Below are 57,671 nucleotides of genomic sequence, written 5' to 3'. Positions count from 1 at the left end.
ACCCCGCGACTGGTCACCGCCTGCAGCAGCCCGGGAATGGGCGCGGCAGAAAGGGATTGTATGTCCATGCCGAGTACCTTACTCAATTTGTTTTTTAGTTGTTCGTGCTGCCCGGTGGCACTCGCACCTTGCGCCAACGGGGCAATGGCCAGTGCCAGACAAAGAGAAAGCATAGGGGTTAACTTCATGGAAATTCCTTGTTTGCGGTCTGCTAAATACCAGTTTCTACAGTTGAGACCGGTAACGAGCTTGAAAGTTACCGCCAAGCGCCAAAGAAAGCAACTCCATCACCCCCGGGGGTGATGCTCGGCATGCAACGCCTGCAGGCGCGCATTGGCTACATGGGTGTATATCTGGGTGGTGGACAGGGAGCTGTGTCCCAGCAGTAACTGCACCACCCGCAAATCGGCGCCGTGGTTCAAAAGATGGGTGGCAAACGCATGGCGCAGGGTATGGGGCGACAGGGCTTTGCTGATCCCGGCCCGCTGGGCATACAACTTGATACGGTACCAGAATGTCTGGCGGGTCATCATGCGGCCCCGGCTGGAAGGGAACAACACATCACTCTGCCCGGCCACCAGCAATGCAGCACGCTGCAATTTAAGGTAGCGGCTCACCACATCAATGGCAACCTCCCCCATGGGCACCAGCCGCTCCTTGCCGCCCTTGCCGGTAATCCGCACCAGCCCCTGACGCAGGCTTATCTGCTCCAGGGTCAAGCCCACCAGTTCCGTCACCCGCAACCCGGTGGCGTACAACAGCTCCAACATCGCTTTATCGCGCCCTTCCAGGGTGTCGTCACCGTCCGGTTCTGCCAGCAAGGCTTCCACGTCTGCTTCGCTGAGGGTGTCGGGTAATTTTCGGGGTAACTTGGGAGAGGCTATCAGCGCCATCGGATCATCGCCGATTAGCTGCCTGATGAGCAAAAAACCGTAGAAGCGCCGCAAACTGGACAGCAAACGGGCACTGGAACTCTTGGCAGCGCCATTATCGTAGCGCAATCCGAGATAATCCTGGATGACGTCCCGCCCGGCCGCCAACAGCGACAACTGCCGCTGCTGCAGGTAAGCGTCAAAATGCAGTAAATCGCTGCGGTAGGCACTCAGCGTGTTGTCGCTAAGCCCCTTTGTGGACCACAACTCATCGAGGAATCCTTCAATGAGCGGGTCCGGAACATAGGATGGCGTTGCCATGGCATCTAAAACACCTTTGCGCAAAAACGGCAGATAGCATAACGCCAGCCACTGGCAGATGCCATATCAGGCGCCAGCCCGGGACTTGCTTCCCACAAAGAAACAAGCCACCACCACAACCAGGGTAGGCACCAGCCAGGCCATGCCCTGATCATACAGCGGCATTTTTGACATCACCGGAGACACCCCGTCCACCAGCGATACCAGCATGTTGGTCGCCAAACTTTCTGACTTCACGTCAAAAGACTGCAACGAAGCGGCTGCCACTTTCAGGCCATCGAAAATGCCAAAAACCAGCGCAACGGTCAGGGCCGCCCGATGGGCCAAACGGGGATTACGAAACCAGTTGTGAACGAAGGTAACCAGCACCAGGGCAATGGCCACCGGATACACCATCATCAGTACCGGCACGCTAATGGAAATCAGCTGACTCAGCCCCACGTTGGCAATGACCGCACAGATGACGCTCAATGCCACCACCAGCACCCGGTAAGGTAAAAAACCGTTGGACAAGGTGCTGAAATAATCGGAACAGGCACTGACCAGCCCCACGGCCGTGGTTAAACACGCCAGGCTCACCACCAGCGACAACGCCACCGTGCCGGTAAAGCCAAACTGGTCGGTCACATAATGGGTCAGGATTTGCCCGCCATTTTCAGCGCCCTTGGCCAAATCCCCCGCCGTGGCACCCAGAATGAACAGCGACACGTACACAAAGGCCAGCCCGGCCGCGGCAATAAAGGCGGAGCGGATGAGGTACCGGGTTTGCAGCGTGGTGTCGTGCACATTCTTTTGCCGCAACAGGTCGATAATCAGCACCCCGAACATCAGCGATGCCAAGGTATCCATGGTGTTATAGCCTTCCACAATCCCCTTGCTCAGGGGGTGGGTAATATAGTCCCCGGTGGCCGCGGGCATGGGACTGCCGATAAAACCTGCCACAGAGACCGCCAATGCAATCAACAGCAACAGCAACACCGGAGTAAGCACCTTGCCTACGCTGTCCATCAAGCGCTGGGGAAATGCCGACAACAGCATGACCACAAAGAAAAACCCCGCCGTGAAATACAACTGGGCCTGATTAAGCACAACACCGGCAATGGCAATGGTGCTGTCGGCATCGCTCAAAAAGGGACGCGCCCCGATTTCAAACGCCACCAGGCTGGTACGCGGCGCCGCGAACGCCGGGCCGATAATGATGTAAATGGCCGTGGCAAACAGGGTGGCTGCCGTGGCAGGCAACATCCGCATCACCAAACCTTTTGCCTTGGCGACCGCAATCAAGCCGGCCAAAGGTAACCCTACCGCAGTGATGAGAAACCCCATCATGGCAATGTAGCTTTGATCTCCTGCCTGATATCCGGCAAACGGCGGAAAGATCAGATTCCCTGCGCCCAGAAAAAAGGCGAAGGTCATAAAGCCCAGCCCCAGGGTATCACTTACGGTCAATTGTTTATTTTGCACAAGATGCCTCAATCTATACTTATTATATTTTTAGCTATATTTATGATGATAAACGGCATGTATGCCAGCAACAGTGAGCCCCAAAATGCTGGGGCAGGCAACGTAACCACGGCGCACTTTCCTTTGGGGAAAATGGCCACAATCAAGCCACCGATAACGGTAACTGGCGCAGTTTTTCATATATATCCCTTCCAAGGTTTCACTATTACCAAAGCCGGCAGGCGGTAGCAATAGCACTTCTGCAAAAAAATGCCCTTAATTGCGAGATAACGATAAATAACCGCAATATTAGGCTACAAAAACGCATCAGATATCGGCACAGTACAGGACAAACCGCCACCCAGCCCTTACAATGCGCCGCGAACATTTTTGATGTATCAGGATATGAATCGTGGGCTTCACCTTTAAGCAGTTCCATGTGAATGACGATATGTGCGGCATGCCGGTAAGCACCGATGGTGTGTTGCTGGGCGCCTGGGCGCCGCTGCCACAAACAGGCAAGGTGCTGGATATCGGTGCCGGCAGCGGCTTGCTGAGCTTAATGGCGGCGCAGCGCAGTTCAGCCCACATTGATGCGGTAGAGCTGGAGCCACAAGCGGCCATGCAATGTCAGCAGAACTTCAACAACAGCCCCTGGGGGGCGCGTTTGCAGCTGCATACCTTGGCCATTCAGCAATTTGTCGCCCCAGCCCATGGCTATGATCACATTCTCTGCAACCCGCCCTATTTTGAACATGGCCCCGTGGCTAGCATCAAACAGCGCGCGGCGGCCCGCCACACCCAAACCCTGAACTTTACCGAACTCAGCGCGGCCCTGGCCCGGTTATTACACCCCAAGGCCCAAGCCAGCCTCATTTTACCCTGTGGCAGTGTGGCATCATTTAGCCGCGCCCTGAGCGCCCACGGGCTAACGCTGCTGTTGCGGGTGGATGTCAGTGGCAAACCGGCACAGGCGCCCAATCGCAGCTTATTGCTGGCAGGCTGGCAATCGCCGGCCATCTTGCCCCTTAACCGGCCATTTGCCATCCGTAACAGTGACGGCAGTTACTCAAACAGCATGCGTCAGCTGACGCAGGATTTTTATCTGAAACTCTGAGGGTGAAACTGACGTCTGCAGCTATAAAGATGCGTCATGAGCAGGTATACTGCAGCGCAATATCGACTGAGAGTTCCTGCATGCAATTTGAAGAGTTCGACCTGGAGCCGCAACTGCTGGCATCCCTGAAAACCATGGGCCATGACGCCCCCACCACCATCCAGCAACTGACCATTCCACTGGCCATGGAGCAGCGGGACATATTGGCCCATGCGCCCACAGGCACAGGCAAGACCGCCAGCTACCTGCTGCCCGCATTGCAACATCTGCTGGACTTTCCCCGTCGGCGTCCCGGCCAGGCCCGGGTACTGGTATTAACCCCCACCCGGGAGCTGGCAAGTCAGGTGCATCGCTATGCCAGCCATCTGGCCCACCATGTGGATCTGCAGTTGGGCATTGTGACAGGTGGCGTGCCCTATGGCCCCCAGGAAGAAGTGCTGCGGGGCAATGTTGACCTGCTGGTTGCCACCCCAGGGCGCTTGATGGACTATCTGGACAAAGGCAAATTCAGCGCTACCGATGTGGAAATACTGGTGATTGATGAAGCCGACCGCATGCTGGACATGGGATTTGCCCAAGTGGTGAAGTCCATCGTCATCGAGGCCCAGAAACGCCAACAGACACTGCTGTTTTCAGCCACGCTGGAAGGCAATGGCGTGCGCAGTTTTGCCAATGAATTGCTCAATGACCCGGCCGAACTGGAAGCCGAGCCGCCGCGCAGCGAAAAAGCCAAAATCCACCAATGGGTGCATCTGGCGGATGACAAAGCCCACAAATTTGCCCTCTTGTGCAACATTCTTCGCCGTGAAGAGGTCTCCCGCGCCATTGTGTTTGCCAAAACCCGGGAAACCGTGGCCAGCCTTGAAGGGCAACTGCAGCAGGCAGGGATCCCCACCGCTTTCATGCGGGGCGACATGGAGCAGAAAAAGCGTTTTCAGGCGCTGGGACGCTTCACCAAAGGGGAAGTGAACGTACTGCTGGCCACGGATGTGGCCGCCCGCGGCATTGATGTGGACGACATCACCCATGTGATCAACTACGACATGCCCCGCACTGCTGACATTTACATTCACCGCATTGGCCGCACCGGCCGCGCAGGCAAAAAGGGCACGGCCATTTCACTGGTGGAAGCCCATGACATGCTGATCCTGAGCAAGATTGAACGTTACACCGAGCAGAAATTGAAACGCCGGGTCATTGAAGAATTGCGGCCAAAACACAAAGAAGCCCGCATTCCCGTGAAAAAGAAACCCAAAAAAGCCGCGGCCAAACCTGGCAAAAACAAAGCCAAACGCGCCAAATAAATTATGATTCACCCAAAGGAGCCTTCAGGCTCCTTTTTTACAGCAAGAAACGGATTTCCGTCACCCTGACAGTTTTTGACACATTTACTTTACAAAAAGCCGTTTATCGATGGAAAGCTCTCTGGTAATTTAAGCCACAGATTTCGCTGCCAATATGGACAGAAAAAAGCGTATGAATATCCTGTTGAGACGAGTACTTCCTCCCGTTGTCATCATTGTGATTGCCCTCGTAGTGGTCAGCCTGCTGAATGCCACCAAAAAAACACCGCCGCAAAAACCGGAAGAGCAACAGCTGCCAGTGGTCAACGTGATGACCGTCAAGCCACAAACCATATCGCTGGAACTGCCCTCTTACGGCACTGTCATGCCCAAATACAAAACCCAGCTGGTGAGTGAAGTGCAAGGGCGCATCGTGAAAATTTCGCCCAAATTTGTCGCAGGCGGCATGGTACGCGCCGGCGATGAGCTGGCAGTGATAGAACCTTTTGATTACGAGGCCGACTTGCGTCAGGCCGAGGCCACCCTGGCCCAGAACCAGGCGGCACTGGATGAAGAAAAAGCCCGCGCCGAAGTGGCCAAGGTGGATTTTGCCGATTTTAACGGTGCGCCACCGGCACTGGGATTACGCCTTCCCCAACTCAAGGGGGCCGAAGCCAACGTCAAGTTTGCCAAAGCGGCGCTGGAGCGGGCCAAGCGCAATCTGCAGCGCACCGTGATAAGGGCGCCTTTTGACGGTCTGGTTCACAGCCGTAACATCGACCTGGGGCAATATGTCAGCCTGGGCAATCAATTGGGCGAGCTGTACGACACCGCCATTGCCGAAGTGCGCCTGCCTTTGGCCAACAAGGATTTGGCCTATCTGGAATCCATTGATCACCCGGTTACCGAAGTCAGCATTACCACCGAACTGGGCGGCAAGCGCCTGCATTGGCGCGCCGCAGTGGTACGCAGCGAAGGGGTGATTGACCCTGATAACCGCATGGTGTACCTGGTGGCCGAAGTGAAAGACCCCTATCTGAGACAATACCGGGATCCGGGCCAGCTGCCGCTGAAATACGGCAGTTTCGTGAACGCCAGCATTCAGGGGCGCACCGTGGAAAACGTGGTCAAACTGCCCAATTATCTGGTGAGAAACCACGAAGTGACGGTTATCGACCCGGATAACAAGGTGGAGATACGCCACGTGAATGTGGTGCGTACCGATGTGGATGCCGTTTATGTGAAAGACAGCCTCAAGGCCGGTGAACGGGTAGCCCTGACCACCCTCAACAACATGAGCTCCGGCCAGTTGGTAAAAGTGGTGGAACAGGACAGCGACGCCTCATTGCAACCACAGGGCGCCAACACTGATCAACGTCTGGCAAACACCGGGGAATGATGATGGAAAAAGAAACCGGAATTATTGCCTGGTTTGCCCGCAACAATGTGGCGGCCAACCTGCTGATGTGGATTTTGATTATTGGTGGTCTGGTTTCGGCCTTCACCATCAATAAAGAGGTATTTCCACGTTTTGAAATCAATTACCTGCGAATATCGGTAGCTTATCCCGGTGCGGCACCACAGGAGATTGAAGAAGGGATCACCATCAAGATTGAAGAGGCATTGCGGGATGTTCCCGGCATCAAGAAAATGACCTCCGTAGCCGGCGATGGGGTAGGAAGCGTCACCATTGAGGTGCAAGACGGTTATGAGCCCAAAGACGTGCTGGATGAAGCCAAACTGCGCATCGACACCATTGCCACCTTTCCTGCCGCCATCGAGAAACCCAATATCTACCGCATCCGCCCGGAAAGTAATGTCATTTGGGTGTCAGTGTACGGGGATTTAGCCTCCCATGAAATGAAAGAGTTGGCCAAAAGCATCCGTGACGAGCTCACCATGCTGCCGTCTGTCACCCAGGCCAAAGTGGCCGGCGTGCGGGATTACGAAATCGGCATTGAAGTCTCGGAAGACAAAATGCGCGAATACGGCCTGACCTTTTCAGAGGTGGCCCAGGCGGTACAAAAATCGTCACTGGATCTTCCCGGTGGCGCCATCCATGCAGAAGATGGCGACATTCTGCTGCGGACCAAAGGACAGGCTTATACCGGGGATGATTTTGCCCAAATCGTGGTCAAGACCCGCCCTGACGGCAGCCGCGTCATGCTGCCCATGGTAGCCAACATTAACGACGGTTTTGAGGAACGGCTGGATTACACCCGCTTTGATCAAAAACCGGCGGCCATTATTGAAGTGACCAGCATTGAAGATCAGGACGCGCTCTCCATTGCAGATCAGGTAAAAGGCTACATAGCCACACGGCAGGCCACATTGCCGCACGGTGTCCAGCTGGACTACTGGGGGGATTTGACCCACTACCTCAAAGGCCGCCTCAACATGATGCTGTCCAACATGGCCTATGGCGCCTTGCTGGTGTTCATCATTCTGGCGCTGTTCCTGGATATCAAGCTGGCCTTCTGGGTAATGATGGGATTACCGGTGTGTTTTCTCGGTTCGCTGGCGCTGATGCCACTGGAGCCTTTTAGCCTCACCATCAACATGCTGACCCTGTTTGCATTCATTCTGGTATTGGGGATTGTGGTGGATGATGCCATCGTCATCGGCGAAAGTGCCCATACCGAGGTGGAGAAAAACGGCTTCTCGGTGGACAACGTCATCCGCGGCGCCAAAAAAGTGGCCATGCCCGCCACCTTCGGGGTGCTGACCACCATTGCCGCCTTCATTCCCATGCTGATGGTGCCCGGCCCCATGGGGGTCATCTGGATATCCATCGGCCTGATTGTCACCCTGTGCCTGAGCTTCTCTCTGGTGGAATCCAAACTCATCCTGCCGGCGCATCTGGCCCACATGAAACAAAGTCAGGGCAAACCCGGCATTGTGGGACGCTTTCGCCAGACCTTTAATGCCAAAGTGCAGCACTTCATCCACCACAGCTACCGCAACTTCATGACCCGCCTGGTGCCCCACCGTTACAGTGTGGCCACCCTGTTCATTGGCGTACTGCTCATCTCCATCACCATGGTGAAAACCGGCCATGTGCGTTGGGTCATGTTCCCGGACATTCCATCGGACTTCATTCAGGTACAGCTGGAGATGGACGAAGGCAGCTCCGAGAGCAATACCCTTAAATCCACCCAGCAGGTGGAAGATGCCCTGTACGCCATGAACGCCCAGATGGAGCAGGAGCTGGGGTATCCTGTGGTAAAACACAGCTTCATCAATATGGACAGCCGCACCTCCGCCTTCATTTTTGCCGAACTGACCAAAGGGGAAGAACGGGCCGTGGACGGAGTGGCCATTGCCGATGCCTGGCGCAAGCAGTTGCCAGAAATGGTGGCGGTGAAAAACCTCAACATCAACGCCAGCACCAATGGCGGCAACGGCGATATTGCCTTCAGGCTGATGTCCAGTGACTTGCAGGAGCTATCCGCCGCCGCGGCCGAGCTCAAGCAAAAACTGGCGACTTACGACGGCATCTACGACATTACCGATAACCTCTCCTCCGGCAGCCATGAAATCCGCCTTAAAATCAAACCGGAAGCCGAAGCGCTGGGGCTGACATTATCGGATTTGGCGCAGCAGGTACGTTATGGCTTTTACGGTTATGAGGCCCAGCGCATCTTGCGCAACAAGGAAGAAGTGAAAGTGATGGTGCGCTACCCGCAAGAGCAGCGCCGTACCGTGGGCTATCTGGAAAACATGCTCATTCGCACCGCCAACGGCAACGCCGTGCCCTTTAGCAGTGTGGCCCATATCGAAACCGGCGAGTCCTATAACGCCATCACCCGGGTTAACGGCCGCCGGGCCATCAGCATTACCGCCAATGCCAACAAGCAAAAGGCGGAGCCGGCCAAAGTCGTGAGTGAAATCCAGGAAACATTCCTGCCCCAGCTGCAAAAGAAATACCCTCAGCTGAGCACCTCGCTGGATGGCGCCAGCCTGGATGAACAGGATGCACTGGTAGGGCTTGCCAAAGGCTTCATCTTCGCCATCTTTACCATCTATGCGCTGATGGCCATTCCCCTGCGCTCATACAGCCAGCCGCTTATCATCATGTCAGTCATTCCCTTCGGCATGATTGGCGCCCTCTTCGGCCACCTGATCCTGGGGCTGTCCATGAGCGTACTGAGCCTGTGCGGCATCATCGCGCTGGCCGGGGTGGTGGTGAACGACTCCCTGATTTTGGTGGACTTCGTGAACCGCGCACGGGCTGCCGGACAATCCACCCTGACAGCTGCCATCAACTCGGGTTGTGAGCGTTTCAGGGCCATTATCCTCACCTCGCTGACCACCTTTGTGGGGCTGGTGCCCATCATCATGGAAAAAAGCCTGCAAGCTAAAATCGTCATTCCCATGGCGGTATCACTGGCCTTTGGCATTTTGTTCTCCACCCTGGTCACCCTGATTCTGGTGCCCATGCTGTATATCATACTGGAGGATTTCAAACGGGGCCTGAAACGCGTTAAAGCCGCCAGCCACCGCTTCTTTGTATGGTGGTGGAAACCCCAGGCAAAATCCGGACAGTAAACATTATGCCCACAAAAATGCCGGTTCCCAGAACCGGCATTTTTCTTTGATTGCCTACCCGTGCGATTTGCTCGCCCCAAAAGGAATGCCATCCCGGCTTTGTTTCCTAAATCGATTCAGAGGACTAACGCGCCGTAGTAATGGCTAAGTCACTAAATACACGTGGGAGGCCTTTCCCGGGTTGTTCAGCCTTTGCCTTCCACATAGCAATAGCGTCCTCGTCAATCCAGAATTTCAACGAACCACGATGGATTAGGGCTTGGTTGCACTGCTTCCAGTTCAGTATTCAACCCACTGAACTTACTCATACAAATTCCTTCTTAGCTTGCGCACAAAAGCCTACTTTCAGTAGGAATGACAATATCTAATTTGCAGTCAAAACAACATGTTTCCCTCTTCCGCTGTGTAGGAGGCAATCAAACACATGAAAGCCAGCTATCATACGGCTTTCACGGCATTACGTTTAAATGTGCATCTTGGTAATATCTTGGTCTGAACTATCCAAATAACTCCGGGCGTTGATGGCGTAACAATTTAAGTCCCGGTTCGCACAGGTTCTTAGTTTGATGGTGTTTGAACTCTGACTGCATGTTCCGAACATCTACCAACCGTAGCTGCTTCGGTAACTGTGATTTTATTGCCGCGATGTCTACTGAGTTATATTCAACGACCACGAATATTTCAGGCTGGTACATGTATAGAGAATTGATAACAAGTCCCAGAGGCATAATTTTAGGATGTTTACCTTCCAATTCCTTAAAGAATGCGACAACCTCATCATCGAGTTCCCAGTGAACGAATTCTTCAAAATCAATCTCAGGATGATGAATCCACTCCGTCGCTTCTACTAAACCAGCAAAGGACCACTCAATTCTGTTTTTAGCGGCTATTTCATGCGAGCCTCGGATTCTCAGTACAGCGTATGTCAATGCGCCGTCTCTGATTAACACAATGCCAGATATGCCTAGCGGGTTTGGGATCAGAGAAGAACAATTGATCTTCGTCTGTTTGGAGCTACATTCCCCTATTTCCTTTTTGTAGTAGTTAAAAAGAGGCTTGCCGTACAAAGCCCTTAGTGTTGCAACTTCTTTAACCTCAGTTGCATATTGACTCGAAAACACCAGATCAGGGGAGTAATGGGTGTAGAAAATATCGTAAAAACTTGCGGCGCCAAGCTCTAACTTGAGCGTTTTATCCACTTCATCCGTCGTAACTTTTATTAGGGTTAACTTGGGAATATCTAAGGATCCGGCTTCGACTAAAAAGAACTCCTCTTTATCAAATTCAACCCAGCGCAATGACGCTTCTATCATCGGAGGTTGCTGATAATAAACATCCTTGTCGAACTGAATATCTACTTTTAAATCAGCACTAAAAGGAAAAATCAGTGCATCGTCGATGACACTGTATTTATTATCAATTCTTACCTCTTCAGACGCCCCAATGGTTTTCCACATTAGTAGCCCAATACCGAGCATTAAAAAGATGGAAACCTCGATGACCGTTGAAAACAAATTATCTGGCACGCCAGAAGGTGGTGGTGGCAACTTGAAAAATGACTGCAGCGCTCCAACAGCCCAAAGCACGGCAGCAAACACAGCCAAAGCGACGAAGCCGAATATCAACGTTAATCGCTTTCTAGAACCGAACACCTGAAACACAGGATATTTGATCCTAATAGCCCCCCAGGCTCTTGCTAATTTTTTTGAAGACATCTGATTAATTTTATTGCTGAATTTAGAATTCCACTAACAATATCATATAGTTACAAGTATGTACATTAACAAGAGGGGTGTTCAAAATTCTGTGTCACGTTAAAAATCACAGATTTCTAAACACGACCCCAGCAGGATGGATTTGCTACCGTCCGGCATTTTAGAACACAGCCGGGACACCAAGTAGCATCGGCCAGACATTTTTCTGATCAAGATGACAGTTAACCACATTGATAACCGCTACACTGTGGTCAATTATGTTAGCCATGCCTGAATCATGAATAATACGACAAGCAACAACACGCTGGTGTATGACATCCGCAACAGCCGTTACCTGAACATTACTGGCCGCTGCACCTTGCGCTGCGCCTTTTGCCCGAAACATAACGGCAGCAAACAGGTGCACGAATACCAGCTGGCACTGGATCATCAACCCACTGCGGCTGAAATCATCCCGCTGCTGGGGGATGTGGCACAGTTTGATGAATACGTGTTTTGCGGTTATGGCGAGCCGACCCTGAACCTTGACACACTGCTTGGCGTCGCGGCCGAGATAAAGCGTCGCGGCGGCAAGGTACGGGTGAATACGGATGGGCTTGGCAACCTGTTTCACCGCCGCAACATCCTGCCGGAATTAAGCACCTGTGTGGATGCCCTGTCGGTGTCGCTCAATGCCCAAAATGAGGCGCTGTATCAGCAGCATTGCCATCCGAAGCTCAAGGGCAGCTGGCAGGCCGTGAACGAGTTCATCCGCCTTGCACCCGCCTATGTTGCCGATGTGCAGGTATCCGCCATTGACGGGCTGGAAGGGGTGGACATCGCCGCCTGCCAGGCCATTGTCGCGGCGGCGGGGTGCCGCTTTAAACATCGTCATCTGGGTGCCATTGGCTAATCGCCGGGACGACACTGGCTGTTCGTTTGTTTCGTGTTAACATAAACGCTATTCGCCGCCACCGCCTTAAAGTTTGATGTTGAAAAAGAATCCCGCTTTTGCGGATATGCGCCTGCTGTATCACCTTCGTGGCATTCACTGGTCCCGCCAACGCTTACTGGCCATTGCCAGCCAGTTGAGCATGTTGATCATCACCATTTTTTTAATCACCAATGTGCTGGTGACACTGGGCGAGCGCCGTTTACAAGAAGAGTGGGCGGTGCAGCGTTACAGTGAACTGCAAACCGTAGGCACGCTGCTGGCAGACAAAATCTCTTTTCAGCAATTTCGTACCCAGATGTTTTCCCTGGCTGAACCTTTAAAGCTCTACCTGCAAAGCCCCGGCCGTTTGCAGGAACAACGCCTGCGCCAAAGCTGGCTGGAGCTCAAGGACAACACGCCGGAACTGATGGATATTGCCCTTTACGACAGTCACGGCAAATTCCGCCTGGCCAGCAGCAACAATTTTGGCAATGCCCCCATGACCGAGGTACTGCTGGATGAAATGCGCAACCTGAGCAGTGAGGACATTTATACCTCGGATGTGGCGTTTGCCCCGATGGATGACCGTCTGGAGCCGTACCAGGTGCAGGTGGCCACACTGGGCAGCGAGCAGGCGGTGCGGGGTTATCTGCTCACTTACAACTCACTGAGCCAGATGCTGCAGTCCATCAAGCCGGCGTTCTCCAGTAACGACTCGCCATTGTTGCTGCTGGATGATCAAGGGCAGCTTTATGCCGGTTCTTCCAACCTGGATCCGCTATCCGGCATTCCCACCACATTGGGAAGCAGTTTGCGCCAGAGCTACCCCACCTTATGGCGGGAACTGGCCGCCAACAATTTTGGCGAATTTCACGGCGAGCAGGCCACCTTTGTGTATCTGCGCATTTCGCTGTCATCAGCCAATCAGGAGGATGAGGGCGAGTATGTATTGCTGTCCTACATCCGCAATAGCGACATCAACAACCGCTTTACCCCATGGCGCAACATCCTGCTGATTGCCGCTGGCGTGGTTACGCTGCTGGCGGCACTGGTGATGATTTTCATCCACCTGTTTAGGCTGGAGCAGCGGGCAAGACTCAGCAGCATCCTGTTGGCTGACGGCTTGTTCCGCTCTGACTTGGGCTATCTGCTGGTGAATGAAAGCGGCCGCATCATGTGTGCCAACCAGCGGGCGGCCAGCATTTTGAAACAACGCCCCCAGGAGATAGAAAACCGCAGCCTGCAAAAACTGCTGGAGCAGGACCAGCCTTGGTATGCATCGCTGCGGCGTCAACTACAGCAACATTTAAGCTGGCAGGGAGAAGTGCAGCTGCAGGCGCTGGATAATATCGTGCTGCGCTTTAGCATCCGCCAGATTGGCGAAGGGGAAGAAGGGTATGCCCTGCTCTCCTTTGAGGATATCAGCGAGCTCAAACAGGTGCGCCAGGATGCTTTCCTCAACCGTTTGCTCAGCGACTCCGCCGTGGCCACCGCACTGGTCACACCGGATGGCAAACTGGTGCGGGTCAACCACGCCTTTGATCAGTTATTGCAACTGGATGGCAGTGTGCAGCACACCTTGACGGAACTGCTGCAAAATGATCTGGACAACCAATGGCCACGCATCATGCAGCTGATTGCCATTCACGGCATTTGGCAAGGGCAAATCCTCTGTGATGACAAAACCCCGGGGTGCCTGCAAACCACCCTGAAAAGCTATCAGGACGATGAAGGCGAAATAAGCTACCTTATCTGCACGCTGGAGTCTGCCACCCATGTGCGCGAACAGCCCGGAAGCCGCATTCCACATCGCATCAAGGTGATGCCGGAGATTGAAGACATGGAGAATTTCTTCCATGCGCTCTCACCCCAGGAGCAGCGCCACAGTTGCCTGATGCTGCTGGATATCAGCCCAGAGGCCCTGCTGAGCCACATGAGCGAGATTGAATCCCTGGAAAGCCGCCAACAACAGGTCGAAACCCAGGTGTTGAGCGACTTGCCCAGGGGCTATCAAATGGCCAATTGGCAACTGGGCAAAATTGCCGTGCTGGTGCCGGATACGGATGCCAACGATTGCCACGATTTTGCAGCGCTTACCCTGGAGAACCTGGCCCAGCACGGGCTGGCTGACGGCATCTGCATCGGGATTGCCGCCTATGTGGAAGGGCAAACGTTGCAGCAATTTTTGAACAACGCCGAAATTGCCCTGAAGCGCGCCAAACAAAGCGGTGAAGGCAATATTTGCCAGGCATTTACCCGCCAGCCATAACCCTCAGCACTGCGGCCATCGTCGGCAGCAGCGCGGCCACCACTATACCGAGGACGAACACACTAGCCCTCCAAATTGGGCGTGGTGCTGTTATCCAGCCTAGTGGTGGCGGCCAACTGGGATTTTTCATCCACCAGGTCATCAATCATCGGCAGGTTGTCAGGGATGTCACTCAGGCTGACATCCACTATTTTTGAGCGGTTCAGGGTGATTTTGAAGCGGGCATACTGGGTAGGCTGTTTTTCCTGACGGCAAGCCACCACCAGATTAACCTGGTAGCGGCGCTCAACGGTTTCGGCGGTGATTTCACCCTGGTTTTCCGAGTAGATTTTATCCTTGCCCCGCTCCAGATAACGCACAAACGGCACCAGACTGAACACCACCTGCTCCTGAATGGTGTTGTAGCCGGAGAGAAACTCCGTATCCTCCACTTTGGTGTCGATACCATAGTGCAGCACTTCGGCTTCCACCTTGTTCTGGCTGTGGCGCTGGCGCAAAATGTCCTGCACGGCGACAGGCAAATCCTTTTGCCGCATGAATTCAAGCCAAACCAACTGTTTGGCAATGAGATTCTGATTGGTGGTGTCCCGCAGCATTCGGCTCCAACGGGGGCGGCCGCGCTGTACATAACGCCACATCACATTGCGCACATCATCCTTGAAAATTTCACGGGCACCGTAAATGAGCGCCAGCACCAGCACCATCATCATGGTCACCCCGTCAAACACCCCCTGAGCCTTAATGATAAGGGATGACACCACCAGCATCACCAGCGCGGTAGCCACGCCGGTGGTGAGCTTTTTCAACCCCACCCCTAAGGGTTTCAGCTCCTCTTTAAGCACAACCCCTTGCTGGATCAACCGCCGCAACAACAGCATTTTGTTGGCAATGCGGTTGGGCTCTTTCATGGTCTGTGAAGCGTTGTATTTATGGCTTATCCGGTGATGCCGCTCCAGATGACACAATGACAGCACCTTGTCCCGCACATGTTGCTGCTCGCGGCATGGGGGAGCGTTGGCCAGCAATTTCAGCAGCTGTTGTTCGCAAAACCAGGACAAGTAATTATCCGCGCTGTCAAAATAATGTTTCCAGTTGGCATCGGCGGGCACATTGCGGCGAAAGCGCCGCATCAAGGTGGCGCAGTGTACGGTCAGCTCATTTAAATCATGGAAAAACGTCTCGGCGTCACTTTGCCTGGACAGCTCCTTGGCATCATTTTCCATGGCCACCACAAACTGGTAGGCAAACAGGTTCATGTATAGCCGGTATTCTTCCAGCGTGCGTTTTTTCTGGCTGACAAAGCGTGACTGCACCAAAGGCAGGTGCAATCCTTCGCAATAGTAGGAACGGCGTCCTAAAATGGCGCTGAAATAATACTCTTCCTCGTTCAGGCTCTGGGGGCCAATGCCCATCTCTTTTGGCAATGAAAAATACAGATCCAGCTTGCGCCGCTCACCAACGCCCAGCAAGTGACTGAATTTAATGGATAGCTGTTCTTCCTGCTTGATACGTAATTTGGACACGCCCGCTGAGTCTCCTCAAAAAAGCGATAAAACAATTACGCTAGCTTAATGATTTTTAAGAAAAATAGCGAGTTCGCCTCAGATGGAAAGGCTATTGCTGGATACGGCAACCATACACGCCGTTATCGGGTTGCACCCGCACCACGGCATAATGCTGTGCATCATTGGTGTCCAGCACTTCCAGCGTCATGGTGTGGGTACCATGGTTATTCAGGTTCAAGCTGCTGATGTAAGACAGGTACTGCATGTGCTCCGGCAGATTGCCCTTGCCCTGCTGCTCCTCTTTGTCGCTGACCACGATTTTGTAATTGCTGCCAGCCGCGCCACGGGTAATGCGGCCGCGCATCAACACGCTGCCTGCTGGCGTGCCATCGGTATGAAAATAGCGGTAATTAATCAGGGCATCATGGCCTGCTGCCTGTAAATCCAGTAACAGGTAAAAAGGCGTTTGCTGCTCAGTATCGTGATCGTACAGCTCCACACTGCAATTGAGCAGTAGCTGACGAGGTTTTTGCTGGCTGCCATGATAGACGTTAACAAACGCCAGCAGTGCCAGTAACACCAGCAACAGCCATGGCCATAGCTTAGTCACAGAAATGAATCCCCTGCAGCCATTGTTGATTGATAAAGCCCATCTGTCGTCCTCGGTCTCCAGCCTTGATATTGCGCAGCGCCAGTTGTCCGTTACGTTCACCGGCAAGCGTGATATTCAGAATTTGCTTTTCGTGGGAGATGGTCAGATAAGCCTGCTGCCAGGGGGTCTGGCGGCACTGCATCAATGCGGAAGACACAATGTCAGCCGTGGCCTGCAACAAGTGGTTATTCACCCTTGAATTGGCAAACAGCAACACCTGCACCTGCTGGCCTGACTGCAAGGTAACCACTTGCTCCGCCAGTGGCACCACAGCGTCGCTGACCGGAAACTTCTTGATGAAGTAAACACTCACCCCCAGCATCAGCAACAGCAACAGCACCACCCCCAACAGCCGGGGAGCGGGGTTAACCGGGCCACCCAACAGATATTTGGATGGTTGTGATGCTGAGTTGAGCATGAATTTAGGGACCGTTTCCATCATCAATAAAATGTTCGAGAACAGGTAAATGGCACAGGCATTTACCAACACCGCTCAGTATAAGCACAGAATATCCACGGGACTGTGATCGCCATAACCGGAAATCACCGCACTTTGTCAGAAAATTACCAAATAGTGATCTACAGCAAAGATTAGGAGTGAAATTTGCAGATTCATTACTGTAAAGGAAGGATTATTAAAGAGTATTAAGAAAAGTAAAGAAAGTATTGAACATGCGCGGCATGAACATGTCGGTAAAAAGCCCCTTAGGTCATGGCGCGAAAAACGCTTGTGTCCACCATCGGCATACCGTCATTATGGCGATCTGAAACCGCCGCTTTTCATCAGTGGACAGCTTAACAGCTGAGCACCAGACAGCCATATTCCAGCGGCAGGTGATGCCAGATAAACGCCACGGCCAGGAGTGTCATCAAGATGATGGTACAGTAATGATGCCAGGCCATATGCAATCCGCCAAAACGGCCGCTGCTGAGCCTGGGTTGTGAACGCTGGTGCAAAATGAAGCCTTCGCATGCCACCTGCTCAAGCAGTTGCCCCCGGTGATCCCCCAGTTTTTGCCGTAAACGGGCAATGCCCCGCTCCAGCAAACGTTCATTGTTGCATCCCAGTCCCTGCAATAACTGGTAGCGGGACACCACTTTGTCCCGGTGCGGTAACAACGCCAGTAACAGCCGCTTTTCCGCTAGTCCCAAGCGCTGACAATCGTCACCGGACAGCGAGCGGAGTTCACCTTGTTGTGCACAATACCAATAGTTGCCGAGTTGCATAGATCACCTGTTCAAACTTACGCAGGTGATTATAAAAAACCTATGGAGCCGGATCTGCGGTTTCCCGCACAGCACCATAGGTTTTAATCAGAAATGTGATCCATTCTCATCTTTTGTGGCCGGGTGTCCCGCCCGGCACACGTTTTGACAACACTGTTGCCGTTAAAACAGGTTACTGTTCAACAGGCGGTGCACCACAATGCTGGCGATATAGCCCAGTGCAATCACCGGTGTCCAGCGCAGATGGGCGCCAAAGGTGTAAATGCCACGGGCTTGCCCCATCAGCGCCACCCCGGCGGCACTCCCGATGGACAGCAGGCTGCCCCCCACACCGGCGGTCATGGTGACCAGCAACCATTGGCCGTCGGACATGGCCGGATTCATGGTCAACACGGCAAACATCACCGGAATGTTGTCCACAATGGATGACAACACCCCAACGGCAACGTTGGCATAGGTGGGATCCCAATGGCCGTACATGGCTTCTGATGCCATGGACAGATAGCCAATAAAGCCAAGGCCGCCCACACACATGATCACGCCATAGAAAAACAGCAGGGTATCCCATTCCGCCCGGGCAATGCGGGAGAACACATCAAAGGGCACCATTTCTCCCACGTTGGCCAAGCGGCGTGCATCATGGGCCATTTCGGCTTCTTTACGGATGCGGGCCACTGACTTGTCAAAGTTGTGGCGCAGGTAGAAGCCAAAGCATTGCAGCAGCCCAAGACCGGTCATCATCCCCAGTACCGGCGGCATGCCCATGAAAGAGTGGGCACAAACGGCCAGGGTGATGGTGAACAGGAACAAGGCCACAATGCGGCGGGCACCGGGTTTCATATGCACTTTTTCCACCATGGCATCACTGCCGTGATTGGAAATGAAGAAACTCATGATCACCGCAGGCACCAGGAAGTTGACCAGCGACGGAATGAACAGCGCAAAGAATTCGGTAAACTCAATCACCCCTTTTTGCCATACCATTAACGTTGTGATGTCGCCAAACGGGCTGAACGCGCCGCCGGCATTGGCAGCAACCACAATGTTAATGCAGGCAACGGTGATAAAGCGCTTATCGTCTCCGGCCATTTTCATCACCACGGCGCACATCAGCAACGCGGTGGTAAGGTTGTCGGCGATGGGTGAAATAAAGAAGGCCAGAAAACCGGTAATCCAGAACACCTGTCGCAAGGTAAAACCTTTACCCACCATCCAGGCGCGCAGGGCATCAAACAGCCGGCGCTCCTCCATGGCATTGATATAGGTCATGGCGGCCAGCAAGAACAGGAACAGCTCGGCATATTCTTGCAGGTCTTCCTTGAACACGGTTTCTGCCATATGGGGCATGCCGTGTTGGGTGTATACAAATCCGATAACACCCCAGATAAGACCCGCGGCCACAATCACGGGTTTGGATTTTCGAATGTGCAGTTTCTCTTCCATCATCACCATGACATACGCCAGGACGAAAATAGCCACTGCAAAATAACCTACACCAGATTGGGTCAGTGATAACTGTGCCTCAGCTTCAGTACCTGCCAATACGGCGGGAGAAACCATGGCCAGCAAGCACGCCAGAACGGCTGCAGGTCCTCGGTACATATGCTTCAACTTCATTTTTAGCTCTCATTAAGGAAGGGATTTTTTTATTAGAAACTACCATAGTCCCGGAGCCGGCATGATGGGAGATCAGCAAACATCTGGTAACTCGGCATAGCCGATAATCTGACATCTGGCTATGCGATCAACTGTTTTTTGTTGTCATAATTCCATGCTGGGACTGGGATCACAAAGGCACCCGAAGGTGCCTTTTGATTGATCACAAAACAAGCACGCAAATCAGAATGAGTACAACAATGTCATGTTGGTTTCTGTATCGGTACTGTTTTTATCATCCAGTGGATCGCTGTTGTAACGCACAATCACGGCAAATTTCATCGACAGGGCGCCGATAATGTTTGCGGTAATGGAAGTTTCGGAACGAGCGTCCAGTGTATCACCATAATCGGCCACCAGCATCTGCTGGAATTTGGATGTTTCACTGATGCCCAGTTCATATTTCAGCACACCGTGCGCCACCCAGTTGGACTCGGAGGTGTAGCCCAAATCCTGCTGCTGTTCATTGTCCAGGCGACGATACTGGTAGCCGGGACCGAACTCACCGTCCAGAAAACTGTTATTGCCCTGATACAGGCGATAACCGTAACCGGCCGCGGTATTGAATTTGTAGTCATAACCGGTGAATGGGTCAACTTCATAGGCACCGGTGGCAAACATGTAGCTGCGATCGCCAAAACGGTAGTTGCCCTGCACACTGCCCAGATAACGCTTGGCAGTCACCACTTTGGTATCGTCCTTATAAAGACCTTCAAGCAGATACAGGTTTTCCCAGTTGCCCAGTTCATGTTTCATGGCCAGGCGCCCTTTTACCGAAGTGGTCTGGGTATTACCAGTGGTTACGGTTGCCCCTAACTCCGCGTCACCGGCGAAGGTGTCATCGCCCTTCACAAAGTCGGAGGCCGCCTGGGTGCAGGGGGCAATAGCCAACAACGCTGCTATTCCGAGCAGTGATTTCATATGATTCTCCAATTACAAAGCAGATATATAGCCGTTAAAAATCGGCCGGATCTTAACACTCCGAGACAAAAAATGTGAAGTAAACGGCATTTTTCTGCCTGCTGTTAATATTTGGTAAGCGTACGGTAAAAGGTTGTCACTTCTCATGGCCAGCAACCCGCCCAAGCAAGGCCAACCCATTACTCATGCCCCGAGGATGTTACCGATATAACCTGTAAAAAAGCCCCGCCGGGATACGCCGTTGCGGGGCTTGTCTGCCATAGGCTGTCAGACGTTAGTGAGTGATCACCATTTCATCCAGCAGGTTATCGGCATGATCCAGATACTTCATCACCCACAGCATGTAGCGGCTGTCCACATGGATGGAGCGATTGATGTTGTCATCGTAGTTCCAGTCACCGATGATGCTTTCATAAACCCCGTCAAACAGCAGTCCCACCAGTTCGGCGCGGCCATTGAGGGTGGGTGAGCCAGAGTTGCCGCCAGTGGTATCCACGGTTGAGAGGAAATTCACCGGTACGGAATCCAGGGATTTCACATAGAAATCGCCGTAAGCCTTATCCTTGATGAGTTTCAGCTCGGCTTTGGGCGCATCAAACGGCTCCACGCCAGTGTCTTTCTGGCTGATCCCCTGCAAACGGGTAAACGGCACGGCATACAAACCGTCTTTAGGGGAGTAACCCTTCACATTGCCGTAGGTTACCCGCAGGCTGGAGTTGGCATCCGCATACACGGGTTTGCCCAGGCTGTGGTAATAGGCAATGATGGCCGCCATATACTGGGGACGAACCTTCATCAGCTGTCCGCCCAGCTGTTTATCCGCCTCCCGCAACTGGCGCTTGGTGTCGTACATGGCCACCGCAAAGCGGATCATCGGATCCTTGGCGTTTTCAAAATCGGCTACGGATTTTTCCAGCCAGCCAAGACGCACGCTTTTGTCTGCCAGTTGGGTGGCGGCATACATCTTGTCCAATTGCTGCTGCAGTTTTTTCACATCCAGCTGGTTACCGATGGCGAAAAACTTGTCCAGTGCCGGCAAGCGCTGCCCTGTGGGCAAGGCTGCATAGCGTTTCAGCAGTTCCAGGGTCATGGCTTTATCCACGCCGGCATCGTAACGCCGGTCAATACGTTCCAGACTGGAAGTAAAGCGGTTCATGTCCCGCTGCTGGTAGCCGGGTTCCCGTTCCATGTCGGGCAGTTGTTTTTCATGGGCCAGACGCAACAAGCGCTCGGCGGTGGGCAGCATGGTGGTGTAACCCAGATAGCCCAAAATCAGATCCCGCTGCTGATGCTCTTGCCCCTGTTTCACCAGGGTGTCGAGCTGCTGCAATACCTTACCGTACTGCTGCTGGCGCTGTTTGTCGGCATCAATCCATTGGTTCAGGGCGGTTGCCTGGGCCTTTTTGTCGCTCAGCATGGTGGATTTGCCATAAAACTCAATCATGGAGGTGAAGTTTTTGGCGTAGTTGGCAAGCCCGGCTAGGGTGCTTTCGTACTTGATGCGGGCTTCGCTGCCCTCTTTGGAGGTATCACGGATGATATTGATCAGCGTTTCCCGCATCTCTTTGGCGGCGGGATAGTAATACTCAAACTGGTTTTCCACTTCTTCGGCAGTGCGATAACGGTTGGTGCGCCCGGGGTAACCGGCAACCATCACAAAATCACCGTCGCTCACGCCTTTTGCCGACACTTTCAGGAAGCTTTTTGGCTGGTAGGGCACGTTGTCTTTGCTGTAATCCGCCGGCTGGCCGTTTTTGCCCACATAGGCGCGATAGAAGGAGAAATCACCGGTATGGCGAGGCCACATCCAGTTATCAATGTCGCCGCCGTATTTGCCCACGCTCAGCGCCGGGTTATACACCAGACGGACATCGCGGATTTCCAGCTGTTTCACCAGATAATATTCCAGCCCGCCATGAAAACTGTACACCTGGCAACGATAACCGTCTGCCTGTTCACACTCGGCCACCATGCTTTTTTCCGCCATTTCCACCGCTTGGTAAAAATCGGCACCCTCCCGTTTGGCGGTATGCTGGTTCACCTTGTCGGTCACATTGGTGACAGACTCGGTCACATAAACCCTGGAGCCTGGTGCGGCTGGCAGCTCTTCCTGTATGGAATGAGCCAAAAAGCCGTCCTGCAACAGGTTTTTTTCCGCTGTAGAGTTGTACTGCACCGAGCCGTAGGCGCAGTGATGGTTAGTCACCACCAGCCCTTTTGGCGAAACAAAAGATGCGGTACAGCCCCCAAGGCTGATAACCGCATTCATGGGAAATTCGGTGAGTTTTGAGATGGATTCCGGCTTGATTTCCAGTCCTTTGGCTTTCAGCACATCCGCCATCGCCGGTAGCTGGTAAGGTTGCCACATCCCCTCATCTGCATGGGCGGCAAAGCTGGCAAGCACAGCACCAGCGATAAGTAATTTTCGCATGAGTTTCAGTTCCTTTGGATAAAGTTTCATCGTTACCCGGATACAAAACAAAAAAGTCGGGCTAGGCCCGACTCTAACACAAACATAACAGTACCGCCGCCTTCTGAAAAACTCTCTTACAAGGCACTGCATCTGGAAAAACTCGCTTACAAACTCGCGAAAGCCCGCTCCCGTTAAATGGCCACGTACAGTTGGGCGCCAATAATCGCCCCGCCCAATAGCAACAGCAATCCCAGGGTGAAATTCCCCCCGGCAACCTGATAGCCATCATGCCGCTCAGCCCGCTGTTTAAGGGCAATCAGTACCGGCAAAAATACGGTAATCACCACCAATGGCACGGCGGCAAAACCCAGTAGGGCAATAAATCCCTCGGGCACAAACAACGCACAGACCAGCGGTGGCATAAAGGTCAGCAACCAGGTTTGTATCCGGCCACTGACAGTATTGCTGGCGCGGATAAGCTCGGCGTTGAAATCAAACAGGCTCATGGTTACCCCAAGGAACGAGGTGACAAGCGCCAAATCGGCAAAGAGGCCAATCACCTTGCTGATGAGCGGCTGGGAAGATATTTCCTGCAACGCGCTGATGAGTCTGGATAAAGAGCCGTTAAAACCGGCAATGGCCTCGCCGCCTACCGTGCCCAGCGTCACCAATAACCACAATACGTAGCAAAACAGGGGAATGGTGGAGCCGATTAGCAACACCCGGCGTAACGTGGGCACATCACCGTCCAGATACCGCACCAGTGTGGCAATGCACACATGAAAGCCAAAAGAGGTGACCACCACCGGAATGGCGCTTAGCCATACGGCGGTCAGGGAGTTGGTGGCGGCCCGCTGCGCCAGGGCATCAAGGCTGACCTCCGGCAACAGGAACACCAGCACCAATGCCAGCAACACTATCATGGTCGAAAACAGCGCCCGGGAGATTTTATCAATCCAGTGCACGCCCAGCGCGGCAAATCCGCCCAGCACAAAGGTAAACAGCAATACCGCCGTTTGATTGCTCAGCTCAATGTCAAACCAGGCCTTGGCTTTCAGCGCCAACAGATCCGCACCACCGGTAAGATAGGCAGCCGTGAGGGCAAACAACAGACTGAGAAAAGACAGGCTCTGCACAATCTGCCCTTTGCTCCCCAGGGATTTGCCGGTAATAAGGTGCAGATTGTCGCCAATGCCTGAGCGCAGATTCACTTCCAGCATCAGCAGGGCGGTATAGGCCGAAATAGCCCAAACCACCAGCATCAGCAACAAGGCCGGGATTAACCCCATGGCGGCGGTAGCCAGTGGCAGCGCCAACATGCCCGCACCGATAGCGGTGCCGGCAACGATTGCAATCGATCCAACTATTTTGAGATTCACGCAATAGATCCTGTCTGTCGTTGTTATTTTTCTGTCGGCCGGATTTTCCACAATGAACAGCAGGTACGCAGGTAGAGTACGTGGAACAGCAATCAGATATGCGGATGCAGTTTCCGAAAAATCGACACGCTTTTGACAGTATCAGAGCTGTTTGCCCCGGGCAAGAACAGATTTACTATTAAAATCTCAAAAAATATCCGCAATTATACAAATAATCTGCAATTGGCAGTTGAGGCTGACTTTTGGCTGGCTATAATGGGCACCTCTCTAGTTCTCGGGGGAGTAGCCGACTCGCAGCATGCGGGAGCATTCATCAACAAACTTGGCCACATGCCATGGTGAATGCAGCAAGTATTCCTTGCCTGGCAAGACCTGAGCACAGCGCACCATTTTACAAGGGTGAATGGCGTGTTGTGCCCGGTTGCCCATCACCCTGAGGAATCACGTTTGGAAGCGCTTTTCACTTCTGCCCTTACGGTTTGCATCGCTGAAATAGGTGACAAGACCCAACTGCTGGCGCTGTTGCTGGCGGCCCGTTTCAGACAAAAAACCGCCATCATCACCGGGATTTTACTCTCCACCCTGGCCAATCATCTGTTGGCGGCCTGGCTGGGGCATTGGACCATCGCCTGGCTGACCCCCACCATGGCACGCTATCTGATTGCCGCCAGTTTTTTTGCCATTGCCTTATGGATGCTGGTGCCGGACAAAGCCGATGATGAAGACAGCCGTTTTTACCGTTACGGGCCGTTTCTGGCGACTTTCGTGCTGTTTTTTCTGGCGGAGATGGGGGATAAAACCCAGATTTCCACTGTGGTGCTGGCGGCCAAGTTCCAGGCGCTGACCTTAGTGGTGCTGGGCACCACACTGGGAATTTTGCTGGCCAATGTGCCGGTGGTCATGGCAGGTTCCATGGGCGGCGGCAAGCTGCCAGTGCGGCTTATCCAGCGCATTTGCGCCCTGCTGTTTTCACTGTTGGGCCTTGCAACCCTGTTGTGGTATTGATGGGTGAAAAACCGTTGCCCCATGTGGCACACGCCAGCATGGGGCAACATTGCTTACGCCTGTAACTGACGTTTTACCCGTGCACCGTAATCCGCATCGGCCTTGGTGAAGTGGGCAATCATCCGCTGCTGCACATCATCACTGGCCTGTTTCAGGGTGCCACAGATATTGCTGATGAGCCGCGTTTTTTCCTCTTCACTGAACAGGCGGTACAGGTTACCGGCCTGGGTGTAATCGTCCTGATCATAACGGCTGTAGCGGTCGGCTTCCCCGGCCAGGCGCAACGGCGGCTCGCGGAATTCACTGGCATCCTGCAGGGCATTCGCACTGGAGTTGGGCCCGTAGTTGGCACTGCCATCGGCACCGCTCTGGCTATGGTGATACGGACACTGGGTGCCCGCCATGGCCCCGGCGCGCTGATGATGGTTAGCGCTGGTGGCATGGGGGCAGTTTACCGGCAACTGATTGTAGTTGGCGCCCACCCGGTAACGCTGCGCATCGGCATAGGCAAACAAGCGGGCCTGCAGCATTTTATCCGGTGAAGCGCCAATGCCGGGCACCATGTTGCTGGGGGCAAACGCGGCCTGCTCCACTTCGGCAAAGTAGTTTTGCGGCAAGCGGTTCAGCTCTAAAATACCCACTTCAATCAGGGGATAATCCTTGTGCGGCCACACCTTGGTCAAATCAAACGGGTTGATATGGTAATCATTGGCATCCGCTTCCGGCATGATTTGCACCTGCAGTTTCCAGCGGGGGAAATTGGCATCGCCAATGGCGGCCACCATGTCCCGCTGGGCATGATCCGGGTCAATGCCTTTGATGATGGCGGCCTGATCTTCGGTGAGATTGGCAATGCCCTGCTCGCTCTTGAAATGGAACTTCACCCAGAAACGTTCTCCCTTGGCATTCCACAGTGAATAGGTGTGCGAGCCATAACCGTGCATTTGCCGGTAGTTGGCGGGGATCCCGCGGTCTGACATCAGCACGGTGACCTGATGCATGGATTCAGGATTGAGCGCCCAGAAGTCCCACATGGCCTGGGGATCTTTGAGGTTGGTGTGAGGGTTGCGTTTTTGGGTATGGATAAAGTCGGGGAATTTGATGCCGTCACGCAGGAAAAACGTCGGGGTGTTATTGCCCACAATGTCATGGTTGCCCCGCTCAGTGTAAAAGCGCACCGCAAACCCGCGAGGGTCACGCTCGGCATCGGCAGAGCCGGCCTCGCCGCCCACGGTGGAAAAACGCACGAACACTTCAGTTTGCTTGCCCGCACCGCTAAAGTGGTCGGCAATGGTGTACTGGCTGAGATCCTGGGTCAGGGTAAAGGTACCGTATACGCCGGTGCCTTTGGCATGCACGATACGCTCAGGAATGCGCTCCCGGTTAAAGTGCGCCAGTTTTTCAATCAGGTGAAAATCCTGTAACAACAGCGGGCCACGCTCACCGGCTGACAGCGAATTTTGATCATCTGCCACGGGGGCACCGTTTTGGCTGGTTATGTAATGCTGGGTCATCTTGTGCTCCTTACGATTTCTTCTGGTGTAACCAAAGTTCAATCAAGTCAACGATTGTGGCCATGTTGCACTCCTTAAACAGAGGGTCGGTACTCAGGCGTTGGATTGATGATAGGCAAAGCCAAAAAATCATTAAAGCGATTAAAATGAATTACAATGATTCATAAAAAGGATTAAAAATGGCACAGGCAACACCACAACACCTGCACGCTGACCCAGTAAGGTTAGTCGGCAAACGCGCCGCTGCACGACGACATGATGAATTGCCACAGCCAGAAATAACAAAAGCAGCCGAATGCTGCTTTTGACAAGTACGCCAAGCGGTATTTACAGCGCGTTTTTACTGTCCGGGCGGCGCACCACGGCAGCGGTCATCCGGGAGATGCAGGTCAGATCCCCGGCGGCATTGTAAATGCGGATATCCCATACGGAGGTGCGTTTGCCCAAATGAAACGGCTTGGCCACCGCCTTGATTTCACCATTGCGGGCAGCACGGATATGGTTGGCGTTAATCTCCTGGCCCACACAGTAAAAGTGATCAAAATCCACCGCAAAATTGGCGGCATAACTGGCAACGGTTTCTGCCAATACCACATTGGCCCCGCCATGAACCATACCGATGGGGTTGTGAATGGCCGGTGATGCCGGCATGGTGGCCACCAGATAATCCTCGCCGATTTCGGTGATTTTAATCCCCAGGGTTTGCATCAACGTGCCTTTGCCGCCAAGGCCGCCATCCAGCCGGGCACAGTCTTCAAGCGTGATCTCTTTAAACCAGATACTCATATGTTGTCATTTCCTTATAGGCTGCCATCAGACAGTGTAACCCTCTGGGCCGGCGCGAACATCACCCATTTGGCTAATTGACGATCGTGCAGCGACGATAACGTCCACAGTGCGCAAATGGCGCCAATCAGGGCCAGCAGCATGTCGGACTGGGTATCCCACACATACCCCTGGGTGCCCAAAAATGCCTCGGCGCCATCTTCGGTCAATACCGCCGCCCACCACTCAATCAGTTCATACAGTGCAGAGAGTGCCAGCGCAAAGCAGCCACACAGGAAATGACACCAGCCACCTGCTTGCAACACCCGATTGCGCAACAGGATTTCCCGGGCAATCATCGCCGGCACGAACCCTTGGGCAAAATGCCCCAGTTTGTCGTAGTTATTGCGGCTCCATCCCAGCCATTCGGCCAGCCAGTCAAATAACGGCACCTGGGCATAGGTATAATGGGCGCCCACCAGCAGCACCCAGCAGTGCAGCAAAATCAGCACATATAACAGGGGCGTTAACGGAAATTTCCAGCGGCACCAAGCCAACAACGGCAAGGCCAGCAATGCGGGCGTGGCTTCCATCCACCAGGTGATCCCGTCATGGGGTTGCCAGGCCGACCACACCAACACGCTGGCATACAGCGCCAGCCAAATCAGCAGATTTTTCAATATCAGCCCCAATTTGCAGATTGTTCACGATCTAAAATAAACACTTTAGCCGTCCAGACCTCCACACCAACTCAAAAAGGTGCTAACGTGGGTGACAGCTGGGGGCAGCTTAACACACTACCTTTTGTTCACTAACAGAATCACATATTGAGGGGTACCGATACTATGGCGAAACATTCGCTGGACAAGGATAAAATTAAGATCCTGTTGTTGGAAGGCGTGCATCAATCAGCCTTAGACGTGTTGAAAAATTCCGGTTATAACAATATTGAATACCACAAGGGATCGTTATCCGGCGATGAACTGATTGAAGCTATTAAAGACGCGCATTTTGTCGGCCTGCGCTCCCGCACCCAGCTGACCAAAGAAGTGCTGGATAAAGCGGAAAAACTGGTGGGTGTGGGCTGTTTCTGCATCGGTACCAACCAGGTTGACCTGAAAGCCGCCGAATTGCTGGGTATTCCCGTATTCAACGCCCCCTTCTCCAACACCCGCAGCGTGGCCGAACTGGTGATTGGCGAAATCATCATGCTGATGCGCGGCGTGCCGCAGCGCAACATGTCCGCCCATCAAGGCGGTTGGCTCAAGAGTGCCAAGGGCAGTTATGAAGTCCGAGGCAAAACCCTGGGGGTCATCGGTTACGGCCACATTGGTACCCAGCTTGGCATTCTGGCAGAAACCCTGGGGATGCGAGTGGTGTTCTACGATATCGAAGACAAACTGCCACTGGGCAATGCCCATCAACTGCGTTTTATGAACGAACTGCTGGCCCAGGCGGATGTGGTGAGTTTACACGTGCCAGAAACCCCGCAAACCAAACTGATGTTCGGTGCCGCCCAGATTGAAGCCATGCGTCCAGGCAGCTTCCTCATCAACGCCTCCCGCGGTACGGTCGTGGACATTGATGCACTGGCTGCAGCGCTGGAAGCCAAACATCTGGCTGGGGCGGCCATTGACGTATTCCCGGTAGAGCCAAAATCAAACGATGACGAATTCCAAACACCGCTACGGGGTTTTGACAATGTGATCCTGACCCCTCACGTGGGTGGCAGCACCGAAGAGGCCCAGGAAAACATCGGCATTGAAGTGGCCGGCAAACTGGCCAAATACTCCGATAACGGCTCCACGGTCACTGCGGTCAACTTCCCCGAAGTTTCCCTGCCGCAACAGCATGGCACCTCTCGCCTGCTGCACATTCACCGCAACCGTCCGGGGATTTTGCTGAAAATCAACCAGGCGTTTTCAGAAAAAGGCATCAATATTGGCGGTCAGTACCTGCAAACCACGGCCAATATCGGTTACGTGGTAATGGAAGTGCATACCGATCAGGCCGCTGAGGCCCTGGAAGAGCTGAAACACATTGAGGGCACCATCCGTACCCGTTTGCTGTATTGAGCACTGTGTCTTGAGTTGTTTAAAGGGTGCCGTCTTGGCGCCCTTTTTATTTACGCAAAATCCGTTACAATCGACTCACTTTTGATGCTGTTAATTTCAGGATGATCCTATGAGTATCGCAGCTCCCCAACTTTCCTGGGCACCCGACGCCCCCCTTCCGGCACTATTGATCTCCCCCCTCTCCCATCTGGGCCTGATGCAGGTGACCGGCGAGCAAAACCGCAGCTTCCTGCACGGACAGATCACCGCCGATGTCAATGCCCTTGATGCCAACCGCTGGTGCTGGGGCGCTCATTGTGATCCCAAAGGCAAGATGCTGTCGGCATTCCGTTTGTTTGCCATTGCCGATAGCATGATGCTGCTCATGCCAAAAGAGCTGCTCAGCAGTGACTTGCCGGAATTTCGCAAATATGCCGTGTTCAGCAAGGCTGAGCTTGACGATGTGTCAGCCCAGTGGACCATCCTCGGTATTACCGGCACGGGTGCTGCCGACTGGCTGCATGGCCAGTTCCCCCAATTCAACCGTGAGCAGCCACTGTGCCAGCTCGAGCAAGGCGTCATCCTCAATGACGGTGAGCGTTTTCTGTTGATATTGCCAACCCAGGCCGCTGCCGAACGGGTGCAGGAGATGCCGCTTTACCATCACAGTGCCTGGCAGGCACTGGAAATCCTGGCAGGGTATCCGGGGCTTGATGCCGCCCATCAGGGGCAATTTGTGCCACAGATGTGCAACCTGCAAGCACTGGATGGCATCAGCTTTACCAAAGGCTGTTACATGGGGCAGGAAACCGTCGCCCGCATGAAATACCGTGGCGGCAACAAACGCGCCCTGTATATCCTGAAAGGCCACTGCAGTGCCAACGTGACCCCGGCATCCACATTGGAGCTGGCCATGGAGGAAGGGTTCCGCCCTCAAGGCACCATTGTGGAAGCCGTGCAAAATGGTGACCAGCTGCTGCTAAGCGCCGTATTGCCCAACGATACACCCGCAGATGCCCGCTTTCGCATTGCTGACGATCCCCAAAGCCTGTTAGCCCTGCAGCCGCTGCCTTACACATTAGAAAACGCCTGACATTTAGCACATGGCAGATAACAGCAAGGGCACCCCAGGGTGCCCTTGATGTTGTGCCGTCCGAAAGAGATGCCAGCCATCCTGCGTCCGGATTAATCCTCTATTACCTTGCCGTGGCTATTGCCATGCATGTCACCATGATTGCCGGTTTCCGGATACTGATCCCGAATGGCAATCACCTGATCCAGAATTTCCCGAAAATGCGTCACCAGCTGCGGGTCAAAATGCCGGCCAGACTGCGCTTCAATGTAGGCCATGGCTTGCTCCGGGCTCCAGGCTTTTTTATACGGCCGGATGGAGGTCAGAGCGTCAAATACATCGGCAATCGCCACAATGCGCCCCTCCAGCGGAATTTGTTCCCCTGCCAGACCGTGGGGATAACCCGAACCGTCCCATTTCTCATGGTGGGTCAGTGCAATACTGCGGGACAGTTTCATTAACGGATCGGGATATTCACCGATGATTTCCACGCCAAATTCCACATGGCATTTCATCATGCTCCATTCGTTATCATCCAGTTTGGCAGGCTTGCGCAGCACCGCATCCGGAATGCCGATTTTGCCGATATCATGCATGGGGGCGGCGTTATACAGCAGATCGCAAAAACGCTCCGGCAAGCCCATTTTCACGGCCAGCATGCGAGCGTAATTGCTCATGCGGATAACGTGCAGGCCGGTTTCGTTGTCTTTGTATTCCGCAGCCCGGCCCAGACGGCGGATAATTTCCAGCCGGGTTTCCCTGAGCTGCCGGGTGCGCTCCTGCACCTGATGCTCCAGCAGGCGTTTTTGGTTATACAGTGCCAGATGATTTTTCACTCTGGCCTGCACAATGGGCGCACTCACGGGTTTTGTGATGTAATCCACCGCTCCCAATTGAAAACCCAAGGTTTCATCCGCGTCTTCAGAAAGCGCGGTGACAAAAATGATCGGCACATGGCTGGTGAGCGGGTCCTGCTTGAGCTCGCGGCACACATCATAGCCGTTCATGCCCGGCATCATCACATCCAGCAAAATCAGATCCGGCAAATGGCGTCTGGCAACCTCCAGGGCCCTGGGGCCGTCAATGGCCACCCGCAACTTGTAGTCATCGCCCAAAATCCCCACCAGAATGTCGATGTTTTCCGGTGTGTCGTCCACTACCAAAATGGTTGCCTGTTCCATTCATCCCCCTCTCCAACATTTGGGCACCCGTTACACGCCATCAAGCATAGGCCACATTGGGTTACATTTTATGGTTGCATTGCCTGCAGCAAGGACTGCACCAATGTCTGGGCTTCTTCAAAGCGGTAACCGGCCACCATGACACTCACCGGCTGCAGTTGTTGCCATAACCGCTCATCCACCCGATGGCGCAGGCTTTGCAACTGCGCTACCGCCGCCGCATCGGCATCTTCCAGCAGCAGTAACAGCTGTTCCAGTTGCTGTTTTAACTGCGCCGGCGCCAAGGGCTCATCCACCCCGGCAGCCTCGCCATCATCCCCAGCGGAAAGTTGCAGCCAGTCATCAATGGCAGTGACGATTTCGCCCACCAGCACCTGCGTTTGTTGCAGGGTTTCATCACAAGGCTGCTGATGCTGCAACTGCCCTTCCAGGGTGCGCGCCAGGGTTGCCAGCGCCTCACTGGCCAGATTGCCGGCCAGCCCTTTAAGGGTATGCGCCAGCCGCACTGCCGTTTCCTGCTCTTTGGCGGCCATGGCCTGACGGATTCTGGCCACCACGTCATGCTGGCTTTGGCGGAAGCGCTCAAAAATCCGCCGGTAAAGCCGTTCGGAGTTTTGTACTAACTGTAGTCCACGATCAATATCCAGCAACGGATGCTCCGGCCAGGCAATCACGTCATCGGCTACCGCCCCGCTGCCAGTAGTGACCACATCTCCCTGTCCGAGATACTGCAGCAACATGTTATAAAGGGCACTGACCTCGATGGGTTTGGCAATATGTTCATCCATTCCCGCGGCCAGGCATTTTTCCCGGTCGCCGGCCATGGCATTGGCGGTCATGGCAATCACCGGCAGGGTTTTCAGCCCTTCGATTTTCCGCAGCGCCCGAGTGGCCTGATAACCGTCCATCACCGGCATCTGGCAATCCATCAGCACCAAATCAAAGGGTTGTTGTTGCAACAATGCCAGCGCCTGCTGGCCATTTTCCGCCAGGGTCAGTTGTATTCCCACTTGGGTGAGAAACTCGCAGGCCACTTCCTGGTTCATTTCATTGTCTTCCACCAGCAGCACCCGTTTGCCGCTCAGCTGCTGCAGAATGTTGCTGTCCAGATTGCCGCTGCGGCGTTTTACCGGCAGGTGTCCCTGCTTGCCCAGCGCCAGCATGATGCTGTCCAGCAAGCGCGAAGCACTGACAGGCTTGGCCACATAACCACAAATGCCATGTTGGGGTAATTCACCGATGAACTCGCTGCTGGCATGGGCCGACACCATCACAATCAGCGGGCTGCTATCCAGTTCCCTGAGTTTTTCAGAGGTTTCAATGCCGTCCATCTCCGGCATTTTCCAGTCCACCAGCGCCATGGCGTAACGTTTTTGGGCAAATTTCTCCAGGGCTTCGCTGCCACTGCGGGCGGTGTCCACCTTAAAGCCCATGCTTTGCAACGTGGTATGCAAAATGTCCCGGGCGGTGGCGTTATCGTCCACCACCAGCAGTTCCATGCCTTCAAGCTCTTTTTCCACCTTGATGCTGCTGTCTTCGGCCACTTTCAGGTGCACGGTAAAGAAAAAGGTGCTGCCATTGCCGTACAGGCTTTCCACGCCGATTTCGCCACCCATCAACTCTACCAACTGGCGGCTGATGGCCAGGCCAAGTCCGGTGCCGCCATATTTACGGGTCGTGGAGCTGTCAGCCTGGCTGAACGAGTGAAACAGTTTCTGCTGTTGCTCCCGGGTAAGGCCGATACCCGTATCGCGCACGGCAAAACGCAGCACGATGTCATCGCCCTCTTGCTGTAGCTGGCTGATGGACAGTTCCACTTCTCCCTGCTCGGTAAATTTGATGGCATTGCCCAACAGGTTGATGAGAATTTGATTTAACCGCAGCGGATCGCCTTCCAGCACGGTGGGCACGTCCGGCGCCACCGAAAACAATAGTTCCAGCTGTTTGTCCACGGCGCGCACCGCAAACATGTCGGCCAAATCTTCCAGGATGTTGTCCAGGTGGAACGGCACCGATTCCATCTGCAGTTTGCCCGCTTCGATTTTGGAAAAATCGAGAATGTCGTTGATAATCCCCAGTAAAGAGCGCGAAGCCCGTTCGATTTTCTCTACGTAATTGCGCTGTTTGTCATCAAGGCAGGTTTGCAGGCATAGCTGGGTCATCCCGATGATGGCATTCATTGGCGTGCGGATTTCATGGGACATATTGGCCAGAAAATCGCTCTTGGTGCGATTGGCAGTATCGGCGGCATCCTTGGCATTGAGCAGGGCTTCTGACAGCTGTTTCAGCGCCGTGATGTTGGCCACCACCAGTACCACGGAGTTGTCGTCATGCTGCTGTTTTTGCAACGGCGTGGCATTGACGGCAACCCACATCTGCTTGCCGTTGGCATCCAGCAAGCGCCACTCGGCAGCAATGCTTTCCTGCTCGCCGTTGACCAGGGATTGCAATGCGCTCATGGCCTCCTGACGTTGCTCCGTCAGTAACAAATCCCCCATGGACTTGCGTTTGAGCACCTCAAGATTACTGGCCATGTAACGACAGAAGCAGTCATTGCAGTCCACAATCATGCCCTGCTCGTCCAGGTTGACGATGCCCACGGCGGCATTGTCAAACAGCGCCCGGAAGTGGGCTTCGCGCTGGGCCATTTCCCGCTCCATCTGCTTGCGCTCACTCACATCCACCAGATAGCCGTTCCACAAAATGCCCTCGGGCTGGGCCAGCCCGCGGGCACCGGCTTCGAGCCAACGCACGCCGCCACTGGGATAGTGGTAACTGAAGGTGACATTCCACTGCAGGCCATGATTGCCGTTCAGCATTTCCAGCAGCTGGTGCCGTTCATCCGGCGGGATCCGCTCGGCAGCAATATTGAAGTTGTCTATCACCTCCTGACGGGGCAAACCCAAGGTGACAATGGCCGCGCGGGAGAGAAAGGTGAAATGGCGGTTTTGCGCATCTGACCACAGCAGTTGGTATACGGTACTGGGCACCGATTCGGTAATGGTTTCCAGTTGCTCCTGGGATTGGCGCACCCGCTCCTGAGCCAGTTTGCTTTCGGTAATGTCGTTAAGGCTGCCGTCAAACCACTGGGGCTCGCCCTGCTCATCATAGGTGGCCTTGGCTTTTTCATGCACCCAGCGGATGGCGCCGTCACGGTGCAAAATGCGGTATTCCACCTCAATGGGGCGCCGCTCCAGCAGCGCGGTATTGATGGCATCGGTGCGCAGCGGCAGGTCGTCTTCCACAATGATGCTGCGATAAACCCGGTGCTTGTTTTCAATAAAGCTGCTGGCAGGATAGCCGGTAATCTCCACGATATGGTCGCTGATGTATTCCAGCACCCAGTTGTCTTCAATGCGCACCCGGTAAATGGCACCGGGAATGTTGGACACCAGCCCGCGAAAACGGCTTTCGCTGTCGCGAATGCGTTGCTCCACCGCCCGTTGGGCGGTCATGTCCCGAATGGAGGCCGCCGCCTGGCGCTGACCGTCCATGGACAGCGGCAACAGGCTCAAGGCCACCTGCGCCGGAAAGCTGCTGCCATCGGCCCGCTGGGCCAAGAAGGTGCGCGCAGGGTCCATGGTGCGAAGGCTGTCGCCATTGACAAAAGCGCGGCTCAGCTGCTGATGTTTGCTGCGGAACATTTCCGGCATCAGTTGCTCTACCGTTAATTTGAGCATTTCGCCGGCAGCGTAGCCGAACAATGACTGGCAGCGGCTGTTGCTGTAGATGATCCGGCTGTTATCATCCACAATCAGCATGGCTTCCGGGGCGGCTTCCAGCACGGCTTTTGACCAGGCGGCGGCAGAGAACTGTTCGGTGACATCATTAAACAGCATCTCCACCGACACCACGGCACCATGCTCATCCACGAAGGGCTGCATGAACACATCCAGACGCCGCAACTGGCCGTCTTCGGCCTGCATCTCCACCTGATGCGGCGGCACGCGCTGCCCTTGCAGCGCCTGCTCCATGTATTGCCAGTTTTGCTCATTGATTTCACAGCTGGAAAACAGGCGCTGGTATTTGCGCTTCAAGGTGTCGGCACAAATCCCCAATACCTTTTCCACGCCGTCGCTCACCTGCACCAGTTGACCGTCCGGCGCCATGGAGCAATAAAAGGATTTGTCGCTCATGCCGTCAATCAAACTGGCAAACCGGTTGCCACGGGAGTCCAGCAAGGCCTGTTCCCGCTGGGCCAAAACATCCGTGAGCTCATTGAATTTGCGGCTGAGGCTGGCCACTTCCTGCACCGTGCGGCGGGTGGGCGGTGCCAGTTTCAGCACTTTGCCGTGGCTGAAATCCTCAATGCCTTGCGCCAGTTTTTCCAGTGGCTGGGTCAGCTTTCTGGCGGCATAGGCACTCACAATCAGCAGCAAGACAATCACGCCCAGCAGCACAAAAATCAAGTAGGTGGAATCCCCGAGCACCGCCGCCAGCAGATGCTGCTCCGGGGTCAGTACCACCACATGCCAACCCAAGGGCTCCACCAGGGCAATACTGGCCAGATAGTCCACGTTATAACGGTCGGTCAGCTGCACTTTTTCCAGCTGCCCGCTGCCCATGGCGGCCAGGTTTTCATCAGCGCCAGGGGCCAGCCACTCTTTGAGCAATACCTGTTCACTCAGGCTGGCACCCGGGTGATACACCAGCATGCCGTGATCGTCCACCACCAGCAGCTGCTCCGCATCCACCCCCAAGCGCTGGGGCAAGGACGACAGCGCCAAATCGGTTGTCACCACGCCAAACCAGTTGTCCTCGCTGCCAAAGGGCTGGGAAAAGGTGATCATCAAGGCGTTGCCCGCCCCTCTGTCAAAATACGGTGCGGTCCACTCCCCATGAGGGTGTTTCAGCGCATCGCTCCACCAGTCCCAACTGCCATCGGTATAGTCATAGCCGTCTTTGCCGATATCCATGGTGGCAACGCTTTTGTCCCGGCGATAGGCGTAAGGGGCAAAGCGCTCGTTGTCACCGAAAAAGTCCTGGCGAAAGGCGATGGCAGAGCCGTAAAACTCCTGGTAACGCTCTAGCCGTTCGGTGAGCATGGCGTACAGGTAATTGGGGTGAATGCTGCGGTGTTCGCTGTCGAAATTATCCAGGCTGGAGGCCAGGGTCTGGGTGTCAGAACGCACCAGCTTCAGGGAAAATTGCAATTTTTGGGCAGCATCCCGGGCCTTATGGTGAAGCGCCACGAAATAGGCGTGCTGTTTTTCCTGGTAATTAATCCAACCGGCCATGACGCACAGCGCCGTCATTACCAGAATGAGCGGCAGTGCCAGATGCGACATGATACGGTTGCGAAATGTCTGATATTTAGCTAACTCAGGCATGTGTCAGTTCCCTTTTTGAGCGGGTCACATTACCGTCGACGATGCGCCCGTACACCCTAACATCCCTGGCATCATATCAACCGGTTCACTTGGTAAACTCAAGTTAATTTAAACATTCACCCCTCGCTGACGCAAGCCGTATGGCGTTTTATAAAAGGAATAAACCAATGACACAAAAGATTTTTCTCATGCCGGCCTGCCAACGGAACCGCCTTTGCCACTTAACTGTTAAGCCGCTAACCGTTACACTGTAAACCATGGAAAAACGTCCCGTTAACGGCGGTCATTGCAAAGGACTGAGACATGCCTTCCCAAGCTCCCCGGCCATTGGTGCAGTTGGCACGCATCAGCAAGGGCTTTAATGATGGCGATCAGTACCATCAGGTGCTCGACGCCATTGAACTGCGCATCAACCGCGCCGAAACCGTGGCACTTACCGGCCCCAGCGGCAGTGGCAAAAGCACCCTGCTCAACCTCATTGGCGGTTTTGAATATCCCGACAGCGGCAAGCTATGGCTTGACGGCGCCGACTGCAGCCTGTGGCGCGATCCCCAGTGGAGCCGTTTCCGGCGCCAGCAGCTGGGGGTGGTGTTTCAGCAGTTCAACCTGCTCACGCCCCTCAATGTCCGGGACAACATTGCCTTTCCCTTGGCATTGCTCGGCCAGAAATGGAACGACTGGTGCGACTATCTGCTCTACAAGCTAGCCATTGTGGAGCTGGTCAACCGGCCGGTAGAGCAGTTGTCCGGCGGTCAGCAGCAACGGGTGGCCATTGCCCGGGCACTGGCCCATCGTCCGGCACTGCTGCTGGCAGATGAACCCACGGGCAATCTGGATGCGGAGGCCGCCGAAGAGGTGATGCAGTTATTGTGCATGCTGGCGGCCGATGCCGGCAGCGCCATTTTGATGGTCACCCACAGCAACAGCGCGGCGCAATACATGCAGCGCCGCTGGCACCTGCAACAGGGCAAAGTCCATGAATGATTGGCGCCTTGGCTGGCAGGCATTGCGGGTATACCTGGCCCACTACCGCCATGCGCCGCTACAGGCTGGCGCCATTTTGCTGGGCATTGTGCTGGCGGTAACCCTGTTAATCGGCGTCAAGGCCACCAACGACAATGCCATCAACAGTTATCAGCATGCCGGTGAAGCCCTGGCCCGGCAGGCAAGTTTGCTGATAAGCGCACCAGGCCGGGATGGCAAGGTGGATGAGGCCGTGTATTTTGCCCTGAAGCGTCAGGGATTCAAGGCGTTGCCTGTGGTGAGCGGCGAAGTGGCGGATGCCCAAGGCCGCCAATGGCAGATTAACGGCAGCGATTTAGTGGCGGTGCTGCACAGTTTCTCCCAGCCGGCCGCAACCTTTGACGGGGAACTGCCGCTTGGGAGGTTGCTCGGCGGCGAGCCGCTGTTATTGCTCAGCCACAGCCAGTTCCTGCGCATGGGATTCACGGAGGGAAGCGATGCCAGCTTCACCCTCGGCGGGCAATCCCTGCAATTACTGGCATTGCCGGACAGTGCCAATCTGGGGCACCGTCTGTATCTGGATATCTCCCTGGCCCAGCCGTTACTCAAGCTGTCCGGGCGCCTGAGTTACATTGCCCTGTTTGGTGACGCAAACCGCCTCAAGCAACAACTGGCGGATAATCCTTTGCTTGACGGGCTGCAGCTCACCGAGCAGGACCAGGGCAAGGCGCTGACCGAGCTCACCCGCAGTTTCCATCTTAACCTCAACGCCATGGGCATGCTGGCATTTCTGGTGGGGCTGTTCATTGCCTATAACGGCGTGCGTTACAGCCTGATGAAACGTCAGCGGTTGCTGCTGCAACTGCTGCAACAGGGGCTGAGCCGCCGGGCGCTGATGCTGTCGCTGCTGCTGGAATTACTGCTGTTGGTTGCCCTGGGATCACTTGCCGGCTTCATGCTGGCACTGCAGCTCAGTCACTGGTTGCAGCCCATGGTGGCATTAACACTGGAAGAGCTTTATGGCGCCACCTTGCTGCCGGGGCACTGGCAGTGGCAATGGCTGGCGCAGGGCGCCGGGCTGACCCTGATAGCCGCGCTGCTGGCTTGTGTGCCCCTGTACCGGCAGCTGTGTCAGCGCAGCATTGCCCAAAGCCGGCAGCGCTTTTCCCAACAGCAACATCACCGGCGGGTGCACCGGCGCTTGTTTGCCTTGGGATGCCTGTTACTGCTGCTTACCCTGCTGCTTTATCCTTTCAGCCGCGAGCACAGCCAGAGCCTGGCATTGATGGGGCTGCTGACGCTGGCCATGCCGTTGCTGTTGCCCCAAATACTGCAAACCGCCCTGGGACTGCTAACCCCACTGGCGCCGGCCGGATTGCCACGTTATGCCATTGCCGAAGCCCGGGAGCTGACCGCGCCACTGGCACTGGCCATGATGGCGCTGCTGCTGGCATTGTGCGCCAATATTGCCATGAACACGCTCGTGGGCAGCTTTGACAAAACCCTGCGCAGTTGGCTGGACAGTCGCCTCCATGCCGATCTGTACCTGCGCCCCGGCAATGGCAACATGCCGGCGCTGCAGCATTATCTGGACAGCGCCGCCCCTGCGCTGCCACGTTATTTTCAGTGGCAAACCGGTTATTACCTGCAAGCCCATGAACAAACCCTGGCCATTAACCTGCTAAGCCGTGATGCCGACTCCATTGCCCAGACCACGGTGTTCAAGGCGCCAACGGCCCGATTAGCCAAACAACAGGCCATCACACGGGTACAGCAAGGCGATGGGCTGCTGCTCAGCGAGCCGCTGGCACTGAAACTCGGTCTGCAAACCGGTGATGAAATCCGGCTATGTGCCGATGACAGTTGCCGCCATGGGCTTAAGCGCCAGGTTGCCGGCGTGTACTTTGACTATGGCAATCCCAAAGGGGAAGCCCTGATAGGGCAACCCTTATGGCAACACTTGGCCTTGCCGTCCCAACCCTATAGCCTGGCACTTGGCGGCATTACAGGCGGACAAGAAGCCATTGAACGACTGGCGCGGCAAATCATGCAGGATTTGGCACTCAACCCGGCACAAATCTACAGCCAGCAGAAAATCCGCACCCAGGCACTGCAGATGTTCAACAAGACGTTCAGCATCACGCTGGTGCTCAACAGCCTCACCTTGCTGGTGGCCGCCGTGGGTTTGTTCAGCGCCGTGCTGATGCTCACCCAGTCCCGTCAAGCGCCACTGGCCGTGTTGCGCTGCCTTGGCATTCCCCGCACCCGCATCTGGCTGATGCTGCTGGGGCAGCTGTTGCTGGCCGTATTGCTCACCTGCCTGCTGGCACTGCCGCTGGGTGCGGTGCTGGGGCATTTGCTCATCCACAAAGTGACCTTGCAGGCCTTTGGCTGGACCATTATCCAGCAGTGGGACTGGTGGGCTTATCTGCGAGTGGTGGCCCTGTCCCTTGGTTGCTGTTTGCTGGCGGTGGTGTTGCCCCTTTACTGGCAAAGCCGCCGGGCACTGGTGTCATCCCTGCAACAGGAGGTACTGTGATGAACTATCGTTTATGGCTGCCGCTTGTACTGTTACTCGGCGGCTGCAATCCTGCGCCAGAAGCGCCTGCGGCCATGGGGGAGATTCTGGGGCGCAGCGATACGGGCTATGCCCGGGTTCTGCCGGGAAAACCGCTGTCATTTCCTGCCGATCATCTGTCTCATCCCCGCTTTCGACAAGAGTGGTGGTACCTTACCGCCAACCTGCAAACCGATGACGGCACCCCGCTGGGGCTGCAATGGACCCAGTTTCGCATTGCCCTGTCAGCCAACAAGCCTGCCAGCCATTCCCCTTGGGCCAGTAACCAGTTGTACATGGCCCATGCGGCGCTGACTTTTGCCGATGAGCATGTCAGCGCCGAACGCTGGGGCCGGGGCATGACCCGTGACGGCGCACCGGCGCAGGTGGCGGGGCCGCCCCTGTCGGTCCGGATTGATGACTGGCAATGGCAGGCCAGCGATGCCCCCCATAATCCCAACCGGGGATTGTTGCCAGCCACCCTCAGCGTGAACGACCCGGATTTTGGCTACCAGTTGCAACTGTCATCCACTGCGCCGCTGATGCTGCAAGGGCGCGACGGTTACAGCCGCAAAAGTGCCGATGGCAAAGTGGCCTCCCATTACTACAGCCAACCGTTCATTCAGGTACGCGGCAAGGTTCACCTGCGTGGGCAGTGGCACAAAGTCACCGGCAGCGCCTGGCTGGACCGGGAGTGGAGCTCGGAATTTCTCAGCCGCCAGCAGCAGGGCTGGGACTGGTTTGCCCTGCATCTGGAAGACGGCTCGGCGCTGATGCTGTTCCAGCTGCGGGCTGCCGGCGCGGCACAAAAGGCCTTTTACAGCGGCAAAAGGATGTTTGCCGATGGCCGCAGCCATGAAATCGCCGCGGATGACATCACCCTGCGGCCTGTTGACTGGCAGCAAACCGCTAGCGGCCGCTATCCGGTGAGCTGGCAACTCTTGCTGCCACAAGAGCGGCTGCAGCTCACATTGACGCCCCTTAACCGCCAGGCGGTAATGCCATTGTCGGTGAGTTACTGGGAAGGGCCGGTGCACATCAGCGGCAGTCAGCAAGGTCAAGGGTACATGGAGCTTACCGGTTATTAACCGCACGGATGGGCATGCAGGCACGGCATAAAATGCCACGGTAACCTGATTGTCATGAATCTTGCCTACCATCAGCCGCTAAGCAACTTCCAACAAAAGGTGAACCCTGTGAAACATCCACGGCTTACGGCGCTACGCCTACCCCTACTGCTGCCAACGCTGCTGCTGTCCACATCCTTGCTAACCGCTGGTGCAACCGCCAATGAGCCAGCGACCCACTGGATGCAGCGCAGTGCCAATGGCAATCTCACCGAAAATGGCGGCGCCCGGCGCTTGCAACAGGAGATCACCACCGAGCTGCGCGCATCACTGGATAACGGCAAAGTCCGTAACGTGATCTTGCTGATTGGTGATGGCATGGGTGACTCGGAAATCACCATTGCCCGTAACTATGCCAAAGGGGCTGGCGGCTTTTTTGAAGGCATAGATGCCCTGCCCATTACCGGCCAGTACACCCACTACTCCCTGGACCGCACCACCCACAAACCCAACTATGTCACTGACTCGGCAGCCTCGGCCAGTGCCTGGAGCACCGGCACCAAAACCTATAATGGTGCCCTGAGTGTGGATGTTCACGGCGCGCCGCAAGTCACCCTGCTGGAGCTGGCCAAAATGGCCGGACTGGCAACCGGTGATGTATCCACCGCTGAAATTCAGGATGCCACACCGGCAGCCATGTATTCCCATGTCACCTACCGCAAGTGTTACGGCCCCGGTGTTACCGCCGACAAATGCCCGCAAGCGGCACTGGAAAATGGCGGCCTTGGCTCCATTACCGAACAATTACTGAACACCCGCCCGGATGTGGTTTTGGGTGGCGGCCGTGCCACCTTTGATGAAACCGCCACCAGCGGCGACTGGAAAGGAAAAACCCTGTTGCAACAGGCCAACCTGCGGGGATTTAACCTGGTGCAGGATCTGCAGTCATTGCAACAGGTAAGCCAGGCCAACCAGCAGCAACCGCTACTGGGCTTATTCAGTCCAGGTAACATGCCGGTACGCTGGTTAGGCCCCAAAGCTTCCTACCACGGCAACCTGAAACTGCCACCGGTGACCTGCAAGCCCAATCCTGAGCGCGGAGCCCAGCTGCCCACACTGGCACAGATGACCCAAAAAGCCATTGAACTGCTAAAAGTGAATCCCAAAGGCTTTTTCCTGCAAGTGGAAGGCGCCTCCATTGACAAGCAAAACCATGCGGCCAACCCCTGTGGCCAAATTGGCGAAACCGTGGATTTGGATGAAGCCGTGCAACAGGCGCTGGCCTTTGCCAAAGCCGACGGCCATACACTGGTGATTGTGACCGCCGATCATGCCCATGCCTCGCAGATTGTCTACCCGGATGCCCAAGCGCCCGGTCTTACCCAAGCATTGCTGACCAAAGACGACGCGGTGATGAGCATCAGCTATGGCAATTCGGAACTGAGCAGCATGGGCCATACAGGCACCCAACTGCGAATTGCGGCTTTTGGCCCCCAAGCCGCCAATGTCACCGGTTTGACAGACCAAACCGACTTGCACTTTACCATTGCCAGAGCCTTGGGATTGCGCTAACCCTGGGCTGCAAATAACGGGGCATTACGCCCCGTTATGCCCCGGCATACAACAGCCGGCAGCACATGCGGCCAAGACACACTCTGTCACAAAGGCAGTGCTCATCTGCGCCCTCAAGCGCTTATAATACGCCGTGAATTCATTCCCATTTGGAGTCGTAATGCATTTTCGTTCCCTATGCCTGTGCCTGCTCGGCCTGAGCCTTAATGCCCAGGCGGCCTTTTCCGTTCCCGGTTTTGAGCTGGTGCAAACCGCACCGGTGGAAACCTCGTTAAGCAACAGCGATCTGGCCGATCCCGTCAGCGTTTGGTGCAAGCAGTTCGATGCGGCCCGCAGCCGGATTGACATTGCCCAGTTTTACGTGACCGGCGCCCCGGGCGAACCGCTGGAGCAGGTACTGCAGCATTTGCAGCAGGCGGGTGAGCGGGGCGTGAAAATCCGCTTCCTGATGGATAAAAATGGCCTCAGGATGTCTGATGAAGCCACCCTCAACACCATCAAAGCCATTCCCAACCTGAGTTTCCGCCTGATTGATTTTGGCAAAATGGGCGGCGGCATCATCCACGCCAAATATATTGTGGTGGATGGCAAAAGCGCCTTTGTGGGCAGCCAGAACTTTGACTGGCGCGCGCTGAAACACATCCATGAAACCGGTTTGCTCATCAGCGATGCCACGATTGTGTCCCAGTTGCAAGCCATTTTTGACATCGACTGGCAGGCCCAGCAGTTAATCAGTGAAGGCAAACCGGTGCCGGTACGCAACCAGCAAACCGTTGCGGCCGATGAGCGCCAGCGCGCCTATCTGGTCGCCAGCCCCAACGCCTATAATCCCGCTGGCGTGGGTGACTCCCAAAGTGAGCTGCCCAAACTGCTGGCCAAGGCCGAGCACGAGGTTTACATCACAGTGATGACCTATGCGCCGTTGTCTTACAGCGCCAAAAAGCCCGCCCCCTATTACGGGCTGATAGACAACGCCCTGCGCGCCACAGCCCAGCGCGGAGTGAAAATCCATCTGATGATCTCCGCCTGGAATACCGGCAAGCCTTATATCGACTACCTGAAAAGCCTGCAGGTGTTGCCCAATATTGAGGTGAAAGTGGTGACCATCCCCGAAGCCAGCCAGGGGTTCATTCCCTTTGCCAGAACCCTACACAGCAAAACCATGGAGATTGACGGCAAGATTGCCTGGATTGGCACCAGCAACTGGCAGGGCGGCTACATGAGTACCTCCCGCAATCTGGAGCTGGTATTGCAAAATCCCGCCATGGCCACCCGTTTGGGTGCGTTGCAGCGCCAATTGTGGAACAGCCCTTATGCGGCAATGCTGGATATCAACAAGCAGTATCCAAAACCCCATCCGGCAAGTGCCAAGTAGCGAATACCGCTGACAACCTTGTCCCGTCCCAAGATAGGTTTGTCACCAAAAAGCCGCCAGTCAATGACATGGCGGCTTTTTTAATGTGTTGCTGTTGCCAACGCCCGGCAATGCCAAGCGCTTACATCATCACCCAGGCACGGAAGGATTTGCCCTTGAGTTTACCCTGGGACAACTTGGCCGCCGCCTTTTTGGCCAGCGGGCGGCTCACCGCCACATAAGACCAGATGTCATGCACCTGAATTTTGCCCACATCGCTGCCCTGAATATCATGGCCGGCAGTCAATGCGCCGAGAATGTCACCGGGGCGCAGCTTGTGCTTTTTCCCGCCCTCGATGCGAATGCAGCCCATATGGGCAGTTAATGGCGCAGTGTTAACCCCCTCAGGCAGGTCATCAAACTGCAAGGTGCCGTAGCGCTCTTCCAGCAGCGCCAGGCGCATGTCGTCATTGGCAGCCACAAGGCTCAGGGCAATCCCCTTGGCGCCGGCCCGGCCGGTGCGACCGATACGGTGCACATGGGCCTCCTGCTCAAAGGCCAGCTGGTAGTTAATCACCAAATCCAGCGCATCAATGTCCAGCCCTCGGGCCGCCACATCGGTGGCCACCATCACCACCGCGCTTTTCAGGGCAAACGCCACTAACGCCCGGTCCCGCTGACGCTGATCCAAATCACCATGGAGCGCCACCGCATCAAACCCTTTCCCAATGAGGAAGTCGGCCAGCTCCTGGGTTTCCTGTTTGGTATTGCAAAACACCACCGCGCTGTGGGGGCGCTGTTGCAGCAACAGTTGATACACCGCCTGACGACGGCTGTCGCTATTGCTTATCCGATAAAAGCGCTGGGTGATTTTGCTGCTGTCATCGGTCTCTTCCACTTTTACCTGCAATGGCTGCTGCAAGTTCTGCTTCGCCAGTGCCACAATGGCCTCAGGAAAGGTGGCGCTGAACAACAGGTTTTGCCGCTGCTTTGGCAGATAACCGCGGATTTGTGCCAAATCCTCGCTAAAGCCCATCTCCAGCATGCGGTCGGCTTCATCCAGCACCCACTGTTTGACTTCATCCAGCGATAACCGCCGCTGTTGCAAATGCTCCAGCACCCGCCCCGGGGTGCCCACGATAATGTGCGCGCCGTGCTCCAGCGAGCCGATTTGCGGGCCAATGGGGGTGCCACCACACAGGGTGAGAATTTTGATATTGTGAATGCCCCGGGCAAATTTGCGAAGCTCGGTGGCCACCTGATCCGCCAACTCGCGGGTGGGGCACAACACCAGCGCCTGCACCCGGAAGCGGCTCACTTCCAGCTGCTGCAAAATTCCCAGGCCAAAGGCGCAGGTTTTTCCGGAGCCGGTTTTGGCCTGGGCCAACACATCCCGCCCCTGTAAAATGGCCGGCAAACTGCGGGCCTGGATGGGAGTCATCTGGCGAAATCCCAAGTCGGCCATGGTGGCAATCAACGAGGCATTAAGTGGTAAAGCGGCAAAATCGGTGGCAATAGTTGAATTCAAAATGGTTCCTGATGACGGCTGAAGGTGCAGGGCTTGATTGCCGCGTATTGTAACAGCATTTGCGCCAACTGCCTGCTACTTGTCTTAGCGCCGACAAGGCACGCCCTGCCCCGTCGAAAACACCCACAAAAAACCACCGCTTTAAGGGGATTGCCGCACACCGCCCATTGGCTTAAGCCGGCAATCTTACATTAGCCGACTCTGACAACCGCTTCCGTAACCGCTTGCTGCGGCACCAGCCGGGATAGGGGTTTTTCCACTTCGCTGTAATGGCAAAGTTCCAGCCGGCCATCCATGTGCTCCAGCACTGCGGTGCAGTTTTCCACCCAGTCGCCGGTATTGATGTACACCCGCCCTTGCAGGTATTGCAGCTCCGGGTGGTGAATGTGACCACAGACCACGCCATCAACCCCCGCCTTGGCCGCCCGGGTCAGGGCCGCCGTGCGAAAACGCGCCATGGCAGACTCCGCTTTGGCCGAGCACTGTTTCAATGTGCGCGCCACCGACTGATAGGGTAAGCCGAACACCCGGCGACCGGCATTCCATATGCGGTTAAGGAACAACACCAGATCATAGGCGTTATCCCCCAGCCAGGCATCAAAGCGGCTGGCACACAACTCCCGGTCAAATTCATCGCCGTGGATCAGCAGCAGTTTACCGTGTGACGGACTGTGATAAACATATTCCTGATGCACTTCTATTTTGTCCACGGCGCCGCCGTCAAAGCGGCGCATCGACACATCATGGTTGCCGGGCACATAAATCACCTTGGTGCCGTTACGGGCCTTGTCCACAATCAACTGGAACACCTGTTGGTGGGTATCAGGCCAGAACCAGCGCCGGTTCAGCGCCTGCATGTCCACCACATCGCCCACCAGAAACAGATATTCGCTCTGATGCTGCTGCAGGAATTTCAACAGATAAGCGGCGCGACAGTGTTTTTCGCCCAGATGAAGATCAGAAAGCCAGATGGCCTGACAATACCGGCTGGTTGAAGTTGCTGCTGAGGTCATGGGTAGGGGTCCTGTACCTGACGGAAATTCAACTCTCGCAGGTTAGTGAGCGGATTTTACGCAGGAGTTACCACAGTTTGATGATTTTGTGACATGCAAAGGCCCTCATGCGGCCAAGCAATAACACTGCACCTGCTGGCGGCAGCACAGCGGCAACCTGACGCGTCACGAAAAAAATGCGCGGTGGTCGTACATCACCACCGCAGCGGTGGCGGTCAAGGCTGCAATGAAAAGCTAACCGCCAAAGTCATCCAGCAGAATGTTGTCCCGCTCCACCCCCAAGCTTTCCAGCATGGAGATGACCGAGCTGTTCATGATGGGCGGGCCACACATGTAGTATTCACAGTCCTCCGGCGCTTTATGGTGCTTGAGGAAATTTTCGTACACCACGTTATGGATAAAACCGGTATAGCCTTTCCAGTTGTCTTCCGGCAGGGGTTCCGACAGTGCCACATGCCATTCAAAATTGTCATGGCTGCGAGCCAGCTGATCAAAATCCTCCTGATAGAACACTTCCCGCAGCGAGCGGGCGCCGTACCAGAAACTCATTTTGCGTTGGGTATGGCGGCTTTTCAGTTGATCAAAAATATGGGAGCGCATGGGCGCCATGCCGGCGCCGCCGCCAATAAAGACCATTTCCGCATCGGTGTCTTTCACGAAAAATTCGCCAAAGGGGCCAGAAATGGTCACCGTATCCCCGGCCTTCAAATTGAAGATGTAAGAGGACATCTGTCCCGGCGGAATATGGGGCTTGGGCGGCGTGGCAATGCGCACGTTGAGCATGATGCGCCCTTTTTCCGCAGGATAATTGGCCATGGAGTAGGCCCGCATCACCGGGGCGCTCACTTTGGAGCTGAGTTCGAACAAGCCGTGTTTTTGCCATTCGCCGCGGTATCGCTCGTCAATCTCAAAATCCTTGTAGTGCACCTCATGGGCCGGCGCTTCTATCTGGATGTAACCGCCGGCTTTAAAGTTTACCTCTTCCCCTTGCGGCAGTTTCAGCAGCAGCTCCTTGATGTAAGTGGCGGTATTGCGGTTGGACACCACCTGGCACTGCCATTTGCGCACGCCAAAAATCTCCTCGTCCAATGCCAGCACCATGTCGTTTTTCACCGCCACCTGACAGGCCAGCCGGCACCCGGCCTGGGCCTCTTTTTTGGTGATGTGTTCGGTTTCCGTGGGCAAAATGTCGCCACCACCGGATTTGACGATTACCCGGCACTGACCGCAGGTACCGCCGCCACCGCAAGCGGACGGGATGAAAATCTCTTTGGATGCCAATGCCGACAGCAACTTGCCACCGGCAGCCACGGTCACGCTTTTGCTGTCATCATCATTGATGCGCAACTGCACATCGCCCTGCTGCACCAGACGGCTTTTGGCAAACAGGATAAGCGCCACCAGCAGGCAAACCATCAGGGTGAACATGCCGATGCCAATTAACATTTCCATCTGTCTCTCCCTTTTGTTGCTGGCGTTACAGGGTGATGCCGGCAAAGGCCATAAAGCCCAGCGCCATTAAGCCCGTGGTGATGAAGGTGATGCCAATCCCCTGCAGGTTTTGGGGAATGGCATTGAATTTCAGCCGTTCGCGGATACCGGCCAGCAGCACAATGGCCAGCGCCCAACCGCTGCCCGCTCCCAGGCTGAAGACCAATGAATCACTGAAGTTGTAATCCCGGGTGGACATGAAAATCACCCCGGCAAAAATGGCGCAGTTCACGGTAAGCAGCGGCAGGAAAATCCCCAAAGTCTGGTACAGTACCGGCACGTAGCGGTCCAGCACCATCTCCAGAATTTGCACCAGTGCGGCAATCACGCCGATAAAGGTGATGAGCTGCAGATAGCTGAGATCAAGCCCCGGCATGCCGGCCCAGGCCAGCGCGCCGGGTTTCAGCACATAGGTGTAAATCAGCTGATTGACCGCCACCGCCAGCAGCATCACCACAATCACGGCAATCCCCAGCCCGAAAGCGGTGGACACCTTTTTCGATACGGCCAGAAAAGTGCACATGCCAAGAAAAAATGACAGCGCCATGTTGTCAATGAAGGTGGCCTGAATGAACAGGTTCAGATAGTGTTCCATAACGCCCCCTTAACGTTGCCGGTGACGGGCAATATTGATCACCCAAATCAATACGCCGATGAGGAAAAAGGCACTGGGCGGCAGTTTGAACATTTCGTTGGGCAGATACCAGCCGCCCTCGGCCACGGTTTGCAGCACCTGTTGGCCAAACAATGTACCGGCGCCCACCAGCTCCCGCACAAAGGCCACCGCCAGCAAAATGAAGCCGTAACCGGCCGCATTGCCAAGGGCATCAAGCAGGGCGAAATGCGGCGGCGCTTTCATGGCAAATGCCTCTGCCCGCCCCATCACGATGCAGTTGGTGATAATCAACCCCACAAATACCGACAGCTGCTTGGACAGCTCCGGCGTCAAGTCCTGCAGCACCATGTCCACCACAATCACCAATGAGGCGATAACGGTCATCTGGGCAATGATGCGCACGCTGTTGGGAATGAGATGCCGGATAAGGGAAATGAACACATTGGAGCACACCAGCACAAAGGTGACCGCCAGGGTCATCACCAGTGCGGTTTGCAGTGAATTGCTGACCGCCAGTGCAGAACATACGCCCAGCACCTGCATGGCCACCGGGTTATTGGCAAAGACCGGCTGCCAGAGCATTTGCCGTGTGGATAAGGTTGCACTCATGACTAATCCTCCGCCCGCAGCTGCTGCAGCGCCGGGGCAAAACCCTCGGCGCCAAACCAGAAGCCCATCATTTTCTCAATGCCCACGCCGGTGCGGGTGGCACCGCTGATCCCATCAACACCGTGAACATCCCCGGCCTTGGCACCGCCCTTGACCACTTTCAGCGCCACCTGCCCATGCTCGTCAAACAGCTGCTTGCCGTGCCACTGTCCAAGCCAGTGGGGATCGCTGATAAAGTCGGTAATCCCGGGAGTTTCCCCATGCTCGTAAAACACCACCGCCTTGATGGTGTTCACGTCCCGGCCCACTCCCACAAAGCCGTAGATAAGCGACCACAAGCCCTTGCCGTAAACCGGCAGCACCCAACCTTGGGTCTTGCCGCCGCTGTCGTGAATACGGAACACCCGAATGGCGTTGGCACGGGTTTTAATGCGGGCCATATCCTTGCGGATTTTGCTGGAGGTTTGCGGATTCACGGCAGCCATGCGCTCGTCATAATCCAGCAAATCCGCCTGGGGCTGCAATGACCCCTCGGGCAAGGTCAGCAGTAACGGCGTAACCCGCTCGGCAAACAACCCGGAAAACCCGCTTTTATCCGCATCAATGCCGGCAGCCAGCAACACGTTCTGCATCAAGGCATCACGCTGTTTGGCCAGTTTGCGCTCTTTGAGCACATCGGCAGTACCGGTAATCATGAAGGAGCACACCAGGCACAGCACAATGATAAAGACGAAGGTGCCGGCAACGCTGTCTTTATTGAAGGTCATGGCGTTTTTTCCTCCGTCTGATATTCACACGCGCCACCACCGAATCCAGCAGCGGTGCCCACAGGTTGGCAAACAGAATCGCCAGCATGATGCCCTCGGGCATCTTGACATTGGCCACCCGGATAATCACCGTCATCACCCCCACCAAAATGCCAAACAGCAGCTTGCCGGGACGGGTGTAAGCGGTGGTAACCGGATCGGTGGCCATGAACATCATCCCCAACGCAAACCCGCCGGTGACCAGATGCCAGCTCCAGGGCATCATCGCCCAAGCGTTTTTACTGCTCCCCAGATAATTGAACAGCAAGGAAGTGACCATCATCCCCAGCATGACACCGGCCACAATGCGCCAATCGGCCAGCCGGGTGAGCAGCAACAGGGCGCCTCCCAGCAAAATGGCCAGTGCGCTGGTTTCACCCATGGCACCCACTTCCGTGCCCACAAATGCCTGCCACCAGCGCGGGTCAGCAAATGCCGATAAGGCGCCATCCGTGAACTGCCACTTGTTGGCCGCCACCTGCGCCAAGGTAGTGGCGCCACTGTAACCGTCCACCGCCACCAGCTGGGCGCTGGTGGTCACCTCCGAGGGATAGGCCAGATAGATGAACGCCAGCCCCGCCAGCGCTGGGTTGAGGAAGTTGTATCCCATGCCGCCAAAGAGCTCCTTGGCCACAACCACACCGAAACTCACCCCCACCGCCACCAGCCACAAGGCGATATTGGCGGGCATGCACAGGCTAAATAGCAGTGCGGTAACAAAAAATCCTTCGTGAAGTTCCTGTTGGCGCACCTTGGCAAAAATCACTTCCCACAGCAAGGTGGTCAGCAAGGCGGTAACATATACCGGCAGGAAATACCCTAGGCCATAAGCGAACAGGGCCAAAGTGCCGGCATCTGCCTGCAAGGGTCCCAGCAGCAGGGTAAACAGGGCATTGTGCCAGTCAGCGGCGGCATGAGCGCCATTCGTTAACGCCAGTTGGGCCTGCAATCCGGTGTTATAAATGCCAAAGAGGATGGCGGGTAACAGGCAAATGCCCACCAGCGTCATGGTGCGTTTGACATCAATGGCATCGCGCACATGCACCCCATCCTGGGTACTGCCGCCATGGCCGATGAACAGGGAGCGGAAAAAGTCGCGAATGGTTGACCCCGGGGCGTAGTAGGCTTCCTGAATGCCCGGCTTGGATTTTTTCATCAGCCTTCCCTCTCGATAATCGTCAGGCAGGTACGCAGCGCCTGCCCGTAATCATATTTGCTGGGGCACACAAAAGTGCACAGTGCCAGGTCTTCTTCATCCAGCTCCAGCGCTCCCAGTTGCTGCGCTTCATCGGTGTCCTGCACCAGCAGATCCCGCACCAGCAAGGTGGGCAGGATATCCAGCGGCATTACCCGCTCCAGCTGTCCAAAGGCCAGCATGGCCCGCTTGGCGCCGCCGCTATGGGTGGTCATGGGAAACAGCCTGCGGGGCAGGAAATGCGACAATACGGCGCCTGTCACCGAAAACAGATCCTTGCCCGGGCGCACCCAGGGCAACACGCTGGCGTGATGATCTTCCAGTAGCACCGACAACTGAGGCCGGAAACGGCTGAGATAATCCAGCTGTGCCGTGGCATTGAAACCGTTCAGCACCGAGCCTGACACCACCCGGCACATCTCCGGTTGTTGCAGTTCGCCTGCCACCAGCTCGCTGGCTTTGGCGCCCATAAGGGTGCGCAAAAGGCGGGGATTTTTGACCTGAGGCCCGGCCAGGGCAATCACCCGGCTGCTGTTGAGCTCGCCGGTGGTAAACAGCTGGCCCACGGCAATCACGTCCTGATAGCCGATATGCCATACCTGGCGCTCAAGGCTGACCGGCGCCAGATAGTGGATGTGGGTGCCCACCAAGCCCGCCGGGTGCACGCCGGCAAAACGCCAGCTTTGCACCCGTGGCAACTCACTGCCCGGCAAGGGTTGCGCCTGGCCGTCCTGACACAGATACAGCGGACCGTCCGTCAGATGACTGAGCACCTGCAATCCTGCTGCAAAGTCTTCAGCGGCATCGGCAATCACCACCCGGGGATCCGCCGCCAGCGGATTTGTGTCGGTGACGGTAATGAATAACGCCGCAGGATGGGAGCCTGGTTTGGGAGCCCGGGAAAATGGCCGGGTGCGCAATGCCACCCACAAGCCGCTGTCCAGCAGTTTTTGCTGCACGGCCTCGCGAGACAGGCCATCAAGGTCGGTTTCAGCCCCGAAATTGATGTAACCGTCGCCTTCCAGGGTAATCACTACCGACAACAGTGCCCGCCGGTCACCCCGGTTGATGGCAGTGACCACACCGGATGCTGGCGCCGTAAAACGCACGCCGGGATTTTTCTTGTCCTCAAACAGGGCCTGGCCTGTACGCACCCGCTCGCCCTTTTCCACCAGCATGGTGGGTTTCATCCCCACATATTCATGCCCCAGCAACGCCACCTGCGTCACCGGCCGGGCCGTTTCAATCACCTGCTGCGGTGCGCCGGTAATGGGTAAATCCAGCCCCTTGCTGATGGTGATAACCCTTTTTGCTGAACGCCCCATCGCTTGCTCCCATGGCTGATGAATAACCTTATGCTACAGAAGTCATGACTAAAATACAGTCAGTGATATGCCCGCACAGACGGATGCCGCCGGATTTGTTAAGCGCAAAATACATTAGCAAATACTGAATTTTGCACGCACAAAAAACCTGAAACGAATTCATTTTCAATCTGTTAGGGGATAATACTGCTATGCAGTTGGGGATATGCCCGTCCCTGATGTTGGCACGGTCGTCTCCCTGACAATGCTATGGCCAACCTTAAGTCATCTCTGTGACGCTTTTATGCACAATACCAGCTCTGTGTGTTAACACCCTAAATAAGCCGCTTTTTAAACAGGGAAATTAATAATTTGCGAGCTGGATCACGATGAAATTCATGATCTCCATCGCCTATTTTCCGGATTACCTCTTGCGAGGTATTTCACCTCCCCAGCCCCAATCCTAGACTTTTTGTCACCACGACAGGCCACAGCGCCGCCAACTCAAGCAGGTGGGACATGTCTCAGCAAACATCGCAGGAATACCACATCACCAGTCTGGTGATCCATGCAGCCCCGGGTCATCTGCCAACCGTCAGCCACCATATTGCCCGGTTGGCCGGCTGCGAAATCCACGCCTCAACACCCGAGGGCAAACTGGTGATCACCATTGAGGGCGACAGCCAGCAACAGGTGCTGACCCAGGTGGAAGCCATTAACCAGCTGCCGGACGTATTGTCCAGCAGCCTTGTTTATCACCAGGTTGAGACCCTCAGCCACGAACCACAACGATAAAGAAGAGGACACACCATGAGCATTAACCGCCGTGAGTTTCTCAAAGCCAATGCCGCCGTTGCCGCCGCATTAACCATTGGTGCCACCTTGCCGGTAAAAATGGTGCAGGCCGCCCAGCAAAACGATGCCATAACATGGGATAAAGCCCCCTGCCGTTTTTGCGGCACGGGCTGTTCCGTACTGGTGGGCACCCGTGACGGCAAAGTGGTGGCCACCAAGGGCGATCCTGAAAGCCCGGTGAACAGGGGGCTTAGCTGCATCAAGGGTTATTTCCTGTCGAAAATCATGTACGGCAAGGACAGGCTCAATACGCCATTGCTGCGGATGAAAAACGGCCAATACGATAAAGAGGGGGAGTTCACGCCGGTCAGCTGGGATACGGCGTTTGACGTGATGGCCGAGAAATGGAAACACGCACTGCAAACCAAAGGCCCTACCAGCGTGGGCATGTTCGGCTCCGGCCAATGGACCATCTGGGAAGGCTATGCCGCGGTAAAACTCCATAAAGCGGGTTTCCTGACCAACAACATCGACCCTAACGCCCGCCATTGCATGGCTTCTGCCGTAGGGGGCTTCATGCGCACCTTCGGCATGGACGAACCCATGGGCTGTTATGACGATTTGGAAGCGGCCGATCATTTCGTGCTGTGGGGCGCCAATATGGCGGAGATGCACCCGGTATTGTGGGCCCGCCTGTCAGACCGGCGCCTGAGCAACCCCAACGGCAAAGTGCATGTGCTGTCCACTTTCCAGAACCGCTCTTTCGATTTGGCCGACAATCCCATGGTGTTCCGGCCCCAATCCGATCTGGTGATCCTGAACTTCATTGCCAATTACATCATCCAGAACGGCGCCGTAAACCGTGACTTTGTCAACAAGCACACCAAATTTGTCAAAGGGGTCACCGATATCGGTTACGGCCTGCGACCGGATCACCCGCTGGAGAAAAAGGCCAAAAATCCGGGCAACGGCAAGTCCAGCCCCATCAGTTTTGAGGAATATGCCAAATTTGTCAGCAGCTACACCCTGGAATATGCCGCCCAAATGAGTGGCGTGGCGCCAGAAAAACTGCTGACACTGGCCAAAGCCTATGCCGATCCCAAGATTAAAGTGATCAGCCTGTGGACCATGGGCATCAACCAGCATGTACGCGGCGTATGGGCCAACAACATGCTGTATAACCTGCATCTGCTCACCGGCAAAATCTCCACGCCGGGCAACAGTCCCTATTCCTTGACCGGCCAACCCTCCGCCTGCGGTACCGCCCGGGAAGTGGGCACCTTTGCCCACCGGTTGCCCGCCGACATGGTGGTGGCCAATCCCAAGCACCGCGCCATTGCTGAAAAAATCTGGCAACTGCCGGAGGGGGCCATACCGCCAAAACCCGGCTATCACGCCGTGCTGCAAAGCCGCATGCTCAAAGACGGCAAGCTCAACTGTTACTGGAGCATGTGCACCAATAACATGCAGGCAGGCCCCAACATCAATGAAGAAATCCACCCCGGTTTCCGCCATCCGGACAACTTCATTGTGGTGTCCGACCCCTACCCGACGGTAACCGCCATCAGTGCCGACCTCATTCTGCCCACCGCCATGTGGGTGGAAAAAGAAGGCGCTTACGGCAATGCGGAGCGGCGCACCCACATGTGGCATCAGCAGGTGCGGGCACCACTGGGGGCCCAATCCGACTTATGGCAGCTGATGGAGTTTTCCAAACGCTTCAAAGTGGCCGAAGTCTGGCCAGCCGAGCTGCTGGCCAAAGCGCCGCAATATACGGACAAGACCCTGTTTGAGGTGCTGTTTGCCAACGGCGTGGTGAACAAATTCCCCGTGAGCGACTGCAAAGGAGCGCTCAACGATGAGTCCCGCCACTTCGGTTTTTATGTGCAAAAAGGGCTGTTTGAAGAATATGCCGGCTTCGGGCGGGGTCACGGCCATGATCTGGCGGATTTTGACGCTTACCATGCCAGTCGCGGCTTGCGCTGGCCGGTAGTGAACGGCAAGGAAACCCTGCGCCGCTTCGTGGAAGGCGCCGACCCCTATGTCACCGCTGGCAGCGGCTACCAGTTTTACGGCAAGCCCGACGGCAAGGCGGTGATTTTTGCCCTGCCCTATGAGCCTGCCGCCGAAGAACCCAATGCGGAATATGATCTGTGGATGAGTACCGGCCGGGTGCTGGAGCACTGGCATACCGCCTCCATGACCGCCAGGGTGCCAGAGCTTTACCGGGCTTATCCGGATGCACAAGTCTTCATGCATCCGGAAGATGCCAGCGCCCGCGGGTTGAAACGGGGGGATGAAGTGATTGTGGCCTCCGCACGGGGGGATGTGAAAACCCGGCTGGAAACCCAGGGACGCAACAAGCCGCCCCGGGGCGTGGTGTTCATGCCGTTTTTTGATGCCCGCCAGTTGGTGAACAAGCTGATGCTGGATGCCACCGACCCCCTCTCCAAGGAAACCGACTTCAAAAAATGCCCGGTCAAGGTGATGAAAGCCTGAACCACGGCCAAGGAGAAACACAATGGCAACACCGTCATCACAGGTAAAAAAGGTTAACCGTCGCCAGTTTCTGGCCACCGGTGGCCGTTATGCCTGTGCGGCAGGATTGCTGGGCGCGGGGTTGGTGACCATTGCCAAATCCCAGCCGCTGGGGCCGCAAGCACTGCGGCCACCCGGCGCATTGCCTGAGGCTGAATTCCTGTCCGCCTGCGTGCGCTGCGGCTTGTGTGTGGAGGCTTGTCCCTACCACACCCTGCAACTGGCAAGCTGGCGGTCACCGGCGGCAACGGGCACCCCCTGGTTCAGTGCCCGCAACATCCCCTGCGAGATGTGTGAAGACATTCCCTGCATCAAGGCGTGCCCATCAGCGGCGCTGAATCCGTCACTGCAGGATATCCGTCAGGCCGACATGGGGGTGGCAGTGCTGATTGATGAGCATGAATGCCTCAATTTCAGAGGGCTGCGCTGTGATGTGTGTTACCGCGTATGCCCGCTGCTGGATGAGGCCATCACCATCGACATGAGCCGCAATCAGCGCAGTGGTCACCATGCCAGGTTCATTCCGGTGGTACATGCCGACAAATGCACCGGCTGTGGCAAATGTGAGCATGCCTGCGTGCTGCAAACCCCGGCCATCAAGGTGCTGCCAAAGGCACTGGCGCTGGCCAAAGCCGCCGCCCACGACACTTACCAGCAGACAGAGAGCGTCACCCTGGAGATGCTTAACGGAGGATTCACGCCATGAGCCGTACTACTTCACAGTTTGCGGCGCCTGCCAAACGGGGCTTCTGGCGTGCCCGGCGTTTTTTGCTGCTGCGCCGGACAAGCCAGTTGGCCATTCTGGCCCTGTTTGCCCTGGGCCCCTGGGCTGGCATCTGGCTGCTGCGGGGAAACCTTTCCGCCAGCGTGTTGCTTGATACGGTGCCGCTGGCAGATCCGTTAACCACCCTGCAGGTGCTGCTCAGTGGCCACTTGCCCCAATCCTCACTGTTAATCGGGGCGGGGTTGATAGGGCTGTTTTACGCCTTGCTGGGAGGGCGGGTGTTTTGCAGCTGGGTGTGCCCGGTGAACATCATCACCGATCTGGCCGCCTGGTTGCGGCGCGCCTTAAAACTGCCACGAACCCCGGCGCTGCCGGGAACATTCC

At 55.5% G+C, this 57,671-nt stretch carries 43 protein-coding genes, 1 pseudogene and 1 riboswitch (2 of these 45 running past the window's edge); of the genes and pseudogenes, 18 read left to right on the top strand and 26 right to left on the bottom strand.

Going from position 1 to position 57,671, the window contains the following annotated elements:
* From dsbC to brnQ, 3 genes are all read right to left on the bottom strand, one after another.
* Nucleotides 1–188: the start of a bifunctional protein-disulfide isomerase/oxidoreductase DsbC gene (gene dsbC / locus ACIDEJ_RS04000; protein ID WP_411986805.1), read on the bottom strand. It extends 532 nt beyond the left edge of the window; the window shows 188 of its 720 coding nt (coding positions 1–188); it begins with the start codon at nucleotides 186–188; its stop codon lies off the left edge, out of view.
* Between the two features lie 99 nt (nucleotides 189–287).
* The gene (gene xerD, locus ACIDEJ_RS03995) at nucleotides 288–1,193 is read right to left on the bottom strand and encodes a site-specific tyrosine recombinase XerD (protein WP_411986804.1); all 906 of its coding nucleotides are present in this window, start codon (nucleotides 1,191–1,193) and stop codon (nucleotides 288–290) included.
* Nucleotides 1,194–1,259: 66 nt separating this feature from the next.
* Complete coding sequence (gene brnQ / locus ACIDEJ_RS03990; protein WP_411986803.1) at nucleotides 1,260–2,657, bottom strand: branched-chain amino acid transport system II carrier protein; 1,398 nt, start codon at nucleotides 2,655–2,657, stop codon at nucleotides 1,260–1,262.
* 391 nt (nucleotides 2,658–3,048) lie between these two features.
* Here brnQ and ACIDEJ_RS03985 point away from each other — a divergent pair, with 391 nt between their 5' ends.
* The 4 genes from ACIDEJ_RS03985 to ACIDEJ_RS03970 all read left to right on the top strand — a co-directional run bounded on the left by ACIDEJ_RS03985 (nucleotide 3,049) and on the right by ACIDEJ_RS03970 (nucleotide 9,584).
* Nucleotides 3,049–3,753 carry a tRNA1(Val) (adenine(37)-N6)-methyltransferase gene (locus ACIDEJ_RS03985; protein WP_411986802.1) on the top strand — a complete coding sequence of 235 codons (705 nt, stop codon included), beginning with the start codon at nucleotides 3,049–3,051 and terminating at the stop codon, nucleotides 3,751–3,753.
* Between the two features lie 80 nt (nucleotides 3,754–3,833).
* A complete protein-coding gene (gene srmB, locus ACIDEJ_RS03980; RefSeq protein WP_411986801.1) occupies nucleotides 3,834–5,057 on the top strand; it encodes an ATP-dependent RNA helicase SrmB in 1,224 nt (407 codons plus the stop codon).
* A gap of 172 nt (nucleotides 5,058–5,229) precedes the next feature.
* Nucleotides 5,230–6,435, top strand: coding sequence for an efflux RND transporter periplasmic adaptor subunit (locus ACIDEJ_RS03975; RefSeq protein WP_411986800.1), 1,206 nt, complete (start codon nucleotides 5,230–5,232; stop codon nucleotides 6,433–6,435).
* A 2-nt stretch (nucleotides 6,436–6,437) separates the two neighbouring features.
* Complete coding sequence (locus tag ACIDEJ_RS03970) at nucleotides 6,438–9,584, top strand: efflux RND transporter permease subunit (RefSeq protein ID WP_411986799.1); 3,147 nt, start codon at nucleotides 6,438–6,440, stop codon at nucleotides 9,582–9,584.
* 130 nt (nucleotides 9,585–9,714) lie between these two features.
* Here ACIDEJ_RS03970 and ACIDEJ_RS03965 read toward each other — a convergent pair.
* Together ACIDEJ_RS03965 and ACIDEJ_RS03960 are read right to left on the bottom strand one after the other, a co-directional pair.
* Nucleotides 9,715–9,870, bottom strand: a pseudogene (locus ACIDEJ_RS03965) (transposase); the annotation flags it as partial.
* A 211-nt stretch (nucleotides 9,871–10,081) separates the two neighbouring features.
* A complete protein-coding gene (locus ACIDEJ_RS03960) occupies nucleotides 10,082–11,299 on the bottom strand; it encodes a hypothetical protein (RefSeq protein WP_411986798.1) in 1,218 nt (405 codons plus the stop codon).
* A gap of 277 nt (nucleotides 11,300–11,576) precedes the next feature.
* Here ACIDEJ_RS03960 and ACIDEJ_RS03955 point away from each other — a divergent pair, with 277 nt between their 5' ends.
* Together ACIDEJ_RS03955 and ACIDEJ_RS03950 are read left to right on the top strand one after the other, a co-directional pair.
* A complete protein-coding gene (locus ACIDEJ_RS03955) occupies nucleotides 11,577–12,191 on the top strand; it encodes a TatD family nuclease-associated radical SAM protein (protein ID WP_411986797.1) in 615 nt (204 codons plus the stop codon).
* A 76-nt stretch (nucleotides 12,192–12,267) separates the two neighbouring features.
* Nucleotides 12,268–14,481, top strand: coding sequence for a PAS domain-containing protein (locus ACIDEJ_RS03950; protein ID WP_411986796.1), 2,214 nt, complete (start codon nucleotides 12,268–12,270; stop codon nucleotides 14,479–14,481).
* A gap of 62 nt (nucleotides 14,482–14,543) precedes the next feature.
* On the opposite strand, the gene ACIDEJ_RS03945 is transcribed toward ACIDEJ_RS03950, so the two are convergent.
* The 8 genes from ACIDEJ_RS03945 to ACIDEJ_RS03910 form a co-directional block, all read right to left on the bottom strand.
* Nucleotides 14,544–16,004, bottom strand: a complete 1,461-nt coding sequence (locus tag ACIDEJ_RS03945; protein ID WP_411986795.1) for a hypothetical protein — start codon at nucleotides 16,002–16,004, stop codon at nucleotides 14,544–14,546.
* A 91-nt stretch (nucleotides 16,005–16,095) separates the two neighbouring features.
* The gene (locus ACIDEJ_RS03940) at nucleotides 16,096–16,596 is read right to left on the bottom strand and encodes a hypothetical protein (RefSeq protein WP_411986794.1); all 501 of its coding nucleotides are present in this window, start codon (nucleotides 16,594–16,596) and stop codon (nucleotides 16,096–16,098) included.
* A complete protein-coding gene (locus ACIDEJ_RS03935; protein ID WP_411986793.1) occupies nucleotides 16,589–17,080 on the bottom strand; it encodes a hypothetical protein in 492 nt (163 codons plus the stop codon). The genes ACIDEJ_RS03940 and ACIDEJ_RS03935 overlap by 8 nt, the downstream gene beginning before the upstream one ends.
* A 353-nt stretch (nucleotides 17,081–17,433) precedes the next feature.
* On the bottom strand, nucleotides 17,434–17,865 hold the full coding sequence (locus ACIDEJ_RS03930; RefSeq protein WP_411986792.1) for a winged helix-turn-helix domain-containing protein: 432 nt from the start codon (nucleotides 17,863–17,865) through the stop codon (nucleotides 17,434–17,436).
* Nucleotides 17,866–18,027: 162 nt separating this feature from the next.
* Nucleotides 18,028–19,482, bottom strand: a complete 1,455-nt coding sequence (gene nhaD / locus ACIDEJ_RS03925; protein ID WP_411986791.1) for a sodium:proton antiporter NhaD — start codon at nucleotides 19,480–19,482, stop codon at nucleotides 18,028–18,030.
* A gap of 222 nt (nucleotides 19,483–19,704) precedes the next feature.
* On the bottom strand, nucleotides 19,705–20,442 hold the full coding sequence (locus ACIDEJ_RS03920) for a DUF481 domain-containing protein (RefSeq protein WP_411986790.1): 738 nt from the start codon (nucleotides 20,440–20,442) through the stop codon (nucleotides 19,705–19,707).
* 274 nt (nucleotides 20,443–20,716) lie between these two features.
* Nucleotides 20,717–22,873: a S46 family peptidase gene (locus ACIDEJ_RS03915; protein WP_411986789.1), complete on the bottom strand. Its 2,157-nt coding sequence runs from the start codon at nucleotides 22,871–22,873 to the stop codon at nucleotides 20,717–20,719.
* A 173-nt stretch (nucleotides 22,874–23,046) separates the two neighbouring features.
* A complete protein-coding gene (locus ACIDEJ_RS03910; protein WP_411986788.1) occupies nucleotides 23,047–24,234 on the bottom strand; it encodes an amino acid permease in 1,188 nt (395 codons plus the stop codon).
* Between the two features lie 265 nt (nucleotides 24,235–24,499).
* Nucleotides 24,500–24,598, top strand: a riboswitch (yybP-ykoY riboswitch).
* Between the two features lie 83 nt (nucleotides 24,599–24,681).
* Between ACIDEJ_RS03910 and ACIDEJ_RS03905 the strand changes: the two genes are divergently transcribed.
* Nucleotides 24,682–25,239, top strand: a complete 558-nt coding sequence (locus tag ACIDEJ_RS03905) for a TMEM165/GDT1 family protein (RefSeq protein WP_411986787.1) — start codon at nucleotides 24,682–24,684, stop codon at nucleotides 25,237–25,239.
* 53 nt (nucleotides 25,240–25,292) lie between these two features.
* Here the strand turns inward: ACIDEJ_RS03905 and katB are convergent, their stop codons facing one another.
* From katB to ACIDEJ_RS03890, 3 genes are all read right to left on the bottom strand, one after another.
* Nucleotides 25,293–26,753, bottom strand: a complete 1,461-nt coding sequence (gene katB, locus ACIDEJ_RS03900; protein ID WP_411986786.1) for a catalase KatB — start codon at nucleotides 26,751–26,753, stop codon at nucleotides 25,293–25,295.
* A gap of 327 nt (nucleotides 26,754–27,080) precedes the next feature.
* Nucleotides 27,081–27,539 (bottom strand): PaaI family thioesterase, encoded by a 459-nt coding sequence (locus tag ACIDEJ_RS03895; protein ID WP_411986785.1) that lies wholly within the window; start codon nucleotides 27,537–27,539, stop codon nucleotides 27,081–27,083.
* 14 nt (nucleotides 27,540–27,553) lie between these two features.
* On the bottom strand, nucleotides 27,554–28,198 hold the full coding sequence (locus ACIDEJ_RS03890; protein WP_411986784.1) for a DUF2238 domain-containing protein: 645 nt from the start codon (nucleotides 28,196–28,198) through the stop codon (nucleotides 27,554–27,556).
* A gap of 165 nt (nucleotides 28,199–28,363) precedes the next feature.
* Between ACIDEJ_RS03890 and serA the strand changes: the two genes are divergently transcribed.
* Both serA and ygfZ read left to right on the top strand, forming a co-directional pair.
* Nucleotides 28,364–29,593, top strand: a complete 1,230-nt coding sequence (serA, locus tag ACIDEJ_RS03885) for a phosphoglycerate dehydrogenase (RefSeq protein ID WP_411986783.1) — start codon at nucleotides 28,364–28,366, stop codon at nucleotides 29,591–29,593.
* A gap of 109 nt (nucleotides 29,594–29,702) precedes the next feature.
* On the top strand, nucleotides 29,703–30,665 hold the full coding sequence (gene ygfZ / locus ACIDEJ_RS03880) for a tRNA-modifying protein YgfZ (RefSeq protein WP_411986782.1): 963 nt from the start codon (nucleotides 29,703–29,705) through the stop codon (nucleotides 30,663–30,665).
* Between the two features lie 92 nt (nucleotides 30,666–30,757).
* On the opposite strand, the gene ACIDEJ_RS03875 is transcribed toward ygfZ, so the two are convergent.
* Both ACIDEJ_RS03875 and ACIDEJ_RS03870 read right to left on the bottom strand, forming a co-directional pair.
* Complete coding sequence (locus ACIDEJ_RS03875) at nucleotides 30,758–31,825, bottom strand: HD-GYP domain-containing protein (RefSeq protein WP_411986781.1); 1,068 nt, start codon at nucleotides 31,823–31,825, stop codon at nucleotides 30,758–30,760.
* Nucleotides 31,826–31,893: 68 nt separating this feature from the next.
* Nucleotides 31,894–37,155, bottom strand: a complete 5,262-nt coding sequence (locus ACIDEJ_RS03870; protein ID WP_411986780.1) for a PAS domain S-box protein — start codon at nucleotides 37,153–37,155, stop codon at nucleotides 31,894–31,896.
* Between the two features lie 303 nt (nucleotides 37,156–37,458).
* Here ACIDEJ_RS03870 and ACIDEJ_RS03865 point away from each other — a divergent pair, with 303 nt between their 5' ends.
* From ACIDEJ_RS03865 to ACIDEJ_RS03845, 5 genes are all read left to right on the top strand, one after another.
* The gene (locus ACIDEJ_RS03865) at nucleotides 37,459–38,139 is read left to right on the top strand and encodes an ABC transporter ATP-binding protein (protein WP_411986779.1); all 681 of its coding nucleotides are present in this window, start codon (nucleotides 37,459–37,461) and stop codon (nucleotides 38,137–38,139) included.
* A complete protein-coding gene (locus ACIDEJ_RS03860; protein WP_411986778.1) occupies nucleotides 38,132–40,657 on the top strand; it encodes an ABC transporter permease in 2,526 nt (841 codons plus the stop codon). The genes ACIDEJ_RS03865 and ACIDEJ_RS03860 overlap by 8 nt, the downstream gene beginning before the upstream one ends.
* Complete coding sequence (locus tag ACIDEJ_RS03855) at nucleotides 40,657–41,763, top strand: lipocalin-like domain-containing protein (RefSeq protein ID WP_411986863.1); 1,107 nt, start codon at nucleotides 40,657–40,659, stop codon at nucleotides 41,761–41,763. The genes ACIDEJ_RS03860 and ACIDEJ_RS03855 overlap by 1 nt, the downstream gene beginning before the upstream one ends.
* 108 nt (nucleotides 41,764–41,871) lie before the next feature.
* Complete coding sequence (gene phoA, locus ACIDEJ_RS03850) at nucleotides 41,872–43,314, top strand: alkaline phosphatase (protein ID WP_411986777.1); 1,443 nt, start codon at nucleotides 41,872–41,874, stop codon at nucleotides 43,312–43,314.
* A 160-nt stretch (nucleotides 43,315–43,474) separates the two neighbouring features.
* Entirely contained in the window at nucleotides 43,475–44,689 is a 1,215-nt protein-coding gene (locus ACIDEJ_RS03845; protein WP_411986776.1) for a phospholipase D-like domain-containing protein, read from the top strand.
* Between the two features lie 121 nt (nucleotides 44,690–44,810).
* Here ACIDEJ_RS03845 and dbpA read toward each other — a convergent pair whose 3' ends face one another.
* From dbpA to ACIDEJ_RS03805, 8 genes are all read right to left on the bottom strand, one after another.
* Nucleotides 44,811–46,196 carry an ATP-dependent RNA helicase DbpA gene (gene dbpA / locus ACIDEJ_RS03840; protein WP_411986775.1) on the bottom strand — a complete coding sequence of 462 codons (1,386 nt, stop codon included), beginning with the start codon at nucleotides 46,194–46,196 and terminating at the stop codon, nucleotides 44,811–44,813.
* A 191-nt stretch (nucleotides 46,197–46,387) separates the two neighbouring features.
* On the bottom strand, nucleotides 46,388–47,209 hold the full coding sequence (locus ACIDEJ_RS03835) for a UDP-2,3-diacylglucosamine diphosphatase (protein ID WP_411986774.1): 822 nt from the start codon (nucleotides 47,207–47,209) through the stop codon (nucleotides 46,388–46,390).
* A 234-nt stretch (nucleotides 47,210–47,443) separates the two neighbouring features.
* Nucleotides 47,444–48,661: an NADH:ubiquinone reductase (Na(+)-transporting) subunit F gene (nqrF, locus tag ACIDEJ_RS03830; protein WP_411986773.1), complete on the bottom strand. Its 1,218-nt coding sequence runs from the start codon at nucleotides 48,659–48,661 to the stop codon at nucleotides 47,444–47,446.
* Nucleotides 48,662–48,686: 25 nt separating this feature from the next.
* A complete protein-coding gene (gene nqrE / locus ACIDEJ_RS03825) occupies nucleotides 48,687–49,295 on the bottom strand; it encodes an NADH:ubiquinone reductase (Na(+)-transporting) subunit E (protein WP_411986772.1) in 609 nt (202 codons plus the stop codon).
* A 9-nt stretch (nucleotides 49,296–49,304) separates the two neighbouring features.
* On the bottom strand, nucleotides 49,305–49,925 hold the full coding sequence (locus ACIDEJ_RS03820) for an NADH:ubiquinone reductase (Na(+)-transporting) subunit D (RefSeq protein WP_411986771.1): 621 nt from the start codon (nucleotides 49,923–49,925) through the stop codon (nucleotides 49,305–49,307).
* 2 nt (nucleotides 49,926–49,927) lie between these two features.
* Nucleotides 49,928–50,692, bottom strand: a complete 765-nt coding sequence (locus ACIDEJ_RS03815; protein ID WP_411986770.1) for a Na(+)-translocating NADH-quinone reductase subunit C — start codon at nucleotides 50,690–50,692, stop codon at nucleotides 49,928–49,930.
* On the bottom strand, nucleotides 50,679–51,887 hold the full coding sequence (locus ACIDEJ_RS03810) for an NADH:ubiquinone reductase (Na(+)-transporting) subunit B (RefSeq protein WP_411986769.1): 1,209 nt from the start codon (nucleotides 51,885–51,887) through the stop codon (nucleotides 50,679–50,681). The genes ACIDEJ_RS03815 and ACIDEJ_RS03810 overlap by 14 nt, the downstream gene beginning before the upstream one ends.
* A complete protein-coding gene (locus tag ACIDEJ_RS03805) occupies nucleotides 51,887–53,251 on the bottom strand; it encodes a Na(+)-translocating NADH-quinone reductase subunit A (protein ID WP_411986768.1) in 1,365 nt (454 codons plus the stop codon). Before ACIDEJ_RS03805 ends, ACIDEJ_RS03810 begins: the two co-directional genes overlap by 1 nt.
* Nucleotides 53,252–53,749: 498 nt before the next feature.
* Between ACIDEJ_RS03805 and ACIDEJ_RS03800 the strand changes: the two genes are divergently transcribed.
* The 4 genes in view from ACIDEJ_RS03800 to napH are tightly spaced (at most 22 nt apart) and all read left to right on the top strand, a layout consistent with a single transcriptional unit that may run on beyond the window.
* Nucleotides 53,750–54,025 (top strand): chaperone NapD, encoded by a 276-nt coding sequence (locus ACIDEJ_RS03800; protein WP_411986767.1) that lies wholly within the window; start codon nucleotides 53,750–53,752, stop codon nucleotides 54,023–54,025.
* 15 nt (nucleotides 54,026–54,040) lie between these two features.
* Nucleotides 54,041–56,524 carry a nitrate reductase catalytic subunit NapA gene (napA, locus tag ACIDEJ_RS03795; RefSeq protein WP_411986766.1) on the top strand — a complete coding sequence of 828 codons (2,484 nt, stop codon included), beginning with the start codon at nucleotides 54,041–54,043 and terminating at the stop codon, nucleotides 56,522–56,524.
* A 22-nt stretch (nucleotides 56,525–56,546) separates the two neighbouring features.
* Nucleotides 56,547–57,269 carry a ferredoxin-type protein NapG gene (gene napG / locus ACIDEJ_RS03790; RefSeq protein WP_411986765.1) on the top strand — a complete coding sequence of 241 codons (723 nt, stop codon included), beginning with the start codon at nucleotides 56,547–56,549 and terminating at the stop codon, nucleotides 57,267–57,269.
* Nucleotides 57,266–57,671 carry the start of a quinol dehydrogenase ferredoxin subunit NapH gene (napH, locus tag ACIDEJ_RS03785; RefSeq protein WP_411986764.1) on the top strand. The gene runs 473 nt beyond the window's last position, so 406 of the gene's 879 nt are visible here — the first part of the coding sequence; its start codon is at nucleotides 57,266–57,268; the stop codon falls past the right edge of the window. Before napG ends, napH begins: the two co-directional genes overlap by 4 nt.

The organism is Shewanella mytili, assembly GCF_046765975.1.
GTDB classification, from domain to species: domain Bacteria; phylum Pseudomonadota; class Gammaproteobacteria; order Enterobacterales; family Shewanellaceae; genus Shewanella; species Shewanella mytili.
Note: the sequence above shows the minus strand (reverse complement) of the source record. Positions and strands in the feature narration are given on the sequence as shown.

Bases quoted from the DNA above. Each gene is read 5' to 3' on its own strand.
- xerD (WP_411986804.1), bottom strand. From the start codon at position 1,193: ATGGCAACGCCATCCTATGTTCCGGACCCGCTCATTGAAGGATTCCTC.
- srmB (WP_411986801.1), top strand. From the start codon at position 3,834: ATGCAATTTGAAGAGTTCGACCTGGAGCCGCAACTGCTGGCATCCCTG.
- ACIDEJ_RS03975 (WP_411986800.1), top strand. From the start codon at position 5,230: ATGAATATCCTGTTGAGACGAGTACTTCCTCCCGTTGTCATCATTGTG.
- ACIDEJ_RS03970 (WP_411986799.1), top strand. From the start codon at position 6,438: ATGGAAAAAGAAACCGGAATTATTGCCTGGTTTGCCCGCAACAATGTG.
- ACIDEJ_RS03960 (WP_411986798.1), bottom strand. From the start codon at position 11,299: ATGTCTTCAAAAAAATTAGCAAGAGCCTGGGGGGCTATTAGGATCAAA.
- ACIDEJ_RS03955 (WP_411986797.1), top strand. From the start codon at position 11,577: ATGAATAATACGACAAGCAACAACACGCTGGTGTATGACATCCGCAAC.
- ACIDEJ_RS03950 (WP_411986796.1), top strand. From the start codon at position 12,268: ATGTTGAAAAAGAATCCCGCTTTTGCGGATATGCGCCTGCTGTATCAC.
- ACIDEJ_RS03935 (WP_411986793.1), bottom strand. From the start codon at position 17,080: ATGATGGAAACGGTCCCTAAATTCATGCTCAACTCAGCATCACAACCA.
- ACIDEJ_RS03930 (WP_411986792.1), bottom strand. From the start codon at position 17,865: ATGCAACTCGGCAACTATTGGTATTGTGCACAACAAGGTGAACTCCGC.
- nhaD (WP_411986791.1), bottom strand. From the start codon at position 19,482: ATGAAGTTGAAGCATATGTACCGAGGACCTGCAGCCGTTCTGGCGTGC.
- ACIDEJ_RS03920 (WP_411986790.1), bottom strand. From the start codon at position 20,442: ATGAAATCACTGCTCGGAATAGCAGCGTTGTTGGCTATTGCCCCCTGC.
- ACIDEJ_RS03915 (WP_411986789.1), bottom strand. From the start codon at position 22,873: ATGCGAAAATTACTTATCGCTGGTGCTGTGCTTGCCAGCTTTGCCGCC.
- katB (WP_411986786.1), bottom strand. From the start codon at position 26,753: ATGACCCAGCATTACATAACCAGCCAAAACGGTGCCCCCGTGGCAGAT.
- ACIDEJ_RS03895 (WP_411986785.1), bottom strand. From the start codon at position 27,539: ATGAGTATCTGGTTTAAAGAGATCACGCTTGAAGACTGTGCCCGGCTG.
- serA (WP_411986783.1), top strand. From the start codon at position 28,364: ATGGCGAAACATTCGCTGGACAAGGATAAAATTAAGATCCTGTTGTTG.
- ygfZ (WP_411986782.1), top strand. From the start codon at position 29,703: ATGAGTATCGCAGCTCCCCAACTTTCCTGGGCACCCGACGCCCCCCTT.
- ACIDEJ_RS03875 (WP_411986781.1), bottom strand. From the start codon at position 31,825: ATGGAACAGGCAACCATTTTGGTAGTGGACGACACACCGGAAAACATC.
- ACIDEJ_RS03870 (WP_411986780.1), bottom strand. From the start codon at position 37,155: ATGCCTGAGTTAGCTAAATATCAGACATTTCGCAACCGTATCATGTCG.
- ACIDEJ_RS03865 (WP_411986779.1), top strand. From the start codon at position 37,459: ATGCCTTCCCAAGCTCCCCGGCCATTGGTGCAGTTGGCACGCATCAGC.
- ACIDEJ_RS03860 (WP_411986778.1), top strand. From the start codon at position 38,132: ATGAATGATTGGCGCCTTGGCTGGCAGGCATTGCGGGTATACCTGGCC.
- ACIDEJ_RS03855 (WP_411986863.1), top strand. From the start codon at position 40,657: ATGAACTATCGTTTATGGCTGCCGCTTGTACTGTTACTCGGCGGCTGC.
- ACIDEJ_RS03845 (WP_411986776.1), top strand. From the start codon at position 43,475: ATGCATTTTCGTTCCCTATGCCTGTGCCTGCTCGGCCTGAGCCTTAAT.
- ACIDEJ_RS03835 (WP_411986774.1), bottom strand. From the start codon at position 47,209: ATGACCTCAGCAGCAACTTCAACCAGCCGGTATTGTCAGGCCATCTGG.
- nqrF (WP_411986773.1), bottom strand. From the start codon at position 48,661: ATGGAAATGTTAATTGGCATCGGCATGTTCACCCTGATGGTTTGCCTG.
- nqrE (WP_411986772.1), bottom strand. From the start codon at position 49,295: ATGGAACACTATCTGAACCTGTTCATTCAGGCCACCTTCATTGACAAC.
- ACIDEJ_RS03820 (WP_411986771.1), bottom strand. From the start codon at position 49,925: ATGAGTGCAACCTTATCCACACGGCAAATGCTCTGGCAGCCGGTCTTT.
- ACIDEJ_RS03815 (WP_411986770.1), bottom strand. From the start codon at position 50,692: ATGACCTTCAATAAAGACAGCGTTGCCGGCACCTTCGTCTTTATCATT.
- ACIDEJ_RS03810 (WP_411986769.1), bottom strand. From the start codon at position 51,887: ATGAAAAAATCCAAGCCGGGCATTCAGGAAGCCTACTACGCCCCGGGG.
- ACIDEJ_RS03805 (WP_411986768.1), bottom strand. From the start codon at position 53,251: ATGGGGCGTTCAGCAAAAAGGGTTATCACCATCAGCAAGGGGCTGGAT.
- ACIDEJ_RS03800 (WP_411986767.1), top strand. From the start codon at position 53,750: ATGTCTCAGCAAACATCGCAGGAATACCACATCACCAGTCTGGTGATC.
- napA (WP_411986766.1), top strand. From the start codon at position 54,041: ATGAGCATTAACCGCCGTGAGTTTCTCAAAGCCAATGCCGCCGTTGCC.
- napG (WP_411986765.1), top strand. From the start codon at position 56,547: ATGGCAACACCGTCATCACAGGTAAAAAAGGTTAACCGTCGCCAGTTT.